Source organism: Actinomadura sp. NTSP31, assembly GCF_041951385.1.
GTDB lineage: Bacteria > Actinomycetota > Actinomycetes > Streptosporangiales > Streptosporangiaceae > Spirillospora > Spirillospora napierensis.
Map to the genome: position 1 here is coordinate 1 of NZ_JBGNUT010000051.1, position 44,207 is coordinate 44,207.

Sequence of the window (44,207 nt, forward strand, 5' to 3'; positions counted from 1 at the left end):
CTCCACCGGCGGGCGGGCCCGCTCCGCTCGCTGCACTCGCTCCACGGGCCCGCCCGTGGCCGGGGGCTGGGGTCTGGCCCTCCGTTCATGTGCTCAGCCGGGTTTCACGGTCGATGCCTGCAAGGAACGCAAGCGGTTTGCAGGGTGGCGTCGTATAGTTGCGGGTATGACACGTCGACTGGCTGAGGTCGCCAAGAAGGTCGGGGTCAGCGAGGCCACCGTCAGCCGCGTGCTGAACGACAAGCCGGGCGTCTCCGACGCGACCCGCGCCGCCGTGCTGACCGCCCTGGACGTGCTGGGCTACGAGCGCCCGACGCAGCTCCGGGGCGAGCGGGCCCGGCTGGTCGGGCTGGTGCTGCCGGAGCTCGGCAACCCGATCTTCCCCGCGCTGGCCGAGGTCGTGGGCGGCGCGCTCGCGCAGCGCGGCTTCACACCGGTGCTGTGCACCCTGACGCCGGGCGGCCTGTCGGAGGCCGACTACGTGGAGATGCTGCTCCAGCAGCAGGCGTCCGGGGTGATCTTCGCGGGCGGGCTGTACGCCGAGGCGGACGCCCCGCACGGGCACTACCACCGGCTGCTGGACGTGCGGCTGCCCGTCGTGCTGGTCAACGCGGCCAGCGAGAAGCTCAGCTTCCCGCAGGTGTCCACCGACGACGCCGTCGCCGCCGAGCAGGCGTTCGCGCACCTGGTGTCGCTCGGGCACGAGCGCATCGGCGTGGTCCTCGGCCCCGAGGACCACGTGCCGTCCAGCCGCAAGCTCGCCGCCGTCCGCGCCGCCGCCGAGCGCGCCGGCCTGGAGCTGCCCGGCGCGTGGGTGCGGCGGAGCATGTTCTCGCTGGAGGGCGGCCAGGCCGTCACCGGACGGCTGATCCGCGACGGCGTGACCGGCGTGATCTGCGCCAGCGACCCGCTCGCCCTCGGCGTCATCCGCGCGGTGCGGCGGCTCGGGATGGCGGTTCCGGACGACGTCTCCGTCGTCGGTTACGACGACTCGGCGTTCATGAACTGCGTGAATCCGCCGCTCACCACCGTCCGGCAGCCGATCGAGGCGATCGGCCGCGCCGCCGTTGCGCTGCTGGTGAGCCAGGTGGAGGGCGGCCCGGTCGCCGCCGAGGAACTGCTGTACGAGCCGGAGCTGGTCGTCCGCGCGTCCACGGCGCCGCACCGGAACCCGCGCGGCTGACGCCGCGGACCCCGTACCGGACCGTCCGAAAGCCGCCCTCACGCAGGGCGGCTTTCGTCGTGCTGCGCCGGCTTACGTCGAGGCCGGACCCTGGTTGTCGAGTTCTTGCGAATATTAATTCTTCTATTGCACTGTGATGTTGGTCTCTGTATGTTCCTCGCAATCGGCCGACCCAACGGCCCAGGAGGGAACCCCCCATGAGATCCCGGATTCTCGCCACCGCGCTCGCCGCGGCCCTCGGCGCCTCCGTCGCCGGCTGCGGCGGGGACGGCTCCGGTGGCAAGGACACCGCGCCCCTGGACGCCGGCACGAAGGTGTCGATCACGGTCGGCTGCATGCCGGCCAAGAGCCAGGCCGCGCAGCGCAAGGAGTGGCTGGAGGACGTCGCCGCGTTCCAGAAGCTGCACCCGAACATCACGATCGACGGCAAGGACGCCTTCCCCTGCATCGACCCGAACACCTTCCAGGCGAAGCTGGCGGGCGGGCAGATGGAGGACGTCTACTACGTCTACTTCACCGACGTGCGCGGCGTCATCGCCAACGGCCAGGCGGCCGACATCACCCCCTACGTCGGCCAGTCCAAGCAGTACCCGAGCGTCGACCCGGCGGTCGAGAAGGTCTTCAAGGACGGCGGCAAGGTCTACGGCCTGCCCCGGCAGAACTATTCGATGGGCCTGTTCTACAGCCGTCCCCTGTTCAAGAAGGCCGGCCTCGACCCCGACCGGCCGCCCACGACCTGGGCCGAGGTCCGCGAGGCCGCCAAGAAGATCAGCGCCCTCGGCGACGGCACCGTCGGCTACGCCGAGTTCAGCGCCAAGAACCAGGGCGGCTGGCACTTCACCACCTCCGTCTACGGCCAGGGCGGCGACATGGTCACCGCCGACGGCAAGAAGTCGGCGTTCGACGGCCCGCAGGGGAGGGCCGTCCTGCAGAACCTCAAGGACATGCGCTGGACCGACGACTCGATGGGCAGCAAGCAGCTGCTCGTCGACGCCGACGTGCAGCGGATGATGGCCGCCGGCAAGCTCGGCATGTACCTCGGCGCCCCCGACAACGCGACCGCGCTGGTCGACCAGTTCAAGGGCAGGTACGAGGACTACGGCATGGCGCCGATCCCCGGCTCCACCGGGACGCTGATGGGCGGCGACGGCTACCTGTTCAGCCCCAAGGCGTCCCCGGAGAAGATCAAGGCCGGGCTGATGTGGCTCGACTACGCCATGCTCACCCCCGGGCAGGGCCAGCTGAACTACGCGCGGGCCGCCAAGGACGGCCGTCCCGTCGGCATCCCGCAGCCGAAGCTGTTCGGCCAGAACGCGATGGGAGAGAAGGACCGGCAGCTGCGCGCGGGCTCGGCGAACCTGCCCGTCGCGAACTTCGAACCGTACGAGGACGCCTACGCCAAGGTCCCCGGGAAGCTGGAGCCGCCGCAGGCCCAGCAGCTCTACACGATCCTCGACTCGGTCGTCCAGGCCGTGCTGACCAGGCGCGACGCGAACATCGACCAGCTGCTCGCGGACGCGCGGAAGAAGGCCGACGCCGCACTGGCGCGGTCGGGGAGCTGACCCCCGCCCCGCCCGGGGCGCCGGCCGGCCGCGCCGGCGCCCCGGACCCGCCGCCCAACGCCCGGAGGCACCGATGACCACAGCGCGGACGATCGTCCGCCCCGCCGCGCACGCGCGGCGGCACCCCACCCGCGCCCGGCGCGCCGTGAAGCGCAACCTGACCGCGTACGGGTTCCTGTGCGGGGCGCTGATCTGCTTCGCGTTCTTCTCCTGGTACCCGATCGTCCGCGAGGTCCTGCTCAGCTTCCAGAAGACCAACTTCGTCGGGGACGCCCGCTGGGTCGGGCTCGACAACTTCCGCACCGTGTTCGCCGACCCCGGGTTCGCGGACGCGTGGGTCAACACGGCGGAGTTCACGCTGCTCGCGCTGGTCGTCGGGTACGTCGTCCCGTTCGCCATCGCGATCGTCCTGAACGAGCTGAAGCACGTCCGCGCCTACCTGCGGTTCGTGGTGTACCTGCCGGTGATGCTGCCGCCCGCCGTCGCGGTGCTGCTGTTCAAGTGGTTCTACGACCCAGGGCCGGGGCTGTTCAACCAGCTGCTGCACGCCGTCCACCTGCCGGGGCTGAGCTGGCTCGACTCGACCGGCACCGCGCTGGTCTCGCTGGTGATCGTGTCGACGTGGATGAACCTCGGCAGCGGGACGCTGATCTACCTGGCAGCGCTGCAGACGATCCCGGGCGAGCTGTACGAGGCGGCGGAGCTGGACGGCGCCGGGCTGTTCCGCCGGATCCGGCACATCACCATCCCGCAGACCCGGCTGATCCTGCTGGTGATGCTGCTGCTGCAGATCATCGCGACGATGCAGGTGTTCATCGAGCCGTACCTGCTGACCGGCGGCGGGCCCGAAGGCTCGACCGTCACCGTGGCGTACCTGATGTACCAGTACGCGTTCAACTTCACCAATTTCGGCGGCGGGGGCGCGCTCGGACTGATGCTGATGCTCGTGCTGATGGTGTTCTCCGCCGTCTACCTGCGCGTCTCGCGCGAGGAGGCGAGGTAACCGATGGCGGAGACGCGCACCCTGGTCTCGCCGCACACGCTCGGCACCCGGCGCGGCAAGGCGGTCTACTGGACGACCCTCGTCTCGATCGTCGTCGTCTTCACGTTCGTGTTCGTGTTCCCGCTGTACTGGATGGTCACCGGCGCGATGAAGTCGCCGGACGAGCTCGCCGGCGTCCCACCGGACGTGTTCCCGCACCACCTCGACCTGTCCGGGTACCGGGAGGCGTGGCGGCAGCTCGACCTCGGCCTGTACCTGCGCAACACGCTGGTGTACGCGGTCGGCGCCTGGCTGTTCACGATGGCCGTCGACGTCACCGCCGCGTACGCGCTGTCGAAGCTGCGGCCGATGTTCGGCGGGGCGGTGCTCGGGCTGATGCTGGCGACGCTGATGGTCCCGCCGATGGTGATCCTGCTGCCCGCCTACCTGACCGTGAAGGACCTGCCGCTCCTGCACGTCAACCTGCTGAACACGCCGTGGGCGATCTGGCTGCCGGCCGCCGCGAACGCCTTCAACATCTTCCTGCTCAAGCGGTTCTTCGACTCGATCCCCACCGAGCTCCTCCAGGCCGCCGAGGTGGACGGCGCCTCGCCCGCGCGGATCCTGTGGTCGGTGGTCCTGCCGGTCTCGCGGCCCATCCTCGGCGTCGTGTCCATCTTCACGATCGTGAACGTGTGGCGCGACTTCGTCTGGCCGCTGCTGGTGCTGCCCGACTCGCACCGCAAGACGATCAGCGTGGCGATCTCGTCGCTGGCGGTGCAGGTGCCGCAGAACGTGCTGATCGGCTCGCTGGTCATCGCGAGCGTGCCCACCATCGTCGTCTTCTTCGTCTTCCAGCGGCACATCATGGCCGGCCTCACGGCGGGCGGCCTGAAGGGCTGACCCCCGTCCCTCTTTTGACGATCCCCTCTTTTAACGAGCAAGGAGTGTTCGCATGCCCGAAGCATGGTGGCGTGGCGCGGTGATCTACCAGGTGTACCCGCGCAGCTTCGCCGACGGGAACGGCGACGGCGTCGGCGACCTCGCCGGCCTGCGCGACCGGCTGCCCTACCTCGCCGGGCTCGGCGTCGACGCGCTGTGGCTCAACCCGTGGTACCCGTCCCCGATGGCGGACGGCGGCTACGACGTCGCCGACTACCGCGACGTCGAGGCGGTGTTCGGGACGCTCGCCGAGGCCGAGGCGTTCATCGGCGCGGCGCACGGCGCGGGGTTGCGGATCATCCTGGACGTGGTGCCCAACCACGCCTCCGACCGGGCGGCCTGGTTCCAGGAGGCGCTGGCCGCCGGGCCGGGCTCGCCCGCGCGGGAGCGCTTCTGGTTCCGTCCCGGACGCGGCGACGGGCCGCCCAACGACTGGCGGTCGATCTTCGGCGGGCCCGCCTGGACCCGCGTCCCGGACGGCGAGTGGTACCTGCACCTGTTCGCGCCCGAGCAGCCGGACTGGAACTGGAACAGCCCCGACGTCGTCCAGGAGTTCCACGACGTGCTGCGGTTCTGGTATGGGCGCGGCGTGGACGGCATCCGCATCGACTCGGCCGCGCTGCTGGTCAAGGATCCCGACGCCGAACCGGACGGCGGCGACCCCTACACCGACCGCGACGGCGTCCACGACATCTACCGGGGCTGGCGCAAGGTCACCGACGAGTACCCGGGCCGGATGCTGGTCGGCGAGGTGTGGCTGCCCGACCAGGAGCGCTTCGCCCGCTACCTGCGCCCCGACGAGATGCACACCGCGTTCAACTTCGACTTCCTGAACTGCGCGTTCGAGCCGCGCGCGCTGCGCGGGGTGATCGACACGACGCTCGCCACGCACGCCCCGCTCGGCGCGTCCCCGACCTGGGTGCTGTCGAACCACGACGTCGTCCGGCCCGTCACCCGCTACGGCCGCGCCGACACCTCCTTCGACCTGCAGGACCGCCGGCACGGCGCGCCCACCGACCGGGCCCTCGGGGTGCGGCGGGCGCGGGCGGCGGCGCTGCTGGCGATGGCGCTGCCCGGCGCCGTCTACATCTACCAGGGCGAGGAGCTCGGCCTCCCCGAGGTCGAGGACCTTCCCGACGACCTGCGCCAGGACCCGATCTGGAGCCGTTCGGGCCACACCGACCCGGGCCGCGACGGCTGCCGCGTCCCGCTGCCGTGGTCGGGGGACCGGCCGCCGTTCGGGTTCGGCGGCGACCCCTGGCTGCCGCAGCCCGCAGACTGGAAGGACCTGACCGTCGAGGCGCAGGACCCCGACCCCGGCTCGATGCTCAACCTCTACCGCAGGGCGCTGGCGCTGCGCCGCGAGCACCTGGGCGACGGCGCCCTGACCTGGCTCCCGTCCCCGGACGCCGTCCTGTCCTTCACCCGCGACTCCGGGCTGACCTGCACGGTCAACCTCGGCGCCGAGCCGGTGCCGGTCACCGGCGAGGTGCTGCTGGCGAGCGGACCCCTGCCGGACGGCCTGCTGCCGCCCGACACCACCATCTGGCTGCGCTGAGCCGCCCCGGTCACCCGCCCGCCCCGGCCGGAGCGGCCGGGGCGGGCGCGGGGTCACCGGGCGCGGCCGAGGACGTGGTGGACGAGCTCGCGCAGCGGGCCGCTCAGCTGGGCCTCGCCGACCGTGGCGCGCCGGCCGTCGATGTCGATGTCGTACACGAACTGGTCGGGGATCCGGCCGGGCGGCGGCACCGCCGCCAGGTCGACCCGGCCGACCAGCCGCGCCAGCATCGGATCGGTCGCACTGTCGGCCTCGCCCCGCCGCCGGATCCCGGCGAACCCTCCGCTGCGGACGACTGTCACCTTCACCGCACCGTCACCGTCCCGCACTGTCACCACCGTGTCGCGCGGTCCCCCCGGCCGCGCCGTCGCTTCGGCCTGCCTCACTGTTGGACGCCTACCCCTTTCCATGCGTTGCTCACCGCGGTGGTCTCGGCGGCGCCGGCGCCGTAGAGGCGGGTCGCGGTCTGGACGGTCGCGGCCGCGAAGCCGACGAAGTCGATGGCGCTCGCCAGCGACCCGCCGGTGAGGGTCTCGTACCAGACGCGCCCGGCCTTCTCCCAGGCGTTCCCGCCGATCGCGGCGGCGGCGAGGTAGAAGGCGCGGTTCGGGATGCCGGAGTTGATGTGGACGCCGCCGTTGTCCTCATAGGTGTGGACGTAGCCGCTCATGTCGGCGGGCTGCGGGTCCTTGCCGAGCTGCGGGTCGTCGTAGGCGGTGCCCGGCTCCTTCATCGAGCGGAGCGCGACGCCGTGCACGCCGGACGCGAGCAGGCCCTGGCCGATGAGCCAGTCGGCCTGGTCGGCGGTCTGGCCGAGGTGCATCTGCTTGATCAGGGAGCCGAACACGTCGGAGACCGACTCGTTGAGCGCGCCGGACTGGCCCGAGTAGTCGAGGTTGGCGGTGTACTGCGTGACGCCGTGCGTCAGCTCGTGGCCGGTCACGTCGAGCGGGCCGGTGAAGTCGGTGAAGATCGCGCCGTCCCCGTCGCCGTACACCATCTGCTCGCCGTTCCAGAAGGCGTTGTCGTACCGCTCGCCGTAGTGGACCGTCGAGACCATCTTCAGGCCGGCGCCGTCGATCGAGTCGCGCCCGTAGGCGGTCTGGTAGAAGCCGAAGGTGGCGCCCAGCCAGTCGTAGGCCTGGTCGCAGGAGGTGTCGCCGGTGGCGGCGGCGCCCTCGGCGCGGACGGTCCTGCCGGGGAGCTCCTCCTTGTGCCCGGCGTCGGCGACCAGCCGGTTCGGGGCGGTGGCACCGGACGGGGCGGGGGCGGCCGGGGAGGCGAGCCGGCGTTCGGTGGCGTGGGCGGAGGTGAGGGCCAGGGTACGGCGGGCCCGGTCGCGCATCGCGGGGTCGGTGGCGTCCCGTGCGATGCGTTCGAGCATGTGCGGCGGCACGATGTGGCATCTCATGCCCCAACGCTGTCAGGTCGCCGTGGCGGCGGCCACATCTTTCGCCGTCACCGCACGGCCGAAACCGGTCACGAAGCGTGACCGGATCCGGAACGTCCGGTACCGGAGGGGGACTTGTGAAGATCCTGCGGAGATGCCGGGCGGCGCGACGAGGCACCCGGGCGGGTGCGCGAGAATGAACGGGTGACCCTCTACCGCGACGAAGGCATCGTCCTGCGCACCCAGAAGCTGGGCGAGGCCGACCGCATCGTGACGGTGCTGACCCGGCGCAGCGGCCGGATCCGCGCCGCGGCGAAGGGGGTGCGCAAGACCAAGTCCCGGTTCGGCGCCCGGCTGGAGCCGTTCACGCACGTCGACCTGCAGCTGTACGAGCGCCGCTCGCTCGACCTGATCACCCAGGCCGAGACGCTGCGCCCGTACGGCGAGGCGCTGGTGAGCGACTACCCCCGCTACACGGCGGGGACGGCGATGCTGGAGACCGCGGACAAGCTGGCCGGCGAGGAGGGCGAGCCAGCGCTGCGGCAGTTCCTGCTGCTGGTCGGCGGGCTGCGCACGCTCGCCGAGCGCGGCCACGACCCGCGGCTGGTCCTGGACGCCTTCCTGCTGCGCTCGCTGTCGGTCGCCGGGTGGGCCCCGGCGCTGGACGAGTGCTGCCGGTGCGGCACCCGCGGCGGGCTGCGCGGGTTCGCCATCGCGGCGGGCGGCGCGATCTGCGCGAACTGCCGGCAGCCCGGCGCCGCGACGCCGGCGCCGCCGACGTTCGCGCTGATGCTGGCGCTGCTGCGCGGCGACTGGGCGTACGCCGACGCCAGCGAGCCCCGCCACCGGGTGGAGAGCAGCGGCCTGGTCGCCGCCTACCTGCAGTGGCATCTGGAACACGGGATCCGCTCGCTGCGGCACGTCGAGCGCGAGGACCGGGCGGACCGCGCCGACCGCGACTTCACGGCCGCCGGCGACGACACCAACAGGGAGAGAGTGTGAGAAGGGCCGTATCGCCCCCGGAACCGCATCGGAACGGCGCGACGCCGCCGCCGATCCCCGCGGACCTGGTGCCCCGGCACGTCGCCATCGTCATGGACGGCAACGGCCGCTGGGCCAAGGAGCGCGGGCTGCCGCGCACCGAGGGGCACAAGCGCGGCGAGGACTCGCTCTTCGACGTGATCATGGGCGCGATCGAGCTGGGCGTGCCGTACCTGTCGGCGTACGCCTTCTCCACCGAGAACTGGAAGCGCTCGCCGGACGAGGTCCGCTTCCTCATGGGCTTCAACCGGGACGTGATCCGCCGCCGCCGCGACCAGCTGCACTCGATGGGGGTGCGGGTGCGCTGGGCGGGCCGCCGCCCGCGGCTGTGGCGCAGCGTCATCAAGGAGCTGGAGACGGCCGAGGAGATGACGCGCGAGAACGACGTGCTCACCCTGCAGTTCTGCGTGAACTACGGCGGCCGCGCCGAGATCGCGGACGCCGCGGCGGCGATCGCCCGGGACGTGCGCGCCGGCCGGCTCAACCCCGACAAGATCAACGAGAAGGTGTTCGCCCGGTACCTCGACGAGCCGGGCATCCCGGACGTGGACCTGTTCCTGCGCTCGTCGGGGGAGCAGCGCACGTCCAACTTCCTGCTGTGGCAGTCGGCGTACGCGGAGATGGTCTTCCTCGACACGCTGTGGCCCGACTTCGACCGCCGGCACCTGTGGCACGCGTGCGAGGTGTACGCCTCCCGCGACCGCCGGTACGGCGGCGCGCTCCCCAACCCGGTGGAGCCCACCGCCGCGACCGGCTGACGCGGGCGCGGCTCAGACGAGGGCCGCGTCCAGGGTGATCTTGGTGCCCGCGAGGGCCTGGCTGACCGGGCAGTTCGCCTTGGCGTCCTGCGCGGCCTTCTCGAAGGCGTCCGCGGACAGCCCGGGCACGCTCGCCCGGACGGTCAGGTGGATGCCGGTGATGCCCTCGCCGGGCTGGAAGGTGACCTCCGCCTTCGTGTCGACCTTCTCCGGCGGGTTCCCGGCGCCGGCCAGGCCGTGCGACAGGGCCATCGAGTAGCAGGTGGAATGGGCGGCGGCGATCAGTTCCTCCGGGCTCGTCCGGCCGTTCGGCTCCTCGCTGCGGGACGCCCACGTCACGTCGAAGGTGCCGACCTTGGACGAGTCGAGCGAGACGGTGCCCTGACCGCTGAGCAGCGGTCCTTCCCAATGCGCGTTGGCGGTGCGTGTCGTAGCCATGCCTTGATTCTGTCGCACGCCGGGACCGGCGGACGCGAAAGCCCCGCATCGCGGACGATGCGGGGCCCTTCCACGGGTGCCTAGTTCACGTTGACGGCCGACCAGGCGGCGGCGACGGCGCTGTACTGGGTGCTGTTCGCGCCGTACAGGTCCTTGGCCGCGTTCAGGGTGGCCGTGCGGGCTCCCTTGTAGTCGGTGGAGGACGTCATGTAGGTGGTGAGGGCGCGGTACCAGATCTTCGTGGCGGCGTCGCGCCCGACGCCGGTGACGGTGGACCCGTTGGACGTCGGGCTGTCGTAGGAGACGCCGTTGACCGTCTTGGCGCCGCTGCCCTCGGACAGCAGGTAGTAGAAGTGGTTGGCGACGCCCGAGGAGTAGTGCACGTCGAGGTTCTTGGTGCCGGACGACCAGGCGTCCGGCGACTTGCCGTCCTTGCTGGGCTTGTCCATGAAGCGGAGCGCGGCCTTGCCGAAGCCGGGCAGCACGACCTTCTCGCCGACGAGGTAGTCGCCGAGGTCGGCCGAGTTGTTCGCAGAGAACTCGACGGCGGCGGCCATGATGTCGGACGTCGCTTCGTTCAGCCCACCGGATTCACCGGAGTAGGTGAGGTTCGCGGTCGCGGAGGTGACGCCGTGGGTCATCTCGTGGGCGGTGACGTCCAGGGCGGTGAGCGGGCCGAGCTGGGTGCCGTCACCGTCGCCGTAGGTCATGCAGAAGCACGAGTCGTCCCAGAAGGCGTTGGCGTAGCCCTTGTCGTAGTGGACGCGGTTGAAGGACCCCTTGCCGTCGCCGTTGATGCCGAGGCGGCCGAACACGTTCTTGTAGAAGTCCCAGGTCTCGTCGGTGCCGAACTGGGCGTCCACGGCCACGGTCGAGCGGTCGGACGTCGTGCCGCTGCCCCAGTGGTTGTCGGCGTCGGTGAAGATCGTCGCCGGGGCCCGGGAGAGGCAGAACGACAGGACGCAGAAGTCGGTCTTGTTCGCGGCGTCGCCGGTGTAGGTGCCGCCGCGCGTCGGGTCCTTCAGCTGGTAGGCGCTGCCGGACTTCGTCGTCTCCAGCGGGACCGTCCCGGTGTAGAGCGAACGGCCGTCGCCGGCGTCGGTGCGGATCGTCTCCTCGCGCAGCAGCACCTTGCCGGTCGCGGCGTCCACGGACGTCAGGACGCGGCTCGGCGTGCCGTCGGCCTGCCGGCCCGCGGTCTGGATCCGCCAGGCGAGGCGCGGCCGGTGGTCGGCGGTGCGCGCCTCGACGACGAGCTGCGCGGCGCCGCGCGCCTTGTGCCCCTTGGTCAGCGCCTTCTTGGCGGCCGTCGCGGCGGGGAGCTCGGGGGAGGCGTCGGTGGGCGCCGCGGCGAGCGTGAGGCTGCTGCCGCGCCATGCGCCGCCGGCCGACTCGTGGACGACGATGTCGCCGCCCAGCACCGGGAGCCTGTCGTAGGTGCGGGTCATCCGGGTGTGGGACGTGCCGTCCCGGTCCACGGTGACGCCGACGACCTGGAATCCCTGCCCGCCGCCGTCGCGCGTCTGCGCGCCGTGCCCGGCCAGCGCCTTCAGCGCGTGCGCGGCGGCGGTGCGCGGGTCGGGGGGAGCGGGGGCCTGCCGCGCGGACGCCGGCAGCGCGGTGCCGGCCGTCGCGAGCAGGGTCGCCGACGCCAGGAGCGCGGTCCGCCGGCCGGTGATCGCCCGTCTTGTCATGAACGCCCTCTCGTGCGGAGCGCCATGGCCCCCCGAGAGGCCCGCCGTCGGGCCCGCCGTGGCAATGGGACATTTATGACATACGAGGATTTAGTTGTACCTGTTACAAACAGCCAAAAGACCGACACGCAGCGTGTGAACTACGCGCCTTGCGCGGCCGCCCTGAAGGCGGGCATACGGGCCATGCGGGCCCGGTGCGAAGGGGACCCGGAACGGGTCAGCCGGACCGGGGCCGGCAGTCCGCGCAGGTGCCGAACACCTCGACGGTGTGCGTGATGTCGGCGAACCCGTGCTCGGCGGCGATCGCGTCCGCCCAGCGCTCCACGGCCGGGCCCTCGACCTCGACCGTCCGGCCGCAGGCGCGGCAGACCAGGTGGTGGTGGTGCTCCTCGGTCCGGCAGGCGCGGTACACCGCCTCGCCCTCGTCGGTGCGCAGCACGTCGACCTCGCCGGAGTCGCTGAGCGCCTGCAGCGCCCGGTACACCGTCGTCAGGCCGATCTTGGAGCCGTCCGCGCGGAGGTCGGCGAAGATGTCCTGGGCGCTGCGGAAGCCCTCGCAGCCGGCCAGCACCTGCCGCACCGCGTCCTGGCGGGCCGTCGTCATCCCCTGATCACCTCTGCCTCGGCGTCCACCCGCAGGCGCTCGCCCGGCCCCGGGCCCGGGACGGCGTCCCCGGCCGGAAGGGCCCTCGCGCGCCTGCGCCGCACCACGGTCCCCCCGGCGGCCGCCACCGCGAAGAGCGCGAGCGCCAGCAGCACGATCGAGGGTCCCGGGGGAAGATCGTACTCGAAGGAGCCGGCGAGCCCCGACACGGCCGACAGTACACCGACCCCCATCGCCAGCAGCATCGTGCTCCGAAAGCCCCGGGTGACCTGCTGCGCCGCCGCCACCGGCACGATCATCAGCGCGCTGACCAGCAGCAGCCCGATCGCCCGCATCGCGATCACCACGGTCACCGCGGCGGTCACCGCGATCAGCACGCTGAGGAACCGGACGGGCAGCCCCGCCGCCCGCGCCACCTCCTCGTCCTGGCACAGCAGGAACAGCTCCCGGCCGAACACCGCGACGATCCCGAGCACGACGAGCGCGAGCGCCGCGACCACGTACAGGTCGGACGCCGACACGCTGCTGATCGACCCGAACAGGTACGACTGCAGGCTCGTCCCGCCGCCCTGGACGTTGGTGAGGATCACGCCGCCGGCCAGCCCGCCGTAGAACAGCAGCGCCAGCGCCACGTCGGCGCCGCTGCGGCTGCGCGCGCGCAGCACCTCGATCGCCACCGCGCCGAGCACCGCCACCACCAGCGCGCCGAGGATGGGGGAGGAGCCGGTCAGCAGCCCCAGCCCGATGCCGGTCAGCGCGATGTGCCCGATGCCGTCGCCGAGCAGCGACAGCCGCCGCTGCACGATGAACGTGCCCACCGCCGGGGCCGTCAGCCCGATCAGCACCGCCATCACCAGCGCGATGCGCATGAAGTCGAACTGCAGCATCTCCGTCACGTCGCGCTCCCCCTCGTGCCGCCGCTCACCGTGTCGTCCGAGGCGCCGCTCGTCGTCTCGCGGGCGATGCGGCCGTACCCCAGTTCGACGGTGCGGGTGATGAGCGGCTCCAGCGGGCCCAGCTCGTGCGCCACCAGCACCACCGTCCGGCCCGCCCCGGCCAGGCCGCGCAGCGTCGCCGCGAGCGCCGCCTGGCTCCCCGCGTCCACGCCCGCGGTCGGCTCGTCCATCACGAACACGTCCGGCTCGCCCGCCAGCGCGCGGGCGATCAGCACCCGCTGCTGCTGCCCGCCGGACAGCAGGTGCGCCGAGTCCCGGGCGCGGCCGGCGAGGCCGACGGCCTCCAGCGCGCGGTCGACCGCGGCGCGGTCGGCGGCCCGGTCGGTGAACAGGGCCGGCCGCCAGCGCGACCGCCGCGCGACCCGCCCGGACGCCACGATCTCCCGGACGGTCGACGGGACGCCGCCGCCCATCGGCAGCCGCTGCGGGACGTACCCGATCCGCTGCCAGCCGCGGAACCGGGCGGGCGGCTCGCCGTAGATCTCCGTCCGGCCGGCGGCCAGCGGGATGAGCCCCAGCAGCGCCTTGACCAGCGTGGACTTGCCCGCGCCGTTCGGCCCCATGACCGCCAGCACGTCGCCGGCCGCGACCCGCAGGTCGACGCCGGACAGCACCTCGCGGCCGTCCCGCCGGACGACGCCGCCGGTCATCCGGAACGGCGGCGCCGCCCCGTCGCCGGCGGTCGTGCGGGCCTCTTCGCCCGTCATGAGCACCCCAGGGCGGGACGCAGCGTCCGCAGGTTCCGGTCCATGACGGTCAGGTAGTCGTCGGACGAGCCCGGCTCGATGCCCTCGACCGGGTCGAGCACGGCGGTCCGCACGCCCGCCTCGCGGGCCAGGGAGTCGGCGACCTTCGCGCTGACGAGCCGCTCGGTGAAGATCGTCGTGGCGCCGGCGGCGCGGACCTCGCGGGTCAGCCCGGCGAGCCGCTTCGGCGACGGCTCCATGGCGGGGTCGATGCCCGCGATCGACACCTGCCGCAGGCCGTACCGCTGGGCGAGGTAGCCGAAGGCGGCGTGCGCGGTGACGATGTCGCGGCGGGCGCAGGCCTTCAGGCCGTCGCGGAACCGCCGGTCGAGGCCGGTGAGCTGGACGGCGACGGTCTCGGCGCGCTGCTCGTAGGCGGCGGCGTGCGCGGTGTCGGCCTTGGCGAACCGGTCGCCGAGGGCGGTGGCGATGGCGGCCATCCGGACGGGGTCCAGCCAGACGTGCGGGTCGTACCCGACGTCGGCGTGCCCCCGGTCGCCGTCGTGCTCCTCGACCTCGCTCTCGTCGTCGGACGGCGGCGGCAGCGTCCTCACCAGGCTCGCGGCGTCCAGCGACCTGCCCTTGGCGTGCTTGCCGACGGCGTCGTCCACGGCGGGCTGCACGCCCTTGACGTAGACGGCGAGGTCGGCCTTCTCGACCTGCGCGACCTGCCGGGCGGTCAGCTCCAGGTCGTGCGGTTCGGCGCCGGGCCTGGTCAGCGTCCGGACGTACACGTCGCCGCCGCCCACCCGCTCGGCGAGCCAGGCGGCAGGGTAGAAGGACGCGACCACGGACGTCCGGCCCGGCGGGACGTCCGCGACGGCGCTGCCGCAGCCGGCCAGCGCGGCGCCGAGCCCGGCGGCGGCGAGGGCCGCGGCGGGAACGGACGCCGGAACGGCGCGGAGCGGGTTGCGGGGTCGGAGCACCTCACGATTATGGACGAAGATGAAAACGGTTGTCAAAACCGCCCAATGCCCCGTCCCAGGGCGAACCCGACGAGCACCACCAACGCCACGACCCGCAGGATCCTTCCCTGCCCCTCCAGCTCCGGCCAGTTCAGGAACGCGAACCAGGCCAGCGCCGCCGCCAGCACCAGCACCCCGGCCGCCGCCACCCAGCCCGTCCCCGCCATGCCGACCACCAGCAGCGCGAACACCGCGACGAGCAGCACCCAGCGCGGCAGCCGGTGCAGGAACACCACCGGCGCCGCGCTCCACCGCTCGACCGCCGTCCGCACGCCGCCCGCCGGCCGGTCCCGTCCGCTCCGTGTCTCCACGGGCCCAAACGTACTGCGAGGATGGGCGGATGATCGCGATAACCCGGTACCGCGTGCCCGCGGCGGACGCCGACGGCTTCGCCGAACGCATGTCCGCGGTGCTGGAGGCACTGTCGCGCAGCCCCGGATTCCGGTCGGGCCGGCTCGCCCGGACCGTCGACGAGCCCGGCCTGTGGGCGCTGGTCACCGAGTGGGACGGCGCCGGCCACTACCGCCGCGCGCTCGGCGCCTACGAGGTGCGGCTGGAGTTCATGCCGCTGGCCGCGCTGGCCGTGGACGAGCCCGGCGCCTACGAGATCGTCACCGCCCTCCCGCGCTGATCCGCCGCAAGTCAACGGAGCGGGCAACACCGGGGCAAGAAGCGGCCGGGCCCGGTTTCGGCGGCGCCTTTCAAGGTCATCTTTGCCGGGTCACGATCATGCCGCCGGGCCGCGCGGCCGCCGCTCCGCCCGGTGTAGTTCGGGGGAGAAGTGATGCGCCGTGTCGTCTCGCAGACCGCTGTCGTCCTGCTCAGCTCGGCCACCGGGACGGCCGCCGTCGCGTGCCTCGGCGCCGTCCACGCGGCGGCCCCCGCGCGGCCCGCAGCCCACGCGGCCGCCGCGCTGACCGGCGGCGCGCCCGCCCGGGCGGCGGGCGAGGCCAGGCCCCGCTCGGTCGCCTACCGCGGCGTGCGCGTCCCCGTCCCGGCGGGCTGGCGGGTGATCAGCCTCGACCTGGACCCGTCCGCCTGCGTCCGCTACGACCTGCACGCCGTCTACCTGGGACGGCCCGGGCCGCAGCCGGAATGCCCGGCCCGCGTCGTCGGCCGCACCGAGGCCGTGCACGTCCAGCCGCTGCGCGGCGCGGCGGCGTCCCGGACGGTCGTGCACGGCGACAAGCTCGGCTCGTTCACCGTCCGGCCCACGATCGGGCACGAGACCAGCCTGGCCCTGCCCGAGGCCGGCGTCAGCATCACCGGCGTGTACGGGACGGACCCGGTCGAGTTGCAGCGGGTCCTGCGCGGCACCCGCCTGACCACGAAACGAACCGGTGGTTCCGGGAAGCCCCATGCGCACGGGAAGCCTGCTGCGCCTGCGAAGCCTCCGGCACCTGCGAAACCCCACGCCTCAGCGAAGCCGGCCGAGCCCGAGAAGCCAGCCGCGTCTGCCGCGCCTGCCAAGCCCGGCGCGCCTGCCAAGCCCGCGGCGCCTGCCAAGCCCGCCGCGTCGGCCGAACCGGGCGCGTCGTCGTCGACGGCGGCCGTCCGCCGCAGCGCCCGGACAGGGCCGCCGGAGCGGCTGGACTACGCGTCCGGCAAGGGCTTCGACACCTGCACGGCGCCGGCGCTCTCCACGATGAAGGCGTGGCGACCGGCCTACAAGGTCACCAACATCTACATCGGCGGCGCCGCGCGGGGCTGCGCGCAGCCCAACCTCACCGCCGCGTGGGTGAAGAAGGTCCACAAGATGGGGTACCGCATCCTGCCCACGTACGTCGGCCTGCAGCCGCCGTGCGGCACGCGTCCGCAGAAGTTCACCAGGAAGAACGCCGCGTCCCAGGGCAGGAAGACCGGGGCGGACGCCGCGGCCCGCGCCAAGGCGCTCGGCATCCCGGACGACAAGCCCATCTACCTCGACCTCGAGGCCTACAACAGCAACAACCCCACCTGCAAGGCCGCCGTGATGCGCTTCGTCAACGCCTGGGTGAAGACGGTCGCGAAGAAGCACTACAAGCCCTGCCTCTACGGCAACGCGAGCTCGGGAATACGCGACGTGGGGGCGGCCGCCGGGATCGCCAAGCCCGTCGGCATCTGGTTCGCCAACTGGGACCACAAGGCCCGCGTGTACGGCGACAGGTACCTGCCGGACCGCTGGTGGCCGCCGCACCGCCGCGTCAAGCAGTACCGGGGCGCCCACAAGGAACGGCACGGCGGCGTCACCCTGAACATCGACAGCAGCCTCGCCGACGGCCGCGCCTACTGATCCGGCCCGACCGCGACCGGCCTCGCGGCGCGGCACGCCCGGCACCGCGGGCGCGCCGCGCCGGTGCCGTCCGGTGACCCCGCCGGGTGCCCTAAGCTGGGGAATGCTCTGAGGCGCCGGGGAGACCGCGCCTCACGGCTCTTTCACAGCGCACCATCACCGGGGATCACCATCGCCGCCGTCCCGCCGTTCCGCGGCGGCCGGGGCGTTCGCACTGACCCGCCGACCGCCAGCCGGATGGAGAGAAGACTCATGGCACGCCGTTCCGATGTGCTGGACACGATCGTCAACCTCGCCAAGCGGCGGGGCCTGGTCTACCCGTCGAGCGAGATCTACGGCGGGCTCCGCGCCTCCTGGGACTACGGGCCGCTCGGGGTCGAGCTGAAGAACAACGTCAAGCGCCAGTGGTGGAAGTCCATGGTGCAGGGCCGCGACGACGTCGTCGGCCTGGACTCGTGCGTCATCCTGGCGCGCGAGGTCTGGGAGGCCAGCGGCCACGTCCAGGCGTTCGTCGACCCGCTCACCGAGTGCCAGTCCTGCCACAAGCGCTTCCGGGCCGACCACCTGGAGGAGGCCTACGAGGAGAAGCACGGCCGGGGGCCCGCGAACGGGCTCGCCGACATCACCTGCCCCAACTGCGGGGTGAAGGGCTCGTTCACCGAGCCGAAGATGTTCAACGGCCTGCTCAAGACCTACCTCGGCCCCGTCGAGGACGAGTCGGGCCTGGCCTACCTGCGGCCGGAGACGGCGCAGGGCATCTTCATCAACTACCTGAACGTCCAGCAGTCCGCGCGCCGCAAGGTGCCGTTCGGCATCGGGCAGATCGGCAAGTCGTTCCGCAACGAGATCACGCCGGGCAACTTCATCTTCCGGACGCGCGAGTTCGAGCAGATGGAGATGGAGTTCTTCGTCAAGCCGGGCAGCGACGAGGAATGGCACCAGTACTGGATCGACGAGCGCCTGCAGTGGTACGTCGACCTCGGCATCCGCAAGGACAATCTGCGGCTGTACGAGCACCCGGCCGAGAAGCTGTCGCACTACTCCAAGCGCACCGTCGACGTGGAGTACAAGTTCGACTTCGTCGGCAGCGAGTGGGGCGAGCTGGAGGGCATCGCCAACCGCACCGACTACGACCTGTCGACGCACTCCAAGGCGTCCGGCGCGGACCTGTCGTTCTTCGACCAGGAGTCCGGCGACCGGTTCACCCCGTACGTGATCGAGCCCGCGGCGGGCGTCGACCGCTGCACGCTCACCTTCATGATGGACGCCTACGCCGAGGACGAGGCGCCCAACGCCAAGGGCAAGCTGGAGAAGCGGACCGTGATGCGGCTGGACCGGCGGCTCGCGCCGGTCAAGGTCGCGGTGCTGCCGCTGTCGCGCAACGCCGACCTGTCGCCGAAGGCCCGCGACCTCGCCGCCCAGCTGCGCCGCAACTGGAACGTCGACTTCGACGACGCGGGCGCGATCGGCCGCCGCTACCGGCGGCAGGACGAGATCGGCACGCCGTTCTGCGTGACGGTCGACTTCGACACCCTCGAGGACGACGCGGTGACCGTCCGGGAGCGCGACTCGATGAGCCAGGAGCGCATCGCGATCGGCCAGGTCGAGTCGTTCCTGGCGGCGCAGCTCGTCGGCTGCTGAGCCGCCGGCGCGGCGATCGCGGCCGCGTGGACGTGGCGGCGGGCCGCCCCCTCGCGTGGGGGCGGCCCGTTTCTCATTGGGAGCGATCGAACCTTGGGCGGGAGCACGTCGTTCGGGAGCCTCCTCGGGAGCGCGCCCCCTCTGGTGGGTCAGCCCGTGACGTACAGGGTCTGGTCGTAGGTGCCGGAGCCGGCGGCGGTCTCGCCCTGCAGCTGGTACGTGGCGGTGACGGTGGCGGTGGACGGGCAGAGGAAGTTGCTGCCGGACTGCTTGTTCACCGTCGCGTTGTTGACGCCGACCTGGGCCTGGGCGTTGCTCGTGACGGGCCGGTTCGGGTTGTCGGGGTTGTAGCCGTTGGCGGTGAGGCTGCCGCCGAACACGCAGGTGATCCCGCCGAACAGGTCCACGACCGCCTTGACGCTGAAGTTGGCGATCGTGATGGCCGCGTCCCGGTTGCCCGTGTGGCCGGAGTCGTAGGCGACGCTGCCGCCGTTCCACGGCAGGGCCTGCGGGGTGATGGTGACGGAGGCGGTGCCGGTGCAGCTGCTGAAGTCGGCGCCGGCGATGCTGAGGCCGGTGCCGTCGGAGTTGATCGAGCCCGTCATCGTCGACTGGCTGCAGGAGCCGCTGCCGATCGAGGTGGACACGGTCGCGTTGCCGAGCAGCGAGGCCTGCACGTTGCCCGAGTAGGCGTCGGCGGTGGCCGAGCCCTTGCGGATGGTCGTGGTCGCGGCCGAGGCGGGCGCGATGCCCGCGGCGAGGACGGCCAGCGCGGCGGTCCCGATGATCGCGGTCTGTCTGAGTCGTGCCACCGGATACTCCTCTGTCCGGTTCGGGGTGGGCAACGCGAAAGTAATTCGCCTTTCCCGGGCTCGGCAATGGGCGGAGGCCGAATCCGGCCTGGCCGGATTGGGACACCAGCCAGTGTCTGCTGGTAAGGACCGGTGGAGCGGGGGCGGATAGCGGGCTGTGGCGCCCGCGTCCGGTTGACAGGGCCCGGACTCCGTGCTTTCTCACTTTGTTGCGGTCCAATGCGCCCGGTGGCGAAGTGGCCTAGATTGGGCCGGACCACCGCCGCCGGCCCGGCGGCCCCGGACGGTGAGGAGGGCCCATGCGCGAACCGCGCCGCCCGCCCGCCGCCGTCCGCTGGCTGCTCGCCCTCACGCTCGGCCTGCTCGGCCTCGCCGGCGCGCCGGTCGGGGGCACGCCCGCCGGACCGCCGTCCAGTGGCGCGGCGAACGTCGCGGCGCGCCCCGGCTCCGTCCAGTACTCGCAGCCCGGACGCGCGTCCTCGCCGCGGCCGGCCCATGCTGCCGCCGCGGTGGCGCGGCATCACGCCGGAGCACCCGCCCCGGCCACGCCGGGCGCGTTCGCCGCCGCGGGACCGGACGTCCGCCCGGCGCTCGTCCGGCTTGACCGGCCCCTTCCCGGCTTCACCGCGCCCGTCGTCACGGCCACGGGCGCGCCGCGGGGACGCGGCCCGCCCGCCTCCACCCGGATCTGACGCTCCGTTCCAGCGGCGCCGCGCCCGGCAGGCGGCGGCGCCATCGCTCCGTGTGGAGGTTCCCCCTTGACTCGCGCCAACGCGGTGCGGGCGGTCCTGGCGTTCGCCGTGCTCGCCGCATCGCTGTACTTCGCCCTGTCCGAACCCGCCCGGCTGGGCCTCGACCTGCGCGGCGGGACGCAGATCGTCCTGGAGACCCGGGACTCGCCGTCCGTGCGGGCCGGCCGCGAGGCCACCGACCGCGCCCGCCAGGTCCTGCACCGCCGCATCGACGCGCTCGGCGTCGCCGAGGCGTCCATCACCCGCTCCGGCGACCGCCGGCTGATCGTCGAGCTGCCCGACGTGCAGGACCCATCGCACGCCGCGGCGCTGCTCGGCCGCACCGCCCAGCTCACCGCCCATCCCGTCCGCGCGGCCGGCGGCCGGGCCGGCGCCGGCGAGAAGGAGGTCCCGGACGAGAGCGGCCGGCCGGTCGTCATCGGGCCCGCGGTCCTCACCGGCGACGGGATCGGCTCGGCCGGCGCGTCCTTCGACCCCGAGGGGCTCGGCGGCTGGGACGTCGGCATCGAGTTCCGCGGAGGCGGCGGCGCCGCCTGGGCGAAGGCGACCGCCGAGGCCGCCTGCGCCACCGGCGACGAACGCCGCGTCGCGTTCGTCCTGGACGGCAAGGTCATCTCGTCGCCGCAGGTCAGCGAGGACGTCGCCTGCGGAACCGGGATCACCGGCGGCTCCACCCGCATCACCGGGAACTTCGGCGCGGACGAGGCGAAGGACCTGGCCGCCCTCGTGCAGGGCGGTGCCCTCCCGGTCCCGGTGGCGATCGTCGAGCAGCGCGTCGTCGGCCCCACCCTCGGCGAGGAGGCGATCCGGGCCAGCGCCTGGGCCGCCGTCATCGGCGTCGCGCTCACCGGCCTGTTCATCGTCGCGGTCTACCGGCTCGTCGGCCTGCTCGCCACCCTCGCGCTGGCCGGCTACGCGCTGATCTCCTACGCCGCGCTCGTCGCCGCCGGCGCGACGCTCACCCTGCCCGGCCTGGCCGGGTTCGTCCTCGCGATCGGCATGGCGATCGACGCCAACGTCCTGGCGTTCGAACGCGCCCGTGAGGAACGCGCCGCCGCCCCCGGCCGGACCCCGCGCAACGCGCTCGCCATCGGGTTCACCAAGGCGTGGTCGGCGGTCGCCGACTCCGCCGCCACCACGCTGCTCGCCGGCGGCCTGCTGTTCTTCCTCGCCTCCGGGCCGGTCAGGGGATTCGGCGTCACCCTGTGCATCGGCGTGCTCGCCTCGCTGGTGTCGGCGATGCTGCTCAGCCGCGTCCTCACCGACGCGGCCCTGGCCCGCCTGCCCCGCACCGGCCGATCCAGGGCGGGCGGCCTCGCCGCCGGCGGCCGGGTCCGCCGATGGCTGGACCACCGCCGTCCCGACCTGATGAAACGCCGCACGCTCTGGCTCGCGATCTCCGGCCTCGCCGTCGCCGTCGCGCTCGCCGGAATCGTCACGCGCGGCCTGAACTACGGCGTCGAGTTCACCGGCGGACGGGCCGTCGAGTACACCACGAACCGTCCCGTCGACATCGACGACGCCCGCGCCGCCGTCGCCCGCGCCGGATTCCCGCAGGCCACCGTGCAGACCTCCGGCAAGGACGGCATCGCCGTCCGCACCACCGAGCTCACCGACGCGCAGGAGAAGCGCATCCAGGAGGCGCTCGCACGGCAGGGCGGCGGCGCCGCCAAGCAGCGCGACGAACTCATCGGCCCGAGCCTCGGCGGTGAGATGCGCACCAAGGCGATGATCGCGCTCGGCGTCGCTCTCCTGGTGCAGCTCGGCTACCTGACGTTCCGGTTCCGGTGGACATTCGCGGCCGGGTCCGTGCTCGCGATGCTGCACGACGTCGCCATCGTCACCGGCCTGTTCGCCTGGCTCGGCAAGCCGGTGGACGGCGTCTTCCTCGCCGCGCTGCTCACGGTCATCGGCTACTCGGTGAACGACTCGGTCGTGGTGTTCGACCGCGTCCGCGAACTGCGGACGGCCGAGCCCCATGCCCCCTTCGCGGAGGTCGCGAACCGGGGCGCCCTCCAAACCGTCCCCCGCACCGTCAACACCGGCATGGGCGCCCTGTTCATTCTGGCCGCCCTCGCCGTCCTCGGCGGCGACACGCTGACCGACTTCGCCATCGCCCTCCTCGCGGGCATCATCGTCGGCACCTACTCCAGCGTCTTCACCGCCACCCCGCTGGCGATCGCCCTGGAACGCTTCGCGGGCCCACCACCCCGCCCAGCCCCGACCTCCCGCCCCAACCGCCGAACCCCAGACAACTCAGGCGCCGTCCTCTGACCCGTCCCGCCGCCGGTGACGGCCCCCCGTCACCGGCGGCCCCTCACTCGCGCAGCAGCGAGTGGCGCAGCGGAACATCGCTTCGCTCGACCATGCAAAGGACCACGCGGTATCCCCTGTTCCATTCGTCCACGGACGGATAGGTGAAAACGATCTCGGCGCCTTTGGGAACGGATGATGCGAGGACCTTCTTCGCGCGCTCATCGCATCCCTCGAAGGCCTCTTCCTGCAACTTCCGGAGTGGAGGATAGGTCTCATCCAGCAGGCCATAGGAGGTGTACACCTGGATCTCGTGATCCGTTTCGCAGTCGACGATGAGCAGCGACAGGGCGTTGCGGTTCCATGTCTTGACGCAGTCGCCGAAAGCAAGCTCTCCAGCCTGCTTCACCCCCCGGGTCATGTGGACGAGTGGAGCGCTCAACTCCTCACTGCCGGTGTAGTGGAGGACACAGGTGATGTGGCGGTCGCCGTGTTCCCAGTCGCTCCGGCCGGGGCGGTCGACGCGCAGTTCCACGTGGTCGCGGTACCGGTTGTCGGTGAGGCCGTCCGTTTTCTGCTTGCACAATTTCGTCGCTTGGGAGACGAATCTGGCGTCTCCAGGATAGGGCAGGTCAGGAAGGGTGATCTGGGCGCCGATATCACCTTCGTGGGGGAGCGTGCAGCCCGTGATCGTGACGTAGATGCGGTTGTGGTCCTCTTCGTAGTCGGAGAAGCACGCCCCGGCGCCGAGCGTCGTGACGCGCGGCTTGCCGTTCTTGGTCGCGGAGGCGGCCGGGGTCCCGGCACCGGTTCCGGTGCTCAGCACGGACGCGACGACAACGGCGGCGATGATCCAGACGGCGGACGCGGCGAGGGCGCCAATGGCGAGGCCTCTGCCCTTCTCGCCGCGGCGTCCGGTCTGCACGAAGGCGGCGATGGCGAAGCCGATCGCGAACACCACTAGGCCGATCAGCCCGGTGACCAGCGCGACGATCGCGAACCGGTTCGTCCGCCGCGGAGCCGCCGCGTCGGCGGACGGCGGCGCTCCGACAGGAGGGGCGGGTGGGGCGGACTGGGGAGGGTCGGGCGTGCTCACTTGGGGACCACCGATCGGTTCAGGGAACCGGAAGTGCGTTTCACGATGCAGAACGCGACCTTGATGCCGGCGTCCCACTGCTGTTTGCGCGGGTATAGGTAGCCGCCCTGAACCGGGAACTTGGTGGGGTGGGCCGTGAACACGGTCGTTCCGCGGTTCTGGCAGTACCGGGCCACCTGCTTTTCGACGGGGCCGGTTCCCGGATACGCCTTGCTCTTCCGTTTTACAAAGAGCCGTACGACGTCGATTTTGCCGTACACCTGGTAAGTGTGCGCGAGATTGCAGGCGGTGATATAGAGGAGGTCGCTGTTCTCCGGCGACCCCTTGATGCAATCGCGGACCGACAGTTCCTGGTAGAGCTTCGTCCCGCGTTCCACGGTGGTGGCGAGCGGTGAGGTCAGTGCGTTCCCTCCTGTGAGGCGAAGCACGCACGTCACCTTCCGGGCCCCGCCGTCCCAGCCGTCACGTCGCGGTTTGAGGAAGTAGGACTTGAGGTTCTCCCGGTACCGGCTTTTGACCAGGGCGCCGTACCGGGCCTCGCACAACCGCTTCGACGTCGCGTTGATCCACGCGTCCCCCGGAAAGGACGGCCTGTCCGGAAGGGTGACCGCCGCGACCGCCTCGGCGTCGTGCGGCACGGTGCACGGCATGGCGCTCACGGTGCGAGCGTCCTCGCGGGCCGGGCCGGTGAAGCAGTCTCCGATCCGCAGATCCCTCGCGAAGATCTTGCCTCCCTCGACGATGTGGCCCGCCGCGTCCCGCTTCACGGAGAGGAACGGGCTCAGGATCGTCTTGTAAACGACCACACCGGCGCAGGTCCACGCCACGGCCGCGACGAGCCCGACCACGGCCAGGCCCCTGCCCTTGTCGCCGCGCCGACCGATCTGTACCAGCGCGGCGATGCCGAACCCGACCGCGAGGACGACCAGGCCGAGGAGCCCGGTGACCAGCGCGGCGATCGCCAGCCGGTTCGTGCGCCGGGGAGCGGCGGGCGGCATCGGCGTGTCGGCGCCCCGCCCCGGCGGGCCGCCGTACGCGGGCGGCGGCTCGTACTCGCCGGGCTGGACGGGCCAGGCGGCCGGCTGCTCGTGAAGCGGGGTCCCCGCCACCGGCAGAGGTGCGGGACCGAGAGCGAACCCGGGCTGCGGCGGTGTTCCGCCCGCGCCGTGGCCGAACGGCTGCTCTGGAGGGTTCATCCGGGCATCACCGAATGCCGGAGGGGGCCGCCGGCGCCCTTGAACATGCAGATGACCAGCCGGTCGCCGTATCCCCAGCTCTCTTCGGAAGGAAAGGAGACATCGGGCAGTACGTGCTTCGGCGGATCCGATCCAAAGACCTCGTGCGCCTGCTCGGCGCAGCCCCTGGCCACCTTGGCCTCCAGGGCCCGAAGGGGCGGATAGCTGTCTCCGCCGCTCAGGTCGAAGGCGGCGTACACCTCTTCTTCGTGCTTCTCCGTGCAGGCGACGACGGAGATGGTGGCGTTGAAGCGCCATTTCTTGATGCAGTCGCCCGGGGCGAGCGCGCCGTACGCCTTCGGCCCCCAGTGCTCGCTACCGAGCGTCGCCGAGAGTTCTTCCTTACCGGTGTAGCGGAGCACGCAGGTCACCAGGCGGTCGCCGTGTTCCCATTCCTTCCGGCGAGGCCGGTCGATGTGCAGTTCGAGGTGAGCGCTGTACCGGTTGGCCATGAGGTACTGGGTATGGTCCCGGCACTGCTTCGTCGCCTCCGCCAGCAGCGCCGTGTCGCCGGGATATGGCCGGATCGGCATCGGGATGGCGGCGCCGATCTCGCCTTCGTGAGGCCCGATGCAGGACGTCACGTTCACATAGATGCTGTTGAGGTCCTCTTCGAACTCGTCGAAGCAGTCGCCGACCTGCAGTGTGCTGACGCGTGGCTTGCCGTTCCCGCCGGCGGTGGCGGCGCCGCCGTGACTGCCCTGGGCCGCGAAGGTGGCCGCGACGGTGGTGAGGGCGATGATCCAGGCGGTGGACGCGGCGAGGGCGCCGATGGCCAGGCCTTTGCCCTTCTCGCCGCGCCGGCCCGTCTGGACGAGGGCGGTGATGGCGAAGCCGATCGCGATGACGGCGAGGCCGAGGAGACCGGTGACCAGCGCGGCGATCGCGAACCGGTTCGTCCGGCGCCGGGTCGGACCGGACCCGTAGGGGACGGCCGGCGGCACCGCGGCCGGCGCGGCGGGCGGCAGGTCGGTGAGCGGGGCGTCCGGTGGGGCCCAGCCCTGCGCGGGGGCCGGTTCGGGGGTCTCCGGGACGTCGTCAGCGTCCGGTGGTGTCGTCACAGCGGGAAGGTACGGGATCAAGGTCACAAATCGCGTGTTCCGGGCGGTCGTCGCCGAGTTGTGATCAAGGAAATCGGTGCGGGCCGTTCACCCGGGGATGATCTTCTTCTCGCTCCGCGGACACCCGGGGCTGGTGATCTTCTGCCGATCAGTCCGATCGCTGCGGAAGGTGCCTCGTGTCCCGAATGTCCCGACGGCTGGCCGGGGGCGCGGTCGCCCTCGCCGCCCTCACGGCCGGTACGGTCCCGGCCGCGCACGCCGGGCCGCCCGGCCCGGTCGACGTGCAGCTGCTGTCCCTCACCGACCTGCACGGCTACCTGCAGCCCTACGACGACGCAGCGAACGGCCAGGTCAAGCTGCCCGACGGCACCGTCCTCAAGGTGGGCGGCGCCGCCTACAACGCCGCGCATCTGGAGCGGCTGCGCGCGGGGAAGAAGAACTCGATCCTGTTCTCGGTCGGCGACAACTTCAGCGGGTGGCCGTTCGAGGTGGACGCCTTCCGGGACGAGCCGACGATCGAGGTGCTCAACAAGCTCGGCGTGCGGTTCTCCGCGGTCGGCAACCACGAGCTGGACGTCTCGGCAGGGTTCCTCAAGGACCACATGATGAAGGGCCGCTGCTTCGGCAAGGTGGACGTCGACAGCTGCTTCACCGACTCCACCGGCAAGCGATTCCAGGGCGCCGACTTCCCCTTCTACACCGGCAACATCGTCGGCGCGAAGACCGGCAGGCCGATCCTGAAGCCGTACAACATCGAGTGGGTGCGCGGGGACGGCGGCCGGAAGATCCCGGTCGGGTTCATCGATCTGACCGTCCCCGACACCCCGACCGGCTCCACCTCCTACCAGCCGGACCTGCGCTCCCTGCCGCTGCTGGAGACGGCGAACCGGTACGCCGAGGAGCTGAAGCGGCGCGGCGTGAAGGCGATCGTGGCGAACGTCCACGACGGCGGGTCGGCGGACGGCGCGGGCTTCAACGGCTGCAACGCCCCCTGGGGCCCGGTCATCGACTTCGCGAAGCAGGCGTCCCCCGACATCGACGCGATCTTCACCGGGCACTGGCACGCCGGGTTCAACTGCACGATCGCCGACCCGGCCGGGAACCCCCGCCCGGTCATCGAGGGGCTCAACCACGGCCGCCTGATCAGCGAGATCGACCTGCGGCTGGACGCCCGCGGAGAGGTGGTCCGCGGCGCGACGAGGGCCGTCAACCACCCGGTGACCCGCGACGTCCCGCCCGACCCGGCGGTGCAGAAGATCGCCGACTACTGGACGGCGCGCGGCGGCGAGCGGGCCGCGCAGCCGCTGGCGAGGCAGACCGGCGACTTCACCCGGACGCAGAACGGCAACGGCGAGAGCACGATGGGCGACCTCGCCGCCGACGTCCAGTACTGGACGGCCGGGACGTCCCGCGAGGGCCGCGCCGACCTCGCGCTCGTCGCCACCAAGCCCGTCACCGGCTCCAACGCCGTCGCGCGCGACCTGCCGTACGCGAAGGGGACCGGCGCCGGCGACGCGGACGGCCGCGTGACGTTCGGGGAGGCGTGGAACGCCTACGGGTACGGCAACCCGATCCTCACCGTCACCGTGACCGGTGAGCAGATCCATCAGGCGCTCGAACAGCAGTGGCAGGGGGCGAAGTTCGCGCCGTTCGCCGTCTCGAAGAACGTCCGCTACAGCTACGACGCGTCCCGGCCGGCCGGCGACCGGGTCGACCCGGAGAACGTGCTGATCGGCGGGAGGCCGCTCGACACGTCCCGCACGTACCGGCTCGCGGCGCTCGCCTACACGCTGATCGGCGCGGACGGCTACACCGCGTTCACCGGGTTCACCGGCGCGCACCGCAACGACCCGCCCGACCACGAGGCGTTCGTCTCCTACCTGAAGGCGCATCGGGCGATCGCGCCGGCGCCGCTCGACCGCGTCACCCCGGCCGAGGGCTGACCCGCGCGGGCGCCGTGGCCGGGGACCTCCGGCCACGGCGCCCGCCAGGCTCAGGCCAGCGGCGGCTGCTGCTCCTCGCCCTCCGCGTTGATCACCTGCATCACCGCGTTGATCAGCGCGAGGTGGGTGAACGCCTGCGGGAAGTTGCCGAGGTGCCGCCCGGTGTGCGGGTCGATCTCCTCGGCGTACAGCTGCAGCGGGCTGGCGTAGGACAGCAGCTTCTCGCACAGCGCCCGCGCCCGGTCCAGCTCACCGATCATCACCAGCGTGCTGACCAGCCAGAAGGAGCAGATGGTGAAGGTGCCCTCCTCCGACTCGAACCCGTCGTCGGTCTCGGTCGCCCGGTACCGCAGCACGAGGTCGTCCTCCGACAGCTCGTCCGCGATGGCGAGGACCGTCTCCCGGACCCGCTTGTCGTCGGCCGGCAGGAACCCCAGCAGCGGGATCAGCAGCGCCGACGCGTCCAGCGCGTCCGCGCCGTAGTGCGCGGTGAACACGCCCCGGTCGTCCAGGGCGTTCGCCAGCACGTCCGCGTGGATCTCGTCGGCGGCGGCCTGCCAGCGGCGCGCCCGCTCCTGGTCGCCGCGGACGCGGGCCAGCCGCGCGCCGCGGTCCGCCGCGACCCAGCAGAACACCTTCGAGGAGGTGAAGTGCTGCGGTTCGCCGCGCACCTCCCACATGCCGCAGTCGGGGGTGCGCCAGTTGGCGAGCGCGTCCTCCACCTGCTTGACGACGATCTTCCAGAGCCGGTCGTCGAGCCGGTCGCGCTTGCGCACGAACAGGTAGATCGACCCGATGATCGCGCCCCACACGTCGTGCTGGGCCTGCATGTACGCCTCGTTGCCGATGCGCACGGGGCGGGCGTTGTCGTAGCCGGTCAGGTGCTCGAGCGTGGACTCGGGCAGCTCCTCCCGGCCGTCCAGCCCGTACATGATCTGCAGCTTGCCCTCGGCGGCCTCGGCGACGTCGGTGATGAAGTAGAAGAAGTCGTTGGCCTCCCAGTCGTAGCCGAGGGTGTAGAAGGCCCACAGCGCCATGGTGGAGTCGCGGATCCAGGTGTAGCGGTAGTCCCAGTTCCGGTCGCCGCCCGGCGTCTCCGGCAGCGACGTGGTCGCCGCGGCCGCGACCGCGCCCGACGGCGCGAACGTCAGCCCCTTCAGGGTGAGCGCGCTGCGCTGCAGGTGGCTGCGCCACGGGTGGTCGGGGAAGCGGCCCCGGTCCAGCCAGTGCTGCCAGTGGTGGACGGTCCAGACGAGCCGCTCCTGCGCGTCCTCCCACGAGGAGGGCGCCGCGTGCTCGCTCCACGACAGCGCGACGAACCGGGACTCGCCCTGCTTCAGCAGCGTCCGGGACGTGGCGAGCGACCCCTCGAACCCGACGTTCATGTCGGTGGTGAGCCGGAGTCCGACGCCGTTCCCGCGCGCGACGGCCTCGTGGTACCCGGCGCCGGTGTGCTCCCAGCGGGCCGGGGTCTGCCCGTAGTCGAACACCGGCATGCAGTCGAGCCGGACCTGGACCTGGCCGTTCACGCACCGGACCATCCGCAGCAGGACGTGGTCGGCGTCGTAGTCGGTGGGGGCGCGGCGGTGCGTGTGGGACCGTTCCGTCTCGTGGTGCCACGGCCCCATCAGCAGGGCGTCGGTGACCACCAGCCAGCCCCCGTGCACCCACCAGGTCGTCTCCATCACCATCGTGCCGGGGATGTAGCGCTGCGCGGCGGGCACCTCCACGCCCGCGGGGCCGACCCGGAAGTATCCGGCGTCCCGGTCCAGGATGGACCCGAACACGCTGGGCGAGTCCATCTTCGGCAGGCACATCCACTCGATGTTCCCGCTGGGCGCGACGAGCGCGGTCGTCTCGCAGTCGGACAGGAACCCGAAATCGGCGATCGGGGCGAACGGGTCTCCCGCCCGGCCGCCGGCGACCTTCGGCCTCACAGCCTCACCTCCTTGATCCATCATTCCCTCTCCAGAGCAATGGGTGCGCCGGCAGCGCGGGGTGTTTCCCCGGCGCGGGGCGCGCGGTGTGCGGCCTCATGGGCGTCGTTGCCTTCACGGTAGTGGTTCAGACCACTTGGAATAGACCATTAAAGGGCCTCTGAGCTGCGAAAATGATGCTCCGCGCATGGGGTGCCGGGAGACCGGGTCAGGCGCGGGTACAGTCCCGGCAAACAGGGCAGCGGACCCGCCGCCTGGGAGGACGCGACGGCGCGCGCTCCCCGGCGCGGGGGTCCGGCACTGCCACTGGGTGGAACCGGAGCGAGAAGGAGCTCCCCGTGCCGAAGTTCGTGTACGACTTCACCGAGGGAAACAAGGACCTCAAGGATCTGCTGGGCGGCAAGGGCGCCAACCTGGCCGAGATGACCAACCTCGGCCTGCCCGTGCCTCCCGGGTTCACGATCACCGCGGAGGCCTGCCGGCACTACCTTGAGCACGGGACCCTGCCCGACGGGCTGGCGGAGGAGGTCAACGCCCATCTCGCCGCCCTGGAGAAGGCGATGGGCAAGAAGCTCGGCCAGCCCGACGACCCGCTGCTGGTCAGCGTGCGCTCGGGCGCCAAGTTCAGCATGCCCGGGATGATGGAGACCGTCCTGAACGTCGGCCTCAACGACGAGTCGGTGCACGGCCTCGCCGCGCAGGCGGGCGACGAGCGGTTCGCGTGGGACTCCTACCGCCGGCTGATCCAGATGTTCGGCAAGACGGTGCTGGACGTCGACGGCGACCTGTTCGAGGACGCGATCGAGGACGTCAAGCGGGCCCGCGGCACCGACGACGACGCCGACCTCGCCGCCGACGACTTCAAGGAGCTGGTGGAGCGCTTCAAGGCGATCGTCCGCGAGCAGGCCGGGCGGGAGTTCCCGACCGACCCGCGCGAGCAGATGGACCTGGCGACCGAGGCGGTGTTCGAGTCCTGGAACGCCGACCGGGCGATCCTGTACCGCCGCCAGGAGCGCATCCCCGTCGACCTCGGCACCGCCGTCAACATCTGCTCGATGGTCTTCGGCAACATGGGGATGGACTCGGGGACGGGCGTCGCCTTCACCCGCGACCCCGCGTCCGGGCAGCAGGGCATCTACGGCGACTACCTGCAGAACGCCCAGGGCGAGGACGTCGTCGCCGGCATCCGCAACACGGTTCCGCTGAAGGACCTGGAGCGGATCGACAAGGCGTCCTACGACCGGCTCCTCGAGATCATGGAGACGCTCGAGAACCACTACCGCGACATGTGCGACATCGAGTTCACGATCGAGCGCGGGAAGCTGTGGATGCTGCAGACCCGGGTCGGCAAGCGGACCGCCGCCGCGGCGTTCCGCATCGCCTGCCAGCTGCTCGACCAGGGGCTCATCGACGTGGACGAGGCGGCCCGCCGCGTCACCGGCGACCAGCTCGCGCAGCTGATGTTCCCCCGGTTCGCGAGCAGGGTCGACGGCGTCAAGAAGATCACCAAGGGGATGAACGCCTCGCCCGGCGCCGCCGTCGGCAAGGCGGTGTTCACCTCCGCGCGGGCGGTCGAGCTGGCCGGCCGGGGCGAGGACGTGATCCTCGTCCGCCGCGAGACCAACCCCGACGACCTGTCCGGCATGGTCGCCGCGAAGGGCGTGCTCACCTCCCGCGGCGGCAAGACCTCGCACGCCGCCGTCGTCGCCCGCGGCATGGGCAAGACCTGCGTGTGCGGCGCCGAGGAGCTGGACGTCGACGTCAAGGCGAGGACGTTCACCGCGCCCGGCGGCGTCACCGTCAACGAGGGCGACGTCATCTCGATCGACGGCTCGTCCGGCGACGTCTACCTCGGCGAGGTCCCGGTCGAGGACTCCCCGGTCGTCCGGTACTTCGAGGGCGAGCTGTCCGCCGAGGACGGCGACGAGCTGGTCGTCGCGGTGAACCGCGTCATGGAGCACGCCGACGCGCGGGCGGCGATGGCGGTCCGCGCCAACGCCGACAACGCCGAGGACGCCGCGCGGGCCCGCCGGTTCGGCGCGCGGGGGATCGGGCTGTGCCGCACCGAGCACATGTTCCTCGGCGACCGGCGGCAGCTCGTCGAGGAGCTGATCCTCGCCGAGGGCGACGAGGAGCGGCAGGCGGCGCTGGACGCCCTGGAGCCGCTGCAGAAGCAGGACTTCGAGGGCATCTTCGAGGCGATGGACGGGCTGCCGGTCACCATCCGGCTCATCGACCCGCCGCTGCACGAGTTCCTCCCCGACCTCACCGAGCTGTCGGTCAGGGTGGCCCTCGCCGGCGACGGCGCGGACCCCAAGGACCGGAGACTGCTCGAAGCAGTCACCCGACTGCACGAGCAGAACCCTATGTTGGGGCTGCGCGGCGTGCGGCTCGGTTTGGTGATTCCGGGGCTGTTCGGCATGCAGGTGCGCGCGATCGCCGAGGCCGCCGCCGCCCGCAAGGCGGCCGGCGGCGACCCGCACCCGGAGATCATGATCCCGCTCGTCGGCGCGGTGCAGGAGCTGGAGGCCGTCCGCGACGAGGCGCGCGGCATTCTCGATGCGGTCGCGAAGTCCACCGGCGTCGACGTCCCGGCGCTGGTCGGCACCATGATCGAGCTGCCGCGGGCGGCGCTGACCGCCGGGCAGATCGCCGAGGCCGCCGAGTTCTTCTCCTTCGGCACCAACGACCTCACCCAGACGACGTGGGGCTTCTCCCGCGACGACGTCGAGGCGGCGTTCTTCTCCCGCTACCTGGAGCTCGGGATCTTCGGGGTGTCGCCGTTCGAGACCCTCGACCGGGAGGGCGTCGGGCGGCTCGTCCGGATCGCCGCCGAGGAGGGCCGCAAGGCGCGGCCGGGCATCAAGCTCGGCATCTGCGGCGAGCACGGCGGCGACCCCGACTCGGTGCACTTCTGCCACGAGGTCGGCCTCGACTACGTGTCCTGCTCGCCGTTCCGGGTACCGGTGGCGCGACTGGAGGCGGGCCGCGCCGCGATCGAGGCCGGCGGCGCCGGGGGCAGCGACAGCCGCTGATCCCGCCCCGGGCGGCCGGCCGTTCGCCGGCCGGCCGTCCGGAACCGGGGATGTGGGCCGCGCAACACGCCGGGCCGGCGAACCCCGGGCGCCCGCCGCACCATCTCACTAACGTGTCCAGAGCGATGACGTTGGAAGTGGAGTTGCCGGACCAGGACCCGGACGAGCCGGAGGAGACCGAGGAGCGCCCGCGCGGCCGCAAGAGGCGCGGACGGCGCCCGCGGCCGCTCTGGTTCACGATCCCGGTGACCGTCCTGTGCGGGCTGGTCGCCGTCGTCGTGCTGACCCCGCTGGCCGTCGGCGGGCGCATCTGGCACCAGGCCCGGCAGGACGAGCGGCCCCGCTCGGACGCGATCATCGTGCTCGGCGCCGCGCAGTACAACGGGGTGCCGTCGCCGACGCTGAAGTGGCGCCTCCAGCACGCCCTCGACCTCTACCGGGACAAGGTCGCGCCCGCGATCGTCACCGTCGGCGGCCGGGCGCCCGGCGACACCTACACCGAGGCCGAGTCCGGGCGCCGCTGGCTGATCGAGAAGGGCGGCGTGCCCGCGTCCAAGGTCGTCGCGGTGCCGGTCGGCCGGGACACGCTGGAGAGCATGAAGGCGGTCGGCAAGGCCTACAAGGCGCGGCACTGGACGTCCGGCGTGATCGTCACCGACCCGTGGCACGGGCTGCGGTCCAAGCGCATGGCGGAGGACAGCGGGATCACCGCGGCCGCGTCGCCGACCCGCAGCGGCCCGAGCGTGCAGACCCGCGACACCCAGTTCCACTACATCGTGCGGGAGACCGGCGCGTACCTGTCATACGTGCTGCTGGGCAAGAGCGTGAAGACGCCCAGCGAGACCATCAAGATCATCCATGGTGACCCGACCGCGACGGTGTCGCCGAGCGGCACGCCCACCCGCTGAAGTCTCCGCGCCGTTCCGCCTGCTTACTCTCCCTTTGCCCGCCTACTCTGGAAGGACATGACCCACAACCCGTCACGGACCGGACCCTCGGGAGGGTCCGCGTATTCGGCGACCGACCGGCTGCGCTGGGCGCCCGAGCCCGCCAAGCGCCGTGACCGCACGGCCTTCGAACGCGACCGGGCCCGCGTGCTGCACAGCGCCGCGCTCCGCCGGCTCGCCGCCAAGACCCAGGTCGCCTCGCCGGGCGCGGACGCCGCCGCCGACACCGTGCAGAGCCTGCGCACCCGGCTCACCCACTCGCTGGAATGCGCCCAGGTCGGCCGGGAACTCGGCAAGTCCCTCGGCTGCGACCCCGACCTGGTCGAGGCTGCCTGCCTGTCGCACGACATCGGGCACCCGCCGTTCGGGCACAACGGCGAGTCCGCGCTCGACATCGTCGCCCGCGACTGCGGCGGCTTCGAGGGCAACGCGCAGAGCCTGCGCGTGCTGACCCGGCTGGAGCCCAAGTCGTTCGCCCCGGACGGCCCGCCCCTGCACGGCCGCAGCGTCGGCCTCAACCTGACCCGCGCGGCCCTCGACGCCGCGATGAAGTACCCGTGGACGCAGCAGGACGCCGTCAACGGGAAGTTCGGCGTCTACTCCGACGACGTGGACGTCGCCCGCTGGGTGCGCGACGGCGCGCCGTCCGGCCGGACCTGCTTCGAGGCCCAGGTCATGGACTGGAGCGACGACGTCGCCTACTCCGTCCACGACCTCGAGGACGCCCTCGTCGCCGGGCACGTCGACTTCGCGCGGCTCGCCGACCCGGCCGAGCGCCGCCTCGTCGCCGTCACCGCCGCGAAGCTGTACTGCCCGGGCGCCGACCTGAACGAGCTGGAGGAGCGGTTCGCCGCGCTGCTCGCCGAGCCGTACTGGCCGGACCGCTACGACGGCACGCCGCGCAGCCTCGCCGCGCTGAAGAACCTCACCAGCACGCTGATCGGCCGGTTCTGCCTGGCCGCCGAGGCCGCCACCCGGGAAGCCCACGGCGACCGGCCGCTCACCCGGTACGCCGCGGAGCTGATCGTCCCGCGCCCGCAGCGGCTGGAGAACGCCCTGCTCAAGGGCATCACCGCGCACTACGTGTGGATCAGCCACGAGGAGGTCAGGGCCCGCCAGCGCACCCTGATCACCGAGCTGGCCGAGATGATGCTCGCCGGCGCGCCCGGCTCCCTCGACCCGGGGTTCCGCGAGGCGTTCGTGGACGCCGGCGACGACGCGGCCCGGCTGCGCGCCGTCGTCGACCAGATCGCCTCCCTCACCGACCTGTCGGCGATCGCCCGCCACCGGCTCCTCGGCGGCCGCTCGCAGTAGGGGGCCCGTCGGGAGGGCCCGCCGGGTGCGTGCATTCCGCCTCGACGCGCCGAACGATGACCCTTGTCTCATTACGGAGGCGGCTGTAGGGATAGCTACAAGTCAACTACAGGAGGTCGCCATGCCCGAGGAGACGTTCGTCATCGTCGGTGCCGGCCTTGCCGGAGCCAAGGCGGCGGAGACGCTCCGCGAGGAGGGCTTCGCGGGCCGCGTGCTGCTGATCGGCGAGGAGATCGAGCGGCCCTACGAGCGGCCGCCGCTGTCCAAGGGTTTCCTGCTGGACAAGGAGCCGCGCGACAAGGCGCACGTGCACGAGGCCGACTGGTACGACAAGCACGACGTCGAGCTGCGCGTCGGCGTCTCGGTGGACTCGGTCGACCGGGCGGCCCACGAGGTGCGGCTGTCGACCAAGGAGCCGATCGGCTACACGAAGCTGCTGCTGGCGACCGGCGCGTCCCCCCGCCGCCTGGAGGTCCCCGGCTCCAAGCTCCAGGGCATCCACTACCTGCGCACCATGGGCGACTCGGCGGAGCTGAAGCAGGCGTTCGCGCACGGCGGCCGGCGCGTCGTCGTCGCCGGGGCCGGCTGGATCGGGCTGGAGGCGGCCGCCGCCGCCCGCGCGTACGGCAACGACGTCACGCTCATCGAGCCGGAACCGGCGCCGCTGCACGCCGCGCTCGGCCCCGAACTCGGCCGCGTCTTCGCCGACCTGCACCACGAGCACGGCGTGGACGTGCGCCTCGACCAGGGCGTCGCCGGGTTCTGGGGCGCCGGGCAGGTGTCGGCCGTGGTCACCTCCGGCGGCGCCGAGGTGCCCGCGGACGTGGTCGTCGTCGGCATCGGCGTCCGGCCGAACGCGCGGCTCGCCGAGCGGGCCGGGCTGGAGGTCTCCGACGGGATCCTCGTCGACCAGTCGCTGCGCACCTCCGACCCCGATATCTACGCGGCGGGCGACGTCGCCAACGCCTACAACCCGCTGCTCGGCCGCCGGATCCGCGTCGAGCACTGGGCGAACGCGCTGAACGGCGGGCCCGCCGCCGCGCGCGCCATGCTCGGCCAGGACGTGGTGTACGACCGCGTCCCGTACTTCTTCAGCGACCAGTACGACCTCGGGATGGAGATGTCGGGCGTCGCCGCGCCGGGGGAGTACGACCAGGTCGTGTACCGGGGCGACGTCGCCGCCCGCGAGTTCGTCGCGTTCTGGCTGAACGAGGGCCGGGTCGTCGGCGGGATGAACGTCAACGTCTGGGACGTGACCGACGAGGTGCAGGCGCTGATCCGCTCCGGGCGCCCGGTCGACGCCGGGCGGCTCGCCGACCCCGGCGTGCCGCTGGCCGATCTCGCCGCCTGATCCGGGCCTCTTGATCTTTCTCACCGCCCGGCCGTATCGGGCCGGGGTGTCAGGCACGTACAGTCGGCCGGGTGGTGACGGAGGAGATCGCGGCGCCGGCGCCGGCGCGCGCCCGCCTCGCGGTGACGGTGGCGTTCGTGGCGCACGGCCTGCTCGGCGCGGCGTGGGTGGCGCGCATCCCGCAGATCAAGGAGCACCTCGGGCTGAGCGCCGGGACGATGGGCGTGGCGCTGCTCGGCGCGCCGGTCGGCGTCGTCGCCGCGGTCCGGTTCGCCGGCTGGAGCGTGCACCGCTGGGGCAGCCGCGCCACGACGATCGCCGCCGGGACCACGGGCGCGCTGGCGCTCGTCCCGCTGGGGCTGTCGTGGAACCTCGCGTCGCTGATCTGCTCGCTGGTGCTGATGGGCGGGTCGCTCGGGCTGATGGACGTGGCGATGAACGCCCAGGGCGTCGCCGTCGAGCGCGGGTACGGGCGCCCGCTGATGTCCGGCCTGCACGGTTACTACAGCATCGGCACGCTGCTGTCGGCGCTGGCCGGGTCGGCGGCGGCGCACGCGGGCGTCCCGGTGGCGGTGCACCTGACGCTCGCGGCGGTGGTGCTGGTGCTGCTGCTGGCGGTCGGCTGCCGCGACCTGTTGGATCGTTCCATCGACGTGCCGCCGGAACCGGACGACGCTCCCGGCGGTGTCCCGGGGAATGCGGACGCGCCCCCCGCGCGGCGGCGGTCCACGGCCGTCCGGGCCGCCCGGTGGCCGCTGGTCATGCTGGGCGTCATCGGGCTGTGCTCGTTCGTGGGGGAGGGCGCCATGGCCGACTGGAGCGCCATCTACCTGCGGGAGAGCCTCGGCACCGGGCCCGGCGCGGCCGGGCTCGGCTACGCCGGATGCGCGGTCGCGATGACCGCGGGCCGGCTCGCCGGCGACCGCGTCGTCGCCCGTTTCGGGCCCGTCGCCGTGCTGCGGATCGGGTCGCTGGTGGCGGCGCTCGGCCTCGCCCTCGGGCTCGCGGCGTCGGACCCGGTGGCCGCCGTGTCCGGCTTCACGGTCTTCGGGCTCGGCATCGCGGTGGTGGCGCCCGTCACGTTCAGCGCCGCCGGCAACGTCCCCGGCGTGCCGCCCGCTGCCGGGATCTCCCGGGTGACGGGCGTCGGCTACCTCGGCCTGCTCGGCGGCCCGCCCGTCATCGGATTCGTCGCCCAGGGCGTGGGACTGGCGTGGGCGCTGGCCGTCCCGGCCGGGCTCGCCGCGCTGACCGTCCTGCTGGCCCCGGCGGCGGGCACCGCCGAACGCTGACCGCCGAACGCTGACCGGCGGGCGCTGACCGGCGGGCGCGGTTCCCGGCCGGACGGGCGTCCGTGACGGGTGTGGCGTGTGGTCCGTTTCAACGGGGTTGTGACGTCGTTATATGTACCGTTCAGGTAAGGTCTGGGCGAGTGAGTACCATGCAGCGGTCGAGACCGGCGAGAACGGTCTCGTCCGCACCGGCCTACCGGGCGTTCTTCCGCGAACTGCTCAGCTTCGGCCTCGTCGGTTTCGTCGGCACCCTCATCATGATCTTCGGCGCGAACCTCATGCGCGCCCGGCTCGGCGGCAGCCCGGTGACCAGCGTCGCCGTGCCGACCGTCGTGTCCACGCTGAGCTCCTACCTGCTCAACCGCTACTGGACGTTCCGGCACCGCGACAGCGACGGCTCCGGCCGCGAGTTCGCGATCTTCTTCGCGCTGAACGGCGTCGGGCTCGCCATCCAGATCCTGTGCACCGGGTTCACGTACTACACCCTCGGCCTGCACGGCGGGGTCGCCTACAACCTGGGCCTCCTCGCGGGCGTCGTGCTCAGCTCGGCGTTCCGCTACTGGTCGTACAAGAAGTGGGTCTTCACCCCGGCGGCCGCCTGACTTGGGCCGGCTCGACGACGAATGGGCCGCGCACCGCCCCGCGGTGTTCGGCGCCGCCTACCGGATCACCGGCAGCGTCGCCGACGCCGAGGACATCGCCCAGGACGTGTGGCTGCGCGCCTCCGCCCGCGAACCCCTCGACGACGTCCGCGACCTGCGCGCCTGGCTGATCACCGTCGCCGCGCGGCGCGCCTACGACGTGCTCGGCTCCGCGCACGCCCGCCGCGTCGACTACGTCGGGCCCTGGCTGCCCGAACCGCTGCTGACCGGCCCCGACGCCGCCGAGCCCGTGCTGGTCGACGAGACCGCCGGCACCGCGATGCTGCTCGTCCTGGAGGAGCTGTCGCCGCCCGAACGGGTCGCGTTCGTCCTGCACCATGCGTTCGGCGTGCCCTACGACCGGATCGCGGAGGTGCTCGGCAGGACCCCCGCCGCCTGCCGGCAGCTCGCCTCCCGCGCCCGCCGCAAGGTCGCCGCGGCGTCCCCGCCCCGCCCCGCCCGCGCGGGGGAGCGGGAACGGGTGCTGCGCGAGTTCCGGGCCGCCTACGAGCGCGGCGACGAGGCGGCCCTGCTGGCGCTGCTCGACCCGGACGCCACCTACACCACCGACGGCGGCGGCCACGTGTTCGCCGCCCGAAAGATCATCGCGGGTGCGGGCCGGGTCGTCACCGCGCTGGTGCGGATCGCCGTCCGCAACCGGTTCACGCTCGTCCCCGCCGAGGTCAACGGGGAGACGGGGCTGCTGGTGCGTAACCGGGCGGGCCGCCTCGCCGCCGTCGACACGCTGGAGATCCGCGACGGGCGCGTCATCGCGGTCCGCCGCGTCCTCAACCCGGACAAGCTCGCCGCCGCCCGCGCGACCCTGAACTGGTGACCGTCGGCCGCGCGTCGTTCGGCTCCCTCAGCGGAAGGCCGCCCGGTATATCTAGCGGGAGGCCGCCCGGTTCATCGCCGCGTCGAGGTCCAGCGGGGACAGGCTCCCGGCGGTCGCGTCCAGAGCGCCGTCCGCGAGGAACGCCTCCGCCGCACGCTGGACGGCGGTGTAGGCCACACCGGCCAGCGCCGTCCCCACGCTGATCCGCCGTACGCCCGCCTTCGCCAACCGCGCGACCGTCGGGCCGCCCGCGAAGAACAGGCCCGCGTTCACCGGCACCGGGACGGCGGCGGTCAGCTTCTCCAGCAGGCCCAGGTCCAGCAGGCCGGGGACGAACAGGCAGGCCGCGCCCGCCGCCGCGTACACCTCCGCCCGCGCGATCACCTCGTCCAGCCGGCCCGCCGGGTCGCCGACCTGGTGGAAGAAGACATCGGTCCGCGCGTTCACCACCAGGTCGGGCGCGCCCGCGCGCGCCGCCGCCGCGCAGGCCGCGGCGATCCGCTCCGCCTGCGCGGACGGCGCGACCAGCGGGTCGCCCGCCGGGCCGGGGGAGTCCTCCAGGTTGATCCCCGCCGCGCCCGCCGCCACGACGGCCTCGACCGTGGCCGCCACGTCCTCGGGGTCCGGGCCGTAACCGCCCTCGATGTCCGCGGTCACCGGGACGTCCACCGCGTCCGCGATCCGGCCGACCGCCGCCGCCATCGCGTCGCGGCCGAGACGCTGCCCGTCCGGCCTCCCGAGCGCCCACGACACCGCCGCGCTGGACGTCGCGATCGCGGACGCCCCGGCCCGCTCGATCACCACGGCGCTGCACGCGTCCCAGGCGTTCGGCAGGAGCAGCACCCCGTCGTGGTACGACCGGAAGAGGCGGGCCTTGTCGTTGTTCGCTGTCATGCGGCCGAACCTAGGACCGCACATCGGCCCAGTGAAAGAGCCAATACAGCCCCATTCAATTGAGCCGATTCCGCCTGTCACACGGTGGGGTACCGCGTCGTCTCCCTGGTGAGGAAGGGAGAAGCATCATGCCGCGCTTGCTCATGCAGGAGGCGACCCCCGAAGTCCACCGGGGGTTCATGGACATCGCCAAGCTCATCCACCAGGGGCCGCTGGCCCGGCCGACCCAGGAGCTCATCAAGATCCGCGCCTCGCAGCTGAACGGCTGCGCGTTCTGCGTGGACCGGCACACCCGGGACTTTCGGGCGCTCGGCGAGCCCGAGGAACGCGTCCATCACCTGACGGTGTGGCGGGAATCACCGCTGTACACCGACGCCGAACGCGCCGCGCTCGCCTACACCGAGGCGGCCACTCGGCGGGAGCCCGTCACCGACGACGTGTGGGAGACGCTGCGCAAGCACTACCCGGACGACCGCGAGGTCGGCGACCTCGTCGGCCTGGTGTCGCTGATCAACGCGCTCAACCTGTTCGGCGTCCCGTTGCAGCTCCGGCCGCCGGCGCGGAACTGACCCGGCCCGGCCTCGTCCCGCCCGCGCCTCTTCAGTCGAAGGGCGCGGGCGGGCGCGGGCCGGGCGCAGCGGGCGGGGGCGGGAGCCGCTGCTCAGCGGCCAGCCGGGACGATCTTCTCCGTCTGCGTCCGCACCTCGGCCAGGACGCCGGTCAGGTCCTGCCCCGTGGCCTGCGAGAAGATCACCTGGTCGACGCCCTGCTCGGCCAGCCGCCCGACCGCGTCGACGGCCGCGCCGACCGACGGCGTGCCGTCGAGGAGGGTCAGCGAGGTCTTCTCGATCTCGGCGTAGTCGCGCCCCTCCCGCTCGCAGTGCTCACGGAGCACGTCCAGCTTGCGGGGCAGCTCGTCACTGTCGAAGATGTTGCAGGCGTCGGCGTACTTCGCGACGAACCGCAGCGTCTTCTTCTCGCCCGTGCCGCCGATCAGGATCGGCGGATGCGGCCGGCGCAGCGCCGGCGGCGAGTTCAGCGGGCGCTCCAGCGTGTAGTGCTCGCCCTCGAACGCCGACTCGTCGCCCTTCCACATCTGGTGCGCGATCCGGAGCGTCTCCTCCAGCCGCTCGAACCGCTCCGCCGTCGGCGGGAACCGCACGCCGAGGCCGCGCGACTCCTCGTCGTTCCACGCCGCGCCGATGCCCAGCCACGCCCGGCCGCCCGACAGGACGTCCAGCGTCGTCACCGTCTTCACCAGGATGCCGGGATGCCGGTACGTCACGCCGGTGACCATCGTGCCCAGCGTGATCCGCTCCGTCAGCGCCGCCGCGTACGCCAGCGCGGAGTAGGCCTCCAGCATCGGCTCGTCGGCCGGGCCGACCATGTCGATCTGGAAGAAGTGGTCCATCACCCACAGCGAGTGGAGCCCGCCCTGGTCGGCCTCCCTGGCGATCCGGGCGAACGTCGGGCCGATCTGCTCGGGGCCGCCGGGGAAGGTGAAACTCGGAACCTGGAGTCCGATGCGCATAGGAGATCCCTCGTGTCGTCGTGTCTCGCGCCAACTCTGCGACCTGGACCGCGCTCCAGGTCAAGTCCGGTCCCCGCTGCATACCCGTCCGACCCCGGCCCAGTCCCCGCCCCGCCCGCACCGGACCGCACCGGCCAGAGCCCCAGCGAGCCGCCCAACGTCAGCCCCGGCCGTCCACCAGCACCCGGAACGGGACGCGTGAGCCCCACGGACGGTGCTCGGCCGCGATCACCCTGAACGCGCTGACCGACCACCCGTTCACCACCGCGTGCCCGGTTTTCCGATAACCTCCGCCGTCCGCCATGTCTGCCTGGGCGTGCTGGCGTGGACATGATCGACCGCCTTCAGCGCATTCGCGACCGCGTTCGCCTGCACGCGCCCGCGCTCGTTCAGCGCCGCCCCGAGAAGCGTGCCGGATGCCCCCGCCGCGACATTCTCGGCCCCGGCATGCCGAAGGCACAGCACTTCAAGCCCCTTGTTCGGCGGGGATGGATGCCCGGGTTGGTTGCTTTGCTTTTGCTTTTGGTTCGTGGCGTGGGGCGTACGGAATTCTTATTGGCATGGGCCTTTGTGGGAGGAGGGGGTTTGATCAGGGGTGTTGAGGTGTTCGGCTGTTGACAGAAGGGGTGTTCGGGTGGTGGGGTGGCGCTGCGTACGGGGCCGCCTCTCAAAAGTCAAGGGCGCCTTCGGCGTCGCTTCGCGATGGACTTCGTCCACCCTTGACTTTCGAGCCTCTGCGGCCCCTAAGGCAGCGCAAACGGGCAGGCTCCGCCTGCCCCGCCCGGACGCGCCACCCCACCACCCACCCACGTACGCGTGCTCGCAAACCCCCACAAAATGGCATTCTCCGGACCCTGTAGAGGATGATCAGTATCCCGCAGGTATACCTAGCCATACCTTTCCCTGAAGCGTCGAAATAAAGCCCGGTCGAGCCAACTTTTGTCAGCCACGTAGGGTATGCTTTACCTATGCAATCAGTGACGGTCGATCTGGAGGGTGCGTCTACCATGCAATTGGTGGACGCGGTCTCGGCGATTGCTGCTGAACTCGCCCAGCGAGAAGCCCCGGAGTCGGCGGCGGCGTGTCTGGAACTCACCGAGAGCCTTGCCGCTGCCTGCGATATTCAGGAAAGCGCACTGGCCGGTTTCATTCGCCGCGTCGATGCCACCGGCGAGCAGAAGCGCTGGGGTTTCCCCTCTACCCGGGCATGGCTGCGGTCCCGGCTTGGCATGCGGGAAAACCGCACCACCGAACGCCTCATCCTCGCCCGGCAACGCCACCGCCTCCCGAAAGTCGCCGAACGCCTGGCGGCCGGGGACCTGTCCTACGGCTACGCGGCCACGGTCGCGCAGAGTGTGGCCCGCTTGGAGGACACCGACTGCGCTGAGGCCGAGACCACTCTGCTGGGCTTGGTCGACCAAGGCTTCTCGGCGGCGAAGGTGGGGGTGTTCGGCCGCCGCATCTGCGACGTCATCGCCGAACGCGACGGCACCGAGACCGCACCCGGCGAGGACGCCAAGCGCGGCTACGCCAAATCCTGGATCACCAGCACCGGTTCCCTGGACGGCGGCCGCTACATCAAAGGCTGGTTGAACGCCGAGGACGCCGCCATCTGGGACGGGACGCTCGCCCCTTTGGCCAAGCCGGCCGGGCCTGACGACCACCGCGACGTCGGCGAACGCACCGCCGCCGCCCTGTCCAGCGTCCTGTCCGGCGGGCACAAGGCCACCAAGGTCACCGTCATCTGCGACCTGGAGACACTGACCGGCGGCAACGCCCCCGCCCGCCTCACCGACGGCACCCCGATCCCCGCCGCCCAAGCCCGCCGCATCGCCCTCACCGCAGGCGTCTCACCGCTGATCCTCGGGCGGGGGCACACGCCCTTGTACCTGGGGTATCGGGAGCGGTTCGCCAGCGCGGCCCAACGGCAGGTGCTGGAGACGCTGTATCCGAGCTGCGCGGTGCGGGAATGCGAGATTCCCGGGACGTTGTGCGAGGTCGACCACGTCAACGGCTGGGCCCTCGGACACTCACCCACCGACATCGATCAGCTCGCGCTGACCTGCGGATGGCACAACCGCTTCAAACACACCAGCCCAGATCAGATCGGGATCAGCAAAGATCCCGACGGGCGATACATCTACCGGCTGCTCCCACCGCCGAGCGCCCGATCAAGATCCCGGACCGGTAGCGGGCCACCGGGCACGATCGGCCCACCCGACACCACCGCCAACTGGGCCGCGTAACCCACCCCACCCTCACGCCATCGGTTCGCCCGAATCCATCTCGGATCTCGGGCGAACCGGCATGCCCGCACCGCCCCCGACACTCCGCCGCTCCGCCGCTCCACCGGACGCCCGCAGCCGCAGCCCCACCGTTGCCCCGTCAGCCGCTCGGCGTTCTGCCCGTCCGTCTCTTGGTCCGCTGGTTCGGGGGCGGTGGGGTGGCGCGACCGGGCGGGGCAGGCGGAGCCTGCCCCTTAAGCGCTGCCTCAGGGGCCGCAGAGGCTCCAAAGTCAAGGGTGGACGAAGTCCATCGCGAAGCGA

Annotated in this window: 39 protein-coding genes; 22 read left to right on the forward strand and 17 right to left on the reverse strand. The window is 72.2% G+C overall.

Annotation, left to right across the window (positions count from 1 at the left end; all coding sequences use genetic code 11):
- Positions 1 to 166 precede the first annotated feature (166 nt).
- From ACA514_RS46150 to ACA514_RS46170, 5 genes are all read left to right on the forward strand, one after another.
- On the forward strand, positions 167 to 1,183 hold the full coding sequence (locus tag ACA514_RS46150; RefSeq protein ID WP_375047873.1) for a LacI family DNA-binding transcriptional regulator: 1,017 nt from the start codon (positions 167 to 169) through the stop codon (positions 1,181 to 1,183).
- Between the two features lie 197 nt (positions 1,184 to 1,380).
- Positions 1,381 to 2,745: an ABC transporter substrate-binding protein gene (locus ACA514_RS46155; RefSeq protein ID WP_375047874.1), complete on the forward strand. Its 1,365-nt coding sequence runs from the start codon at positions 1,381 to 1,383 to the stop codon at positions 2,743 to 2,745.
- 73 nt (positions 2,746 to 2,818) lie between these two features.
- Positions 2,819 to 3,748 carry a carbohydrate ABC transporter permease gene (locus ACA514_RS46160; protein ID WP_375047875.1) on the forward strand — a complete coding sequence of 310 codons (930 nt, stop codon included), beginning with the start codon at positions 2,819 to 2,821 and terminating at the stop codon, positions 3,746 to 3,748.
- A 3-nt stretch (positions 3,749 to 3,751) separates the two neighbouring features.
- Positions 3,752 to 4,630, forward strand: a complete 879-nt coding sequence (locus ACA514_RS46165; protein WP_375047876.1) for a carbohydrate ABC transporter permease — start codon at positions 3,752 to 3,754, stop codon at positions 4,628 to 4,630.
- Positions 4,631 to 4,682: 52 nt separating this feature from the next.
- Positions 4,683 to 6,227 carry a glycoside hydrolase family 13 protein gene (locus tag ACA514_RS46170; RefSeq protein WP_375047877.1) on the forward strand — a complete coding sequence of 515 codons (1,545 nt, stop codon included), beginning with the start codon at positions 4,683 to 4,685 and terminating at the stop codon, positions 6,225 to 6,227.
- Positions 6,228 to 6,280: 53 nt separating this feature from the next.
- On the opposite strand, the gene ACA514_RS46175 is transcribed toward ACA514_RS46170, so the two are convergent.
- Together ACA514_RS46175 and ACA514_RS46180 are read right to left on the reverse strand one after the other, a co-directional pair.
- Positions 6,281 to 6,535 carry a protealysin inhibitor emfourin gene (locus ACA514_RS46175; RefSeq protein WP_375047878.1) on the reverse strand — a complete coding sequence of 85 codons (255 nt, stop codon included), beginning with the start codon at positions 6,533 to 6,535 and terminating at the stop codon, positions 6,281 to 6,283.
- Positions 6,536 to 6,609: 74 nt separating this feature from the next.
- Complete coding sequence (locus ACA514_RS46180; protein WP_375047879.1) at positions 6,610 to 7,638, reverse strand: M4 family metallopeptidase; 1,029 nt, start codon at positions 7,636 to 7,638, stop codon at positions 6,610 to 6,612.
- A gap of 183 nt (positions 7,639 to 7,821) precedes the next feature.
- On the opposite strand from ACA514_RS46180, the gene recO reads away from it, so the two are divergent.
- Both recO and ACA514_RS46190 read left to right on the forward strand, forming a co-directional pair.
- Positions 7,822 to 8,619, forward strand: a complete 798-nt coding sequence (recO, locus tag ACA514_RS46185) for a DNA repair protein RecO (protein ID WP_375047881.1) — start codon at positions 7,822 to 7,824, stop codon at positions 8,617 to 8,619.
- Entirely contained in the window at positions 8,616 to 9,416 is an 801-nt protein-coding gene (locus ACA514_RS46190; RefSeq protein ID WP_375047882.1) for an isoprenyl transferase, read from the forward strand. The genes recO and ACA514_RS46190 overlap by 4 nt, the downstream gene beginning before the upstream one ends.
- Positions 9,417 to 9,428: 12 nt before the next feature.
- On the opposite strand, the gene ACA514_RS46195 is transcribed toward ACA514_RS46190, so the two are convergent.
- The 7 genes from ACA514_RS46195 to ACA514_RS46225 all read right to left on the reverse strand — a co-directional run bounded on the left by ACA514_RS46195 (position 9,429) and on the right by ACA514_RS46225 (position 15,130).
- Entirely contained in the window at positions 9,429 to 9,854 is a 426-nt protein-coding gene (locus tag ACA514_RS46195) for an OsmC family protein (protein WP_375047883.1), read from the reverse strand.
- Between the two features lie 80 nt (positions 9,855 to 9,934).
- On the reverse strand, positions 9,935 to 11,548 hold the full coding sequence (locus tag ACA514_RS46200; protein ID WP_375047884.1) for a M4 family metallopeptidase: 1,614 nt from the start codon (positions 11,546 to 11,548) through the stop codon (positions 9,935 to 9,937).
- A gap of 217 nt (positions 11,549 to 11,765) precedes the next feature.
- Positions 11,766 to 12,152: a Fur family transcriptional regulator gene (locus tag ACA514_RS46205; protein WP_375047885.1), complete on the reverse strand. Its 387-nt coding sequence runs from the start codon at positions 12,150 to 12,152 to the stop codon at positions 11,766 to 11,768.
- Positions 12,149 to 13,048: a metal ABC transporter permease gene (locus ACA514_RS46210; protein ID WP_375047886.1), complete on the reverse strand. Its 900-nt coding sequence runs from the start codon at positions 13,046 to 13,048 to the stop codon at positions 12,149 to 12,151. Before ACA514_RS46210 ends, ACA514_RS46205 begins: the two co-directional genes overlap by 4 nt.
- Complete coding sequence (locus ACA514_RS46215) at positions 13,045 to 13,815, reverse strand: metal ABC transporter ATP-binding protein (RefSeq protein WP_375047887.1); 771 nt, start codon at positions 13,813 to 13,815, stop codon at positions 13,045 to 13,047. The genes ACA514_RS46210 and ACA514_RS46215 overlap by 4 nt, the downstream gene beginning before the upstream one ends.
- Positions 13,812 to 14,780 carry a metal ABC transporter substrate-binding protein gene (locus tag ACA514_RS46220; RefSeq protein WP_375047888.1) on the reverse strand — a complete coding sequence of 323 codons (969 nt, stop codon included), beginning with the start codon at positions 14,778 to 14,780 and terminating at the stop codon, positions 13,812 to 13,814. Before ACA514_RS46220 ends, ACA514_RS46215 begins: the two co-directional genes overlap by 4 nt.
- Before the next feature lie 32 nt (positions 14,781 to 14,812).
- Entirely contained in the window at positions 14,813 to 15,130 is a 318-nt protein-coding gene (locus tag ACA514_RS46225; RefSeq protein ID WP_375047889.1) for a DUF6703 family protein, read from the reverse strand.
- A 29-nt stretch (positions 15,131 to 15,159) separates the two neighbouring features.
- On the opposite strand from ACA514_RS46225, the gene ACA514_RS46230 reads away from it, so the two are divergent.
- From ACA514_RS46230 to ACA514_RS46240, 3 genes are all read left to right on the forward strand, one after another.
- Entirely contained in the window at positions 15,160 to 15,450 is a 291-nt protein-coding gene (locus ACA514_RS46230; RefSeq protein ID WP_375047890.1) for an antibiotic biosynthesis monooxygenase family protein, read from the forward strand.
- Positions 15,451 to 15,603: 153 nt separating this feature from the next.
- On the forward strand, positions 15,604 to 17,091 hold the full coding sequence (locus ACA514_RS46235) for a DUF1906 domain-containing protein (protein ID WP_375047891.1): 1,488 nt from the start codon (positions 15,604 to 15,606) through the stop codon (positions 17,089 to 17,091).
- Between the two features lie 252 nt (positions 17,092 to 17,343).
- Positions 17,344 to 18,732, forward strand: coding sequence for a glycine--tRNA ligase (locus ACA514_RS46240; protein WP_375047892.1), 1,389 nt, complete (start codon positions 17,344 to 17,346; stop codon positions 18,730 to 18,732).
- Positions 18,733 to 18,881: 149 nt separating this feature from the next.
- On the opposite strand, the gene ACA514_RS46245 is transcribed toward ACA514_RS46240, so the two are convergent.
- Positions 18,882 to 19,544 (reverse strand): hypothetical protein, encoded by a 663-nt coding sequence (locus ACA514_RS46245; protein ID WP_375047893.1) that lies wholly within the window; start codon positions 19,542 to 19,544, stop codon positions 18,882 to 18,884.
- 299 nt (positions 19,545 to 19,843) lie between these two features.
- Between ACA514_RS46245 and ACA514_RS46250 the strand changes: the two genes are divergently transcribed.
- Entirely contained in the window at positions 19,844 to 20,236 is a 393-nt protein-coding gene (locus ACA514_RS46250) for a hypothetical protein (protein ID WP_375047894.1), read from the forward strand.
- A 66-nt stretch (positions 20,237 to 20,302) separates the two neighbouring features.
- The gene (gene secF / locus ACA514_RS46255) at positions 20,303 to 22,570 is read left to right on the forward strand and encodes a protein translocase subunit SecF (RefSeq protein ID WP_375047895.1); all 2,268 of its coding nucleotides are present in this window, start codon (positions 20,303 to 20,305) and stop codon (positions 22,568 to 22,570) included.
- A 43-nt stretch (positions 22,571 to 22,613) separates the two neighbouring features.
- On the opposite strand, the gene ACA514_RS46260 is transcribed toward secF, so the two are convergent.
- The 3 genes from ACA514_RS46260 to ACA514_RS46270 all read right to left on the reverse strand — a co-directional run bounded on the left by ACA514_RS46260 (position 22,614) and on the right by ACA514_RS46270 (position 25,941).
- Positions 22,614 to 23,645: a septum formation family protein gene (locus ACA514_RS46260; protein WP_375047896.1), complete on the reverse strand. Its 1,032-nt coding sequence runs from the start codon at positions 23,643 to 23,645 to the stop codon at positions 22,614 to 22,616.
- Positions 23,642 to 24,643: a septum formation family protein gene (locus ACA514_RS46265; RefSeq protein WP_375047897.1), complete on the reverse strand. Its 1,002-nt coding sequence runs from the start codon at positions 24,641 to 24,643 to the stop codon at positions 23,642 to 23,644. Before ACA514_RS46265 ends, ACA514_RS46260 begins: the two co-directional genes overlap by 4 nt.
- Positions 24,644 to 24,837: 194 nt before the next feature.
- Positions 24,838 to 25,941, reverse strand: coding sequence for a septum formation family protein (locus tag ACA514_RS46270; RefSeq protein WP_375047898.1), 1,104 nt, complete (start codon positions 25,939 to 25,941; stop codon positions 24,838 to 24,840).
- 185 nt (positions 25,942 to 26,126) lie between these two features.
- Between ACA514_RS46270 and ACA514_RS46275 the strand changes: the two genes are divergently transcribed.
- The gene (locus ACA514_RS46275) at positions 26,127 to 27,884 is read left to right on the forward strand and encodes a bifunctional metallophosphatase/5'-nucleotidase (RefSeq protein WP_375047899.1); all 1,758 of its coding nucleotides are present in this window, start codon (positions 26,127 to 26,129) and stop codon (positions 27,882 to 27,884) included.
- Between the two features lie 50 nt (positions 27,885 to 27,934).
- On the opposite strand, the gene ACA514_RS46280 is transcribed toward ACA514_RS46275, so the two are convergent.
- On the reverse strand, positions 27,935 to 29,821 hold the full coding sequence (locus ACA514_RS46280) for a glycoside hydrolase family 15 protein (protein ID WP_375047900.1): 1,887 nt from the start codon (positions 29,819 to 29,821) through the stop codon (positions 27,935 to 27,937).
- A 338-nt stretch (positions 29,822 to 30,159) separates the two neighbouring features.
- On the opposite strand from ACA514_RS46280, the gene ppdK reads away from it, so the two are divergent.
- The 7 genes from ppdK (at position 30,160) to sigJ (ending at position 39,236) form a co-directional block, all read left to right on the forward strand.
- Entirely contained in the window at positions 30,160 to 32,856 is a 2,697-nt protein-coding gene (gene ppdK, locus ACA514_RS46285; RefSeq protein ID WP_375047901.1) for a pyruvate, phosphate dikinase, read from the forward strand.
- Between the two features lie 125 nt (positions 32,857 to 32,981).
- On the forward strand, positions 32,982 to 33,764 hold the full coding sequence (locus tag ACA514_RS46290; protein WP_375047902.1) for a YdcF family protein: 783 nt from the start codon (positions 32,982 to 32,984) through the stop codon (positions 33,762 to 33,764).
- A 57-nt stretch (positions 33,765 to 33,821) separates the two neighbouring features.
- On the forward strand, positions 33,822 to 35,117 hold the full coding sequence (locus ACA514_RS46295) for a deoxyguanosinetriphosphate triphosphohydrolase (protein WP_375047903.1): 1,296 nt from the start codon (positions 33,822 to 33,824) through the stop codon (positions 35,115 to 35,117).
- A 121-nt stretch (positions 35,118 to 35,238) separates the two neighbouring features.
- Positions 35,239 to 36,468: an NAD(P)/FAD-dependent oxidoreductase gene (locus ACA514_RS46300; protein ID WP_375047904.1), complete on the forward strand. Its 1,230-nt coding sequence runs from the start codon at positions 35,239 to 35,241 to the stop codon at positions 36,466 to 36,468.
- Between the two features lie 71 nt (positions 36,469 to 36,539).
- Positions 36,540 to 37,760: an MFS transporter gene (locus ACA514_RS46305; RefSeq protein ID WP_375047905.1), complete on the forward strand. Its 1,221-nt coding sequence runs from the start codon at positions 36,540 to 36,542 to the stop codon at positions 37,758 to 37,760.
- A 149-nt stretch (positions 37,761 to 37,909) separates the two neighbouring features.
- Positions 37,910 to 38,362, forward strand: coding sequence for a GtrA family protein (locus tag ACA514_RS46310; protein ID WP_375047906.1), 453 nt, complete (start codon positions 37,910 to 37,912; stop codon positions 38,360 to 38,362).
- A gap of 1 nt (position 38,363) precedes the next feature.
- On the forward strand, positions 38,364 to 39,236 hold the full coding sequence (gene sigJ, locus ACA514_RS46315; RefSeq protein ID WP_375047907.1) for an RNA polymerase sigma factor SigJ: 873 nt from the start codon (positions 38,364 to 38,366) through the stop codon (positions 39,234 to 39,236).
- Positions 39,237 to 39,287: 51 nt separating this feature from the next.
- Here sigJ and ACA514_RS46320 read toward each other — a convergent pair whose 3' ends face one another.
- Positions 39,288 to 40,130 (reverse strand): isocitrate lyase/phosphoenolpyruvate mutase family protein, encoded by an 843-nt coding sequence (locus ACA514_RS46320; RefSeq protein WP_375047908.1) that lies wholly within the window; start codon positions 40,128 to 40,130, stop codon positions 39,288 to 39,290.
- A gap of 128 nt (positions 40,131 to 40,258) precedes the next feature.
- On the opposite strand from ACA514_RS46320, the gene ACA514_RS46325 reads away from it, so the two are divergent.
- Entirely contained in the window at positions 40,259 to 40,699 is a 441-nt protein-coding gene (locus ACA514_RS46325) for a carboxymuconolactone decarboxylase family protein (RefSeq protein ID WP_375047909.1), read from the forward strand.
- Between the two features lie 92 nt (positions 40,700 to 40,791).
- Here ACA514_RS46325 and ACA514_RS46330 read toward each other — a convergent pair whose 3' ends face one another.
- Complete coding sequence (locus ACA514_RS46330; RefSeq protein ID WP_375047911.1) at positions 40,792 to 41,661, reverse strand: LLM class F420-dependent oxidoreductase; 870 nt, start codon at positions 41,659 to 41,661, stop codon at positions 40,792 to 40,794.
- A gap of 258 nt (positions 41,662 to 41,919) precedes the next feature.
- Complete coding sequence (locus ACA514_RS46335) at positions 41,920 to 42,126, reverse strand: histidine phosphatase family protein (protein WP_375047912.1); 207 nt, start codon at positions 42,124 to 42,126, stop codon at positions 41,920 to 41,922.
- Positions 42,127 to 42,668: 542 nt separating this feature from the next.
- Between ACA514_RS46335 and ACA514_RS46340 the strand changes: the two genes are divergently transcribed.
- Complete coding sequence (locus ACA514_RS46340) at positions 42,669 to 43,907, forward strand: DUF222 domain-containing protein (protein WP_375047913.1); 1,239 nt, start codon at positions 42,669 to 42,671, stop codon at positions 43,905 to 43,907.
- Positions 43,908 to 44,207: the final 300 nt, after the last annotated feature.

Bases quoted from the DNA above. Each gene is read 5' to 3' on its own strand.
- ACA514_RS46235 (WP_375047891.1), top strand. From the start codon at position 15,604: ATGCGCCGTGTCGTCTCGCAGACCGCTGTCGTCCTGCTCAGCTCGGCC.
- ACA514_RS46320 (WP_375047908.1), bottom strand. From the start codon at position 40,130: ATGACAGCGAACAACGACAAGGCCCGCCTCTTCCGGTCGTACCACGAC.
- ACA514_RS46310 (WP_375047906.1), top strand. From the start codon at position 37,910: ATGCAGCGGTCGAGACCGGCGAGAACGGTCTCGTCCGCACCGGCCTAC.
- ACA514_RS46160 (WP_375047875.1), top strand. From the start codon at position 2,819: ATGACCACAGCGCGGACGATCGTCCGCCCCGCCGCGCACGCGCGGCGG.
- ACA514_RS46330 (WP_375047911.1), bottom strand. From the start codon at position 41,661: ATGCGCATCGGACTCCAGGTTCCGAGTTTCACCTTCCCCGGCGGCCCC.
- ACA514_RS46265 (WP_375047897.1), bottom strand. From the start codon at position 24,643: ATGCCGCCCGCCGCTCCCCGGCGCACGAACCGGCTGGCGATCGCCGCG.
- ACA514_RS46250 (WP_375047894.1), top strand. From the start codon at position 19,844: ATGCGCGAACCGCGCCGCCCGCCCGCCGCCGTCCGCTGGCTGCTCGCC.
- ACA514_RS46295 (WP_375047903.1), top strand. From the start codon at position 33,822: ATGACCCACAACCCGTCACGGACCGGACCCTCGGGAGGGTCCGCGTAT.
- ACA514_RS46275 (WP_375047899.1), top strand. From the start codon at position 26,127: ATGTCCCGACGGCTGGCCGGGGGCGCGGTCGCCCTCGCCGCCCTCACG.
- ACA514_RS46155 (WP_375047874.1), top strand. From the start codon at position 1,381: ATGAGATCCCGGATTCTCGCCACCGCGCTCGCCGCGGCCCTCGGCGCC.
- ACA514_RS46150 (WP_375047873.1), top strand. From the start codon at position 167: ATGACACGTCGACTGGCTGAGGTCGCCAAGAAGGTCGGGGTCAGCGAG.
- ACA514_RS46230 (WP_375047890.1), top strand. From the start codon at position 15,160: ATGATCGCGATAACCCGGTACCGCGTGCCCGCGGCGGACGCCGACGGC.
- ACA514_RS46340 (WP_375047913.1), top strand. From the start codon at position 42,669: ATGCAATTGGTGGACGCGGTCTCGGCGATTGCTGCTGAACTCGCCCAG.
- ACA514_RS46170 (WP_375047877.1), top strand. From the start codon at position 4,683: ATGCCCGAAGCATGGTGGCGTGGCGCGGTGATCTACCAGGTGTACCCG.
- ACA514_RS46205 (WP_375047885.1), bottom strand. From the start codon at position 12,152: ATGACGACGGCCCGCCAGGACGCGGTGCGGCAGGTGCTGGCCGGCTGC.
- ACA514_RS46325 (WP_375047909.1), top strand. From the start codon at position 40,259: ATGCCGCGCTTGCTCATGCAGGAGGCGACCCCCGAAGTCCACCGGGGG.
- ACA514_RS46165 (WP_375047876.1), top strand. From the start codon at position 3,752: ATGGCGGAGACGCGCACCCTGGTCTCGCCGCACACGCTCGGCACCCGG.
- ACA514_RS46180 (WP_375047879.1), bottom strand. From the start codon at position 7,638: ATGAGATGCCACATCGTGCCGCCGCACATGCTCGAACGCATCGCACGG.
- ACA514_RS46195 (WP_375047883.1), bottom strand. From the start codon at position 9,854: ATGGCTACGACACGCACCGCCAACGCGCATTGGGAAGGACCGCTGCTC.
- ACA514_RS46215 (WP_375047887.1), bottom strand. From the start codon at position 13,815: ATGACGGGCGAAGAGGCCCGCACGACCGCCGGCGACGGGGCGGCGCCG.
- ACA514_RS46290 (WP_375047902.1), top strand. From the start codon at position 32,982: ATGACGTTGGAAGTGGAGTTGCCGGACCAGGACCCGGACGAGCCGGAG.
- ACA514_RS46300 (WP_375047904.1), top strand. From the start codon at position 35,239: ATGCCCGAGGAGACGTTCGTCATCGTCGGTGCCGGCCTTGCCGGAGCC.
- ACA514_RS46240 (WP_375047892.1), top strand. From the start codon at position 17,344: ATGGCACGCCGTTCCGATGTGCTGGACACGATCGTCAACCTCGCCAAG.
- ACA514_RS46200 (WP_375047884.1), bottom strand. From the start codon at position 11,548: ATGACAAGACGGGCGATCACCGGCCGGCGGACCGCGCTCCTGGCGTCG.